The organism is Novipirellula caenicola (assembly GCF_039545035.1).
Taxonomy (GTDB): domain Bacteria; phylum Planctomycetota; class Planctomycetia; order Pirellulales; family Pirellulaceae; genus Novipirellula; species Novipirellula caenicola.
Map to the genome: position 1 here is coordinate 1 of NZ_BAABRO010000016.1, position 57,671 is coordinate 57,671.

41 protein-coding genes, 1 tRNA gene and 1 rRNA gene (1 of these 43 running past the window's edge) are annotated in these 57,671 nt (G+C 56.2%); 21 read left to right on the plus strand and 22 right to left on the minus strand.

Annotation, left to right across the window (positions count from 1 at the left end; genetic code table 11):
• Positions 1-408: ribosomal RNA gene (locus ABEA92_RS23965) — 16S ribosomal RNA — on the plus strand; the annotation flags it as partial.
• 265 nt (positions 409-673) lie between these two features.
• On the opposite strand, the gene ABEA92_RS23970 is transcribed toward ABEA92_RS23965, so the two are convergent.
• Positions 674-1,264, minus strand: coding sequence for a hypothetical protein (locus tag ABEA92_RS23970; protein ID WP_345687005.1), 591 nt, complete (start codon positions 1,262-1,264; stop codon positions 674-676).
• 412 nt (positions 1,265-1,676) lie between these two features.
• Between ABEA92_RS23970 and ABEA92_RS23975 the strand changes: the two genes are divergently transcribed.
• A complete protein-coding gene (locus ABEA92_RS23975) occupies positions 1,677-2,402 on the plus strand; it encodes a platelet-activating factor acetylhydrolase IB subunit (RefSeq protein ID WP_345687006.1) in 726 nt (241 codons plus the stop codon).
• A 17-nt stretch (positions 2,403-2,419) separates the two neighbouring features.
• Here ABEA92_RS23975 and ABEA92_RS23980 read toward each other — a convergent pair whose 3' ends face one another.
• The gene (locus ABEA92_RS23980; protein ID WP_345687008.1) at positions 2,420-2,812 is read right to left on the minus strand and encodes a CoA-binding protein; all 393 of its coding nucleotides are present in this window, start codon (positions 2,810-2,812) and stop codon (positions 2,420-2,422) included.
• 70 nt (positions 2,813-2,882) lie between these two features.
• Positions 2,883-3,851, minus strand: coding sequence for a Gfo/Idh/MocA family protein (locus ABEA92_RS23985; protein ID WP_345687010.1), 969 nt, complete (start codon positions 3,849-3,851; stop codon positions 2,883-2,885).
• Positions 3,852-4,155: 304 nt separating this feature from the next.
• Here ABEA92_RS23985 and ABEA92_RS23990 point away from each other — a divergent pair, with 304 nt between their 5' ends.
• Positions 4,156-5,076, plus strand: coding sequence for an RluA family pseudouridine synthase (locus tag ABEA92_RS23990; protein WP_345687012.1), 921 nt, complete (start codon positions 4,156-4,158; stop codon positions 5,074-5,076).
• Between the two features lie 126 nt (positions 5,077-5,202).
• Here the strand turns inward: ABEA92_RS23990 and ABEA92_RS23995 are convergent, their stop codons facing one another.
• The 4 genes from ABEA92_RS23995 to ABEA92_RS24010 form a co-directional block, all read right to left on the minus strand.
• The gene (locus ABEA92_RS23995) at positions 5,203-5,934 is read right to left on the minus strand and encodes a metallophosphoesterase family protein (protein WP_345687014.1); all 732 of its coding nucleotides are present in this window, start codon (positions 5,932-5,934) and stop codon (positions 5,203-5,205) included.
• A gap of 124 nt (positions 5,935-6,058) precedes the next feature.
• Positions 6,059-6,739 carry a YqgE/AlgH family protein gene (locus tag ABEA92_RS24000; RefSeq protein ID WP_345687016.1) on the minus strand — a complete coding sequence of 227 codons (681 nt, stop codon included), beginning with the start codon at positions 6,737-6,739 and terminating at the stop codon, positions 6,059-6,061.
• A 347-nt stretch (positions 6,740-7,086) separates the two neighbouring features.
• Positions 7,087-8,091: a ketoacyl-ACP synthase III gene (locus ABEA92_RS24005; RefSeq protein ID WP_345687018.1), complete on the minus strand. Its 1,005-nt coding sequence runs from the start codon at positions 8,089-8,091 to the stop codon at positions 7,087-7,089.
• A 192-nt stretch (positions 8,092-8,283) separates the two neighbouring features.
• Positions 8,284-8,356 (minus strand) — tRNA-Gly (locus tag ABEA92_RS24010).
• A gap of 511 nt (positions 8,357-8,867) precedes the next feature.
• Between ABEA92_RS24010 and tig the strand changes: the two genes are divergently transcribed.
• A complete protein-coding gene (gene tig, locus ABEA92_RS24015) occupies positions 8,868-10,364 on the plus strand; it encodes a trigger factor (RefSeq protein WP_345687020.1) in 1,497 nt (498 codons plus the stop codon).
• A gap of 286 nt (positions 10,365-10,650) precedes the next feature.
• Here tig and ABEA92_RS24020 read toward each other — a convergent pair whose 3' ends face one another.
• Together ABEA92_RS24020 and ABEA92_RS24025 are read right to left on the minus strand one after the other, a co-directional pair.
• Positions 10,651-11,817: a M20 family metallopeptidase gene (locus ABEA92_RS24020; RefSeq protein WP_345687022.1), complete on the minus strand. Its 1,167-nt coding sequence runs from the start codon at positions 11,815-11,817 to the stop codon at positions 10,651-10,653.
• An 87-nt stretch (positions 11,818-11,904) separates the two neighbouring features.
• Complete coding sequence (locus ABEA92_RS24025) at positions 11,905-13,608, minus strand: hypothetical protein (protein ID WP_345687024.1); 1,704 nt, start codon at positions 13,606-13,608, stop codon at positions 11,905-11,907.
• Positions 13,609-13,997: 389 nt separating this feature from the next.
• On the opposite strand from ABEA92_RS24025, the gene ABEA92_RS24030 reads away from it, so the two are divergent.
• The 7 genes from ABEA92_RS24030 (at position 13,998) to ABEA92_RS24060 (ending at position 26,289) form a co-directional block, all read left to right on the plus strand.
• Positions 13,998-14,786 carry a DUF6690 family protein gene (locus tag ABEA92_RS24030; protein WP_345687026.1) on the plus strand — a complete coding sequence of 263 codons (789 nt, stop codon included), beginning with the start codon at positions 13,998-14,000 and terminating at the stop codon, positions 14,784-14,786.
• A 495-nt stretch (positions 14,787-15,281) separates the two neighbouring features.
• On the plus strand, positions 15,282-15,506 hold the full coding sequence (locus ABEA92_RS24035) for a DUF4339 domain-containing protein (protein ID WP_345687028.1): 225 nt from the start codon (positions 15,282-15,284) through the stop codon (positions 15,504-15,506).
• Between the two features lie 232 nt (positions 15,507-15,738).
• Positions 15,739-17,766 carry a DUF4129 domain-containing protein gene (locus ABEA92_RS24040; RefSeq protein WP_345687030.1) on the plus strand — a complete coding sequence of 676 codons (2,028 nt, stop codon included), beginning with the start codon at positions 15,739-15,741 and terminating at the stop codon, positions 17,764-17,766.
• 175 nt (positions 17,767-17,941) lie between these two features.
• Positions 17,942-20,158 (plus strand): serine/threonine-protein kinase, encoded by a 2,217-nt coding sequence (locus ABEA92_RS24045; protein WP_345687032.1) that lies wholly within the window; start codon positions 17,942-17,944, stop codon positions 20,156-20,158.
• A gap of 17 nt (positions 20,159-20,175) precedes the next feature.
• Entirely contained in the window at positions 20,176-22,272 is a 2,097-nt protein-coding gene (locus tag ABEA92_RS24050) for a hypothetical protein (protein ID WP_345687034.1), read from the plus strand.
• A gap of 161 nt (positions 22,273-22,433) precedes the next feature.
• Positions 22,434-23,141, plus strand: coding sequence for a GTP cyclohydrolase I FolE (gene folE / locus ABEA92_RS24055; protein WP_345687036.1), 708 nt, complete (start codon positions 22,434-22,436; stop codon positions 23,139-23,141).
• A 148-nt stretch (positions 23,142-23,289) separates the two neighbouring features.
• Positions 23,290-26,289 (plus strand): anaerobic glycerol-3-phosphate dehydrogenase subunit C, encoded by a 3,000-nt coding sequence (locus ABEA92_RS24060; protein ID WP_345687038.1) that lies wholly within the window; start codon positions 23,290-23,292, stop codon positions 26,287-26,289.
• A 133-nt stretch (positions 26,290-26,422) separates the two neighbouring features.
• Here the strand turns inward: ABEA92_RS24060 and fusA are convergent, their stop codons facing one another.
• Positions 26,423-28,510 carry an elongation factor G gene (gene fusA, locus ABEA92_RS24065; protein WP_345687040.1) on the minus strand — a complete coding sequence of 696 codons (2,088 nt, stop codon included), beginning with the start codon at positions 28,508-28,510 and terminating at the stop codon, positions 26,423-26,425.
• 380 nt (positions 28,511-28,890) lie between these two features.
• On the opposite strand from fusA, the gene rpsR reads away from it, so the two are divergent.
• From rpsR to ABEA92_RS24095, 6 genes are all read left to right on the plus strand, one after another.
• Entirely contained in the window at positions 28,891-29,169 is a 279-nt protein-coding gene (gene rpsR / locus ABEA92_RS24070; protein ID WP_231612237.1) for a 30S ribosomal protein S18, read from the plus strand.
• A gap of 356 nt (positions 29,170-29,525) precedes the next feature.
• The gene (locus ABEA92_RS24075) at positions 29,526-30,041 is read left to right on the plus strand and encodes an acyl-CoA thioesterase (protein ID WP_345687046.1); all 516 of its coding nucleotides are present in this window, start codon (positions 29,526-29,528) and stop codon (positions 30,039-30,041) included.
• 171 nt (positions 30,042-30,212) lie between these two features.
• Positions 30,213-32,006, plus strand: coding sequence for an ABC transporter permease (locus ABEA92_RS24080; RefSeq protein ID WP_345687048.1), 1,794 nt, complete (start codon positions 30,213-30,215; stop codon positions 32,004-32,006).
• A gap of 105 nt (positions 32,007-32,111) precedes the next feature.
• On the plus strand, positions 32,112-33,917 hold the full coding sequence (locus ABEA92_RS24085; protein WP_345687050.1) for an ATP-binding cassette domain-containing protein: 1,806 nt from the start codon (positions 32,112-32,114) through the stop codon (positions 33,915-33,917).
• 117 nt (positions 33,918-34,034) lie between these two features.
• Positions 34,035-35,309 carry a prepilin peptidase gene (locus ABEA92_RS24090; protein WP_345687052.1) on the plus strand — a complete coding sequence of 425 codons (1,275 nt, stop codon included), beginning with the start codon at positions 34,035-34,037 and terminating at the stop codon, positions 35,307-35,309.
• A 109-nt stretch (positions 35,310-35,418) separates the two neighbouring features.
• Entirely contained in the window at positions 35,419-36,444 is a 1,026-nt protein-coding gene (locus ABEA92_RS24095; protein WP_345687054.1) for an O-fucosyltransferase family protein, read from the plus strand.
• 106 nt (positions 36,445-36,550) lie between these two features.
• Here ABEA92_RS24095 and ABEA92_RS24100 read toward each other — a convergent pair whose 3' ends face one another.
• The 3 genes from ABEA92_RS24100 to ABEA92_RS24110 all read right to left on the minus strand — a co-directional run bounded on the left by ABEA92_RS24100 (position 36,551) and on the right by ABEA92_RS24110 (position 42,754).
• Positions 36,551-37,918: a DUF58 domain-containing protein gene (locus ABEA92_RS24100; protein WP_345687056.1), complete on the minus strand. Its 1,368-nt coding sequence runs from the start codon at positions 37,916-37,918 to the stop codon at positions 36,551-36,553.
• Positions 37,919-38,509: 591 nt separating this feature from the next.
• Complete coding sequence (locus ABEA92_RS24105; protein ID WP_345687058.1) at positions 38,510-40,156, minus strand: arylsulfatase B; 1,647 nt, start codon at positions 40,154-40,156, stop codon at positions 38,510-38,512.
• A gap of 120 nt (positions 40,157-40,276) precedes the next feature.
• Entirely contained in the window at positions 40,277-42,754 is a 2,478-nt protein-coding gene (locus tag ABEA92_RS24110) for a PVC-type heme-binding CxxCH protein (RefSeq protein ID WP_345687060.1), read from the minus strand.
• 434 nt (positions 42,755-43,188) lie between these two features.
• Between ABEA92_RS24110 and ABEA92_RS24115 the strand changes: the two genes are divergently transcribed.
• Complete coding sequence (locus ABEA92_RS24115; protein WP_345687062.1) at positions 43,189-43,602, plus strand: hypothetical protein; 414 nt, start codon at positions 43,189-43,191, stop codon at positions 43,600-43,602.
• A 147-nt stretch (positions 43,603-43,749) separates the two neighbouring features.
• On the opposite strand, the gene ABEA92_RS24120 is transcribed toward ABEA92_RS24115, so the two are convergent.
• Both ABEA92_RS24120 and ABEA92_RS24125 read right to left on the minus strand, forming a co-directional pair.
• On the minus strand, positions 43,750-45,429 hold the full coding sequence (locus ABEA92_RS24120) for an ABC1 kinase family protein (protein ID WP_345687064.1): 1,680 nt from the start codon (positions 45,427-45,429) through the stop codon (positions 43,750-43,752).
• 59 nt (positions 45,430-45,488) lie between these two features.
• On the minus strand, positions 45,489-45,710 hold the full coding sequence (locus tag ABEA92_RS24125; RefSeq protein ID WP_345687066.1) for a hypothetical protein: 222 nt from the start codon (positions 45,708-45,710) through the stop codon (positions 45,489-45,491).
• Positions 45,711-45,722: 12 nt separating this feature from the next.
• Between ABEA92_RS24125 and trxC the strand changes: the two genes are divergently transcribed.
• Positions 45,723-46,142 (plus strand): thioredoxin TrxC, encoded by a 420-nt coding sequence (gene trxC, locus ABEA92_RS24130; protein WP_345687068.1) that lies wholly within the window; start codon positions 45,723-45,725, stop codon positions 46,140-46,142.
• A 114-nt stretch (positions 46,143-46,256) separates the two neighbouring features.
• Here the strand turns inward: trxC and ABEA92_RS24135 are convergent, their stop codons facing one another.
• Both ABEA92_RS24135 and ABEA92_RS24140 read right to left on the minus strand, forming a co-directional pair.
• Positions 46,257-47,318, minus strand: coding sequence for an NAD-dependent epimerase/dehydratase family protein (locus ABEA92_RS24135; protein ID WP_345687070.1), 1,062 nt, complete (start codon positions 47,316-47,318; stop codon positions 46,257-46,259).
• 452 nt (positions 47,319-47,770) lie between these two features.
• The gene (locus ABEA92_RS24140) at positions 47,771-48,163 is read right to left on the minus strand and encodes a hypothetical protein (RefSeq protein ID WP_345687072.1); all 393 of its coding nucleotides are present in this window, start codon (positions 48,161-48,163) and stop codon (positions 47,771-47,773) included.
• Between the two features lie 130 nt (positions 48,164-48,293).
• Here ABEA92_RS24140 and ABEA92_RS24145 point away from each other — a divergent pair, with 130 nt between their 5' ends.
• On the plus strand, positions 48,294-49,088 hold the full coding sequence (locus ABEA92_RS24145) for a phosphatidylinositol-specific phospholipase C/glycerophosphodiester phosphodiesterase family protein (protein WP_345687074.1): 795 nt from the start codon (positions 48,294-48,296) through the stop codon (positions 49,086-49,088).
• 22 nt (positions 49,089-49,110) lie between these two features.
• On the opposite strand, the gene ABEA92_RS24150 is transcribed toward ABEA92_RS24145, so the two are convergent.
• The 3 genes from ABEA92_RS24150 to ABEA92_RS24160 form a co-directional block, all read right to left on the minus strand.
• Positions 49,111-51,327 (minus strand): sulfatase-like hydrolase/transferase, encoded by a 2,217-nt coding sequence (locus ABEA92_RS24150; protein WP_345687076.1) that lies wholly within the window; start codon positions 51,325-51,327, stop codon positions 49,111-49,113.
• A gap of 55 nt (positions 51,328-51,382) precedes the next feature.
• Positions 51,383-52,729: a sulfatase family protein gene (locus ABEA92_RS24155; RefSeq protein ID WP_345687078.1), complete on the minus strand. Its 1,347-nt coding sequence runs from the start codon at positions 52,727-52,729 to the stop codon at positions 51,383-51,385.
• A gap of 287 nt (positions 52,730-53,016) precedes the next feature.
• Positions 53,017-54,075: an alpha/beta hydrolase gene (locus ABEA92_RS24160; protein ID WP_345687080.1), complete on the minus strand. Its 1,059-nt coding sequence runs from the start codon at positions 54,073-54,075 to the stop codon at positions 53,017-53,019.
• A gap of 238 nt (positions 54,076-54,313) precedes the next feature.
• Between ABEA92_RS24160 and ABEA92_RS24165 the strand changes: the two genes are divergently transcribed.
• On the plus strand, positions 54,314-55,573 hold the full coding sequence (locus tag ABEA92_RS24165; protein WP_345687082.1) for an IS1096 element passenger TnpR family protein: 1,260 nt from the start codon (positions 54,314-54,316) through the stop codon (positions 55,571-55,573).
• A 160-nt stretch (positions 55,574-55,733) separates the two neighbouring features.
• Here ABEA92_RS24165 and ABEA92_RS24170 read toward each other — a convergent pair whose 3' ends face one another.
• Complete coding sequence (locus ABEA92_RS24170; RefSeq protein WP_345687084.1) at positions 55,734-57,137, minus strand: DUF1501 domain-containing protein; 1,404 nt, start codon at positions 57,135-57,137, stop codon at positions 55,734-55,736.
• A 297-nt stretch (positions 57,138-57,434) separates the two neighbouring features.
• Positions 57,435-57,671 carry the 3' portion of a hypothetical protein gene (locus ABEA92_RS24175; protein WP_345687086.1) on the minus strand. It continues 36 nt past the right edge of the window, so only the last 237 of its 273 coding nucleotides appear in the window; its start codon lies beyond the right edge, outside the window; the stop codon is at positions 57,435-57,437.

Sequence of the window (57,671 nt, forward strand, 5' to 3'; positions counted from 1 at the left end):
TAATGCCGGGGACTCTAAAGAGACTGCCGGTGTCAAACCGGAGGAAGGTGGGGATGACGTCAAGTCCTCATGGCCTTTATGTCTAGGGCTGCACACGTCCTACAATGGTACGGACAGACGGAAGCAATACCGCGAGGTGGAGCAAATCCTAGAAACCGTGCCTCAGTTCGGATTGCAGGCTGCAACTCGCCTGCATGAAGCCGGAATCGCTAGTAATCGCAGGTCAGCATACTGCGGTGAATGTGTTCCTGAGCCTTGTACACACCGCCCGTCAAGCCACGAAAGTTGGGAGGGCCCGAAGTCGCCAAGCTAACCGTAAGGAGGCAGGCGCCGAAGGTCAGCTCGACAATTGGGACTAAGTCGTAACAAGGTAGCCGTAGGGGAACCTGCGGCTGGATCACCTCCTTTCTAAGGAATTTAGAAATGGATCGAGCTCAGCTTGCTGAACTCATCCACTTTGTGAAAATGACCTCCAGCTAACTCAACAGAATTCAGATCCTCGGATCTGTGTCATCACCAAATATCAAACGAAGACCCACTCAGGACTGTCGCCAGCCTGAGTGGGTTTTTTCGTGCGCGCACCGAATCGAGTTCGAGCGTGAAGATGCTTCGTTGCCCATTCCGCCAATCTTGGCCGGGGTTGTGAAAACTGCGCAACTTCAAGACGTCAGGGCTAGCGCGGCGGTTGTTCGGAGCTCGATTCGAGTTTTTGTCGATTGCTACCAAAATGGTCTTCGCAATCGGGGCACACGGTGTAGCGAATCTCGGGTACCGTCTGTTCTCGATACAGTCTTAGCTTGATCGCGATGTTTTCGATTTCGAGCCAGCCGGAGGGCTCAATCAGCGATCGTTTGCAGAAGCTGCACATGGTTAGAAATGCCGCCGAGCGTTGTTGGATGGGATCCAGTAGTGCTAGTCGTCGGCTTGGCACGGCTCTCAGTAAAACGCTCTCGTAGTCCAGGTGTTGCTTGTCATGCCTGGTGATCGTTAGTTGCATGTATCGCCGCAGCGTAGGGGAGTCACAGCGAAATGGCACGGTAATCGGATTGCCAGTGACTCGTACAAAACGGTGAATTTCCTTGTACAGTTTTTGAGTCGCATGGTCTGCAATAAAGCTCCACAGCGACTTGCCGACGACAGATGCTTCATCCAGGTCGAGGGAGTTGTTTTCTTTTGCAAAGGCCAGCCACCATTCGTCGACGGCAACAATCGTGTCTTCGGCATCGACACGATAACGGTAGACGTGAGAAGTTTGACTGACCATCCTGCTGATTCCCGAAAAGCGCGGATCGGCAAATTTCTATGCTCTGGTCTAGTTAATCGTAACACTGTTTTCGCTGGAGTTGCCAGGAAAACATTGCCTTAGCCCCGCATATTGGGAGTTTGCATACCACCGCATGCGCATTTTAGGCGAAAAGTGGTCGCTCAGGCTGCCCTTAATTCGCCCGGCTGCCCATCTTTACAGCGATGTGGTGGGCCGGCTTTGCGATGTTTGTGTAGAGAGGGCGAGCGTCAGCGTGATGAGGGACCGTGTCGTAAGGGTTCGTAGGTACGAATCGTCGGTGGTGATTGTGAGTTGAAAATCCAGTGGGCGATCACTGCGACGGCCGTTTCGATCGACTATGATATCGCTCAATATTCCCTCCCCCGTTTCCTCAACAATCGAGAAAATCACTATGCAAATTTGCCGTCGTTCCCTTGTGAAGTCGCTGTTGCTAACCGTCTTTCTGGCTTCCCCACTGTGCGCTCAAGAGACGCTCGTCGAGCATGATGCGATCAAACCGGTCCCGCGAGACAGTCGCTGGATGAAGCGTCACGAATCGATGAACGAACGAGTCAAGCAAGGCAATGTCGACCTTGTGTTCATTGGGGATTCAATCACCCAAGGTTGGGAGGGCAACGGCAAGAATGTGTGGGAGAAATACTACGGCGATCGCAACGCAGTGAATCTGGGGATTGGCGGCGACCGCACGCAACACGTGATCTGGCGGCTCGATAACGGCAACCTGGAAGGCATCTCGCCCAAGGTCGCCGTGATCATGATTGGCACAAACAATTCAGGCAGCAATACACCCGAGCAAATCGCCGAGGGAGTAACTGCGATCGTTCGTCAACTGCAGCAAAAAACGCCTGATACCGAGATCTTGCTATTGGGAACATTCCCACGGGGTGCGGATCCGTCGGATAAGCGACGCCAAGTGAACGAGAAGAGTAATGAGATCGTGGCAAAGCTTGCGGCCGACGATAACGTCCACTACTTGGATATTGGCGACAATTTTCTAAGTGACGATGGAAAACTTTCCAAAGAGATCATGCCTGACCTGCTGCATCTGAGCGAACAGGGATACACGATCTGGGCCGAGTCCATCGAGCCAACCCTGAAAAAGTTGATGGCCAAGTAGGTCCGCCGCGGTCGTTATCACTCGCGTGCGAGTAGAACCAGCACGCAGCTGCCGTCATCAATGACATTGATTCCGGCGTCGCGAGCCGCTTGGCTTGCTTGGGCGTCTTCGGCGCCGGGTTGCATCCAAAGATGCTTGACACCTGCTGCCACTGCATCGGCAACCACTTGCCGGGTCACTTCCGGGGGCGTGATGATTGACAATGCTTCCGGTACGACCGGGAGATCGGCGATTCGTGGGTACGCTTTGTGTCCTTCGATCTCTTCGCTGATCGGATTCAGCGGATAAGCCTGGCGGCCTGAATCGAGCAGTGCACGAAACACCTTGTTGCCATACTTGTGTCGCCGCGTCGAGGCTCCGGCGACGGCATAGGTTTGGGACGAGAGGAATGATTCGATCGGTTGTGGCATCGGTTTTTCCTGTGGAAAGTGCAATGGAGAGCCGGGTGTTCAGCCCCCATTTGAAATAACTGCCAGCGAATCAGCTGCCATTTGCGTAGGCTTTTGCCATCACAACGTTGGTCTCGCGGCCTTCGTTTCCGTCGACGCGAGGGCTGCGATGGTTGCGGATCGCGTCGGCGAAGTCGGCAATTAGCGGTTCGCAAAAATTTGCCGCTGGCGGGAGCGTTTCGATGGATTCTTTTCCGTCGATCTCGATGATCAGCTTGTCGCCATTCAGCGGGCACGCTCGCAGTCGTCCTCGCGTACCGATGATCGTAAATTCATCGGGATCTTCGGTACCAAAGTGGCATTGTAGCGTTGCGATCGGTCCCTGATCGAAACGCATCAGGACGGTCGCGGTGTCTTCGACTTCGTAATCGGCCGCGACGGTCCCACAGATCGATTTGACCTCGGCGACGGGCCCGAACAGATGTAGGAAAACGTTGATGCGGTGGCTGCCAACGTCCATCAACGCTCCGCCGCCACTTTCGGCTATCGTTGTTCGCCAATACCCTTCGTCGCCGGCTTGCATGGCAAGCGGCGTGGCGGTGACTGCGGAAACCGCCATCGGAGTCCCGATCGCATTGCTTTTTAGCAACGTTTCGATGCGATCGATGATGGGGTAAAACCGCCGATAATAGGCCACGCCAAGTCTGACGTCCGCCTTGCCGCACACGTCAATCATTTCGTCGCACTCGGCGACGTTCATGCCCATCGGTTTTTCGACCAGGACGTGTTTTCCCGCGGTCGCGGCCATGCGGGTTTGGGGCAAGTGGGCGCGTACCGGAGTCGCGATATAGACGGCGTCCACGTCGGCGTCGTTCATTAATTCGCGGGCATCCGTGTACCGGCGAGCGATCGAGAGTGATTCGCAAAATTCGTTCAAGCGATCGGGATCGCGTCGGCAGGCTGCAACGAGTTCGTTGCCTGGAGTGTCGATGATCGCTTGCGCGACTCTTTTTCGCGAAACATCGCCACAACCAATCAGTCCCCAGCGAATCGTTTTCATGAAAGTCTCGTTGCTAATGCGTGGTAGAGCTAATGCGTGGTAGAAAAAAATCGGCTTCAAGTCATTGTTGGGTTACCCGTGTTCAGGCAATCCAGACATGGTGATTCAAGAGCATGGCAGCCTAAAAGCATCGAGTAAACCGGCGAGAAAATCGGTGTCGGTTGGCTTGTCGCAGTCCGTCCGCGCACCGTCCTGGCGAAAATCCCGTTTGCCAGTGATAATACGGAGCTTAGGACGCCTGCGAAGGTGGTTTTCCTGTTTCCATTGCGTTTCCTTGCCCTCCTGTTTTGACTCTGATTTTCCCATGCCGATTAAAACGCTTTCAATGACCGTCGACGAAGAGAAAGCGGGGCGGATCGATTTGATCGTCCGTGATTTGGCGGGTGTTTCTCGCAGCCAGGTGAGGGGCATGTTTGACCACGGCTGTGTTTCGGTGAATGGGCATCCTTGCAAGGGAATCGCTGGGTCGGTGAAGGTTGGTGACGTGGTTTCGTTACGGTTCGATCCCCACCAGCGGTATCGTGAGAAGAAGCGAACGTGGGACGATCGCACGTTTAGCGTGGTGTTTGAAGACTCGCATTTGATCGTGGTCGACAAGGCAGCCGGCACGTTGACGGTGCCCACCGACAATGGCGAGCCAAATTCGTTGGTCGATCGCGTTTCGATCTATCTAAGTCATTCGCGAAGCCAAAAAGAAGCGTGCGTTGTCCATCGGCTTGATCGCGAAGTCAGCGGGTTGTTGGTGTTCGGTAAAAGCGAGGCGATCGCGAAGCAGTTGATTGAGCAGTTCAAGCAGCGAAAACCACGGCGGGTCTATACTGCAATCGTGGCTGGCGTGATTGCAGATGATGAAGGAACCTATCATTCTCACCTGGCGACCGGCAGTAATTTGGATCGCTATGTGACCAAGAAATCGCGTGATACTGAGACCGCGATCACGCATTTTCGCGTCGTTCGGCGAATGGCCGACACGACCTTGGTCGAAGTCCAGTTGGAAACGGGAAAGCGAAACCAGATCCGCGTTCAATTTGCCGACGCCGGGCATCCGGTATTGGGAGACCCACGGTATCAAGCCAAGCGAGCGTCGCATCCGTTTTGGGTTCGCAAGCGAATCGCTTTGCACGCTCGTTCACTCGCTTTTACTCATCCAGTGACGGGCGAAGAGGTCGAATTTGAGTCCCCGTTGCCATCGGCCATCCAGAAATTTTTAAATGCTGCCCGCTGAGGGGCCGCTTTGCTTGACGGTTGGTTAGCAGGGCGATTTTGTGCGAGCGGCGTCTCGTCATGTAAGCTTCAATCCGCGTCGCTTGCTGCAGCCATGCGGTTAGCAGGCGATTGGAAAAAGCAGGAGTCACGACTTGGGGCGTTTGATCGATTGGATTTTGCTTCCCAGAAAACGGGTCGCCTTGCCAAATCGGTCCGCAATCGTTCGCATCGGTGTTCGGCGAGCGTGGCCATGGCGATCGGTTTGAATCGTTTCGCCGGTCGATGGTTCAATCGCCGTCAGATAGCCTCCGCCAAAGCAGTAGGTGTCGATGCAGACAAAGTATCCCGAATCCAGGATGTTGCCGCCGGGCTGAGGGGTGTGGCCGAGGAAGACACGTTTTCCGCTGCAGTGAGGCAGCGGCAGCGGAAAGTCGAGATGCTTCCAGAACATCGTCGCTTCGTCTTGCAACGGCATCGCCACGCTGTGAACGTAATTCGCGTGAACAAAAATCGATTCTTCGGCTTCGTAAAAGGCTCGCAGCGAGCGAAAGAAATCGAGGTGGTCGTCGGGAATTTTGTGCAGTGAACCGCCGTAGCTTGCCAGCGTCGCTTGCCCGCCGCTATTTCGCCAAATGGTGTCATCCAATCCGGCTGTGACCCCCATCAACATGATCTCGTGATTGCCTCGCAGTGCGACCACGCGGCAGTGTTTCTGCAGTTCGATGATCTGCTCGATCACATTCTTGCTGTCCGGACCCCGGTCGATGTAGTCACCCAGGAAGATCAGTTCGTCATCGGACGTCGGGGCGATCGTCTCGATCAGTGACCTGAGTGCCTTGGCACATCCGTGGATATCACCGATCGCAAATTGTCGCATGGAGGAGGCTCGAGGATAGGATCAAATTCAGTCAGACGCTCAGATTCGTTTGCCGCCGTGAATGCTGTCGTTGGGGTGTTCGCAGGGGATGGATTCGGCAGAACCGATCCAAGGGAGCGGGGCGTCAATTTAGATTGGGGTCACCAAAGTGCACGCCCGGTGCCATTGAGTTGAGGATGTCGTGACCGCACCGGCGAACCGCCAGTTCCCATGATTGGTCTGCGTCGCCAAACAGGATATCGCTATCGGGCTTGCCGACCAACCAGCCACCAACTCGCATCTCTTCGTCCAGTTGTCGGGGGCCCCAGCCGCTATAGTTCGCGATGTAGCGCACCTTGGCGTCGGGGCGATGGAGCAGGATTCGCAGGTGGTCGTCATCGCCGGTGATCCAGGCGGGCGGATTGCCCAGGTCGATGGACATGCTTCCAAACGGGTCAGCAGGGTGATTTTCGATTGTAAATTTGGCGCCGCCGGTGACCGATTCGCCGGGGCCAAGTGGTTCGCCCGTCGCATCGAGAGAAACCGGGCCGCAGGGATCGCCGATCCCGGCCAGGTTGTGCAGGGCTAAAAGCGGGCCTTCGACGGGCCCGCCTCGATAGATAAAGTCGTCCTCTCGCGGTTCGCCTCCCGCGGTGGTGCTGAGCGCCACCAAGTCGCGAAATCGGTTTTCGGTCGGTCGATTGATCGCCAAGCCAAAGGCGCCCTCCGGGTCATGGCGAATGATAAAGATGACCGAACGGAGGAAATTTCCATCGCCCAAATACGGTGACGCAATCAGCAGCCGTCCTGAAAGATTTTCTGACATGATGGACTTCTCCGATTTGCGACAGGCGAGCGAGTCGCAAGGGTGTTGAAAAAATGAGCAATGGCAATGCACGGGCTGTGCCAAGGGAAGCAGACCGTTGCGGGAAAACGGGCCGCTGGGGGTCAATGCAGTTGGCTGCGGAAATAAAAGGATGCGCTGCGAGGTCGACAGTTGCCTCACCAGCAAACTCGCGGGTTCGCAATCGCAGGGAGAGCATCGTTAGCGGTTGTGTCGACCGCGATTGGCGTTGGCGAGATGGTCGAGTGAAGACTCTCGCTGGTTCTCGCGGTTCCTGTTATTTCTCGAGCTCTATTGTTTTGGGCTCTATTATTTCGGGCTCTCTTATTTTATGCCGAGTAGGCATCTCGCCAAAGCCCGCCGGCCCAGGACAATCCTACGCCGAATCCTACTAGCATATTAACCGATTCTGGCTTCAGTTCGCCGCGGCTTCGCAGTCGGTCGATCAAAATCGGTAATGTTGACGAAACGGTATTGCCCACATCAGCAAGTTCGATGGGGATCCGTTCGGCTGCAACTCCCATTCGTCCGCGAAGTTGGTCCAGCATCTTCCAGGTCGCTTGGTGCATCAGGTAGCGATCGATATCGGCGTCGGTCAGCCCATTGTCCGAAAGGATTTCTTCGATCAATCGCGGGACCGCTTCGACGGTGAAATTGATCAAGCTCGGTCCGTCCATGTACAGGCGGCTTTTCCAGCGTTTGCGGTGCCGGGGCTTGATCGCATCTTCGCTGGGGCGGCTTCCGCCGTCACCGACCAGCAGCATGTCGCCGCCGCTGCCATCGCTGCCGAATTGAAAGCCCCACAGCGATTTTTCGTCACTGGCGGTCACTAAGGTGGCGGCGGCGCCATCGCCAAAGATCGTTCGCAGGCTGCGGTCATCGGCGTCAATGTATTTGCTGTACGTTTCCGCGGTGAGCAGCAGGATGTTTTTTGCAACTCCGCTTTGGATCAACCCGTCGGCCATGGCCAAACCGTAGACAAAGCCACTGCAGCCCAAGTTGAAATCGAGTGCGCCACAGCGGGTTGGCAGTCCGAGTCGATCTTGGATCAAGCAACACGTGGTCGGCAGCGGGTAGTCCGGGGTCTGTGTGCAGAGCAGCACGAAATCGATCGATTGCGGGTCGATCGCATGCTCGGAAAACAGTTTCTGGGCCGCTTGGATGGCTAGGTCGCTGGCGGTTTCCTTTTCGTCGGCGATATGCCGTTGATGGATACCCGTTTTTTCAGCGATCAGAGCGATGTCCCAATTGGGAAAATCGGCTTGAAGTTGTTCGTTCGTTTCGACTCGCGAAGGCAAGTGAACAGCGATCGGACCAAGTTGAGCATGCGGCACTGCGAAGGATCCACGAATGGCCGAAGGGGGAGAGATGCGAAGCAAAGGAAAAAAGATAGCGGCAATCGCGGTATCGTGAAAGTCGCCACCCCTGGTGAAAAACTCCGAATGGGGCAATCGAGCTTTTTGCGAGGCTTTGCAAAACGCAACAGCAGGTGAATGGAGATACCATTCACGCAAAAGAAAAGAAAGAGCGGCTGATGGGATTCGAACCCACGACAATCACGTTGGCAACGTGATGCTCTGCCAACTGAGCTACAGCCGCAAAACTTTCGACGCCGGCCAAGTTATCGCTTGCAGTTTGATGTTGCAAGGTCACTTGGTGACACTTTTTTGTGAGGCAAAAACCAACTGGTTTGCCATCAACAGGAGCGGATTGTAGGTGCCGATCGGATTCGTTCAAGCCCAATTTGTGAAGACTTTGAAAAATGTTTCCGAGCCGGCCATTCCGCGTTGGGGTTTCGCAGGTCGCGGTCCTTTGGGGGATGCACGAGGGCCTTCGGGGGACGCATGAGCGTCGGGGGGCACGGATGGATCGCGACGGCGGGCTGGCAACGCGGGGCCGCTGCCGCCGCCGCAGAAACCACGATGGTCCTTGGGAACGCAACTTCACTTTCTTCTGATTTTCCCCCATTTCCACCAAGCACCCTGACACGGTACACTACCGGGCTTGATTTATAGATAACGATGAGGCGCAGCGATCCGATGGTCGGTTTTCCTGTTTCGCCCTCACGTGCATACGATGACGCCGTAAAGACGAGAGGTCTTACCGAAGGATGTCCACCTCCACTGAACCCGAAACAACGGAAGTTCCGGAAGAAAAGAAAACCATCCAACTGCAATCGACAGTTGAGAGCCCTTCGCCATGCGTTCGCCAGGTGATTGTCACGATCCCTCACGCAGAAGTAGAGCGGTACCTCAAAGACGCATACGACGAAATTGTGCCGGAAGCCTCCGTGCCCGGTTTTCGTGCCGGACGCGCACCGCGAAAGTTGGTCGAAAAGCAATTCCGTGACCGTGTTCGCGAACAAGTGAAGGGCGCCCTGTTGATGGATTCGCTCTCGCAAGTGAGCGACAAGGAAGATTTTTCCGCGATTGGCGAACCCGAGTTCGACTTCGAATCGATCGAATTGCCCGAAGACGATGGTGACTTTAAGTATCAATTCACCGTCGAAGTTCGCCCCGACTTTGAAACCCCGACTTGGAAAGGCCTAAAACTTTCCAAACCGGTTGAAGAGATCACCGATGCCGACGTCGATGAATCGCTGCAGCGGGTTCTGGGACGCTACGCCACGCTCGAAGCCACTGACGAAGCGGCTGCCATGGGCGACAAGTTGGTCGTGACGATCAAGTTCAGCGAAAATGGCAAACTGCTCAGCGAACTTGAAGAAGAACGCGTGACGCTCAACAGCCGCCTGAGCTTCTCGGATGGGGTGATCGAAGATTTCGGTACCCTGATGACCGGGGCTGTCGAAGGCGATACACGCACCGGCAAAGCGAAGATCAGCGAAGGCGTGAACAACGAAGAAACTCGCGGCAAGGAAATTGACGCCGAGATTCATGTGGTCGAAGTCTTGAAGTCGGAATTGCCTAAGCTGACTCCTAGCTTCTTGGAAGAGCTTGGTGATTTCGAATCCGAGCAAGAGCTTCGCGACTTCGTTCGTGATTCGCTCACTCGCCAAGCCGAGTACCGCACCCAGCAAGCACTTCGCCAATCGGTCGTCGATGCGTTGGCAGGTGACGCCGACTTTGAATTGCCCAAGTCGTTGGTGCAACGCCAAACGCAACGTGAACTGCAACGCAAGGTTCTCGAATTGCGTCGTAGCGGATTTGATGACGACAACATTCGTCGTTTCGTCAACGCATCGCGTCAAAACGCGCAAGCGTCGACCGAAGCTGCACTTCGCGAACACTTCATCTTGGAAAAGATCGCCGAAGAAGCCAATGTCGATGCCGAGCCAGCGGATTACGATGCGGAAATCGCATTGATCGCCCAACAAAGCGATTCGCCAGAACGAAAAGTACGTGCTCGCCTAGAAAAGAGCGGTCAAATGGACGCGCTTCGCAACCAAATCGTTGAGCGTAAGGTGATCGAAATGATCGTCGAAGCCGGCGAAGTCAGCGAAGAAAAAGTTGAAAAGACTAAGGGCGACGACGACCAAGAGTTCGCGGTCTACCACAACGTCTTGCCGACTCGCGACGACGACGCGATTCCTGCGGCCAAGTACGAAGACAACGCGCCAAAGGATGCAGAGAAGAAAGAAAAGGAATAATTCCCTCTTCGATTACCTCGCACTGAATCTTCGACTGCCCGGTTCCACTTCACGGTGGAAGCGGGCAGTTTTTTTTTGCGTTAGACGAGGCGTTGCCTGGGGGCAGCGTGAAAAACGTTCGAATAAGACCGGGCGGCTTGCGCCGCACCACGACGAAAAATGCCGTGAGGGGCCAGCGTCCATGTTCTGGCTCGCGAAATTCAACCCCCTCGTGAAAGACGGCCCCTCGTGAAAGACGGCCTTGCTCACACGCCGACGCGACCGTTCGCCAAGCACCCGTGCGAGTCTAGCACCACTGCGTAATGCTGCGGCGATACAGTTCGATGCCCTTTTCAATCTGTTCGATCGAGATCCATTCGTCCGCGGTGTGAGCCTGGGCGATATTGCCTGGCCCGCACACCAATCGCTGGTTCAGTTCACCGAACAATCCGCCATCGGTCGCATAGCACTTTGTCGTCGGAGTGACCCCCGCTAATTCGCACATCGTTTGGACGCACGGGGCGTTGGCGTCAACCCAAATGGGATCGCAACCGACAAGCGGGCGGAATTCGAGCCCAAGGGTTTCGGCATGTCGCCGAGCTTCGTCGATCAAGTCACTGCCGTCGACCTCGGGCATCGTCCGCAGGCTGACCCATGCTTCGCTCTTCGGAGCGGTGATGTTGATCGCGGTACCGTGATCGGTAAATCCAAAATTCCATGACAGGGTCGGCGGATCAAAGCGGCGGTCTTGATAGCGTGGCTCGCGCAGCGTTCGCTCGTTCAGTTCGGCGATCTTTTGCAGCATGGGTACCATGGCGACATTCGCATTGATGCCTTCGGCGGTACTGCTGTGGGCCGCCCGGCCGCGGCTGATGATGCGAAATCCAGTGATGCCTTTATGCGCATGGACCACACCAAGTTCGGTCGGTTCTCCGATGATGGCGACCGGCTGGGCCGCGACGATTTCGCGATAGGCCGTCGACGACTCGACCAGATGCCGTGCGCCTTGAAACCCCGTCTCTTCGTCCGCAGTACAAACCACCCACAGCGGATGTTTTTGTGATGAGCGAGGGACCTGGGCGATGGCAGCGAGAAACGCAACCAACGAACCTTTCATGTCGCACGCGCCACGTCCATACACACGGTCATGGGCAAGCGTGGCTGTAAAAGCGTCTCCCGGCGAATCAGGATCCGGCCCGACCCAATTCTGGGCTGGGACGACATCGGTATGGCAAAAGTAGGCCAGCCCCGCGTCTGGCGTTCCGCCAGCGCCATCCGGCATTCGCTTTGCAACGATGTTTGCTTTGCGAACTCCCCTGTTGTCGACGTAAGTGGTCAATTCGGTGTCGAAACCAAGTGACCGCAAATGCGTGTCGACAAATTCCGAAATGTCGACGTTGCTTGCCGAGCTAATCGAGGGAAAGGCGATCAAACGCGACAGGATATCGAGAGCTTCGCGAGTTGCGTTTTTCATGATGCACAGATGAAGGTAACTTCCATTGTCGTAGACGCCATCCTTTGTCGATGTTTTGTGGTGCGGACGCAAGGGAGGTTGCGGCGGCTAGGGTTTCAGCACATCGCGAAGCGCCGCGGCGATCCGTTTGGGATTCGCCCCTTCGACTTCGCCTGTAAAGTTTTCGAGCGTCTTAATGGCATCTTGGCGGTGAAGGTCCGTCGATTTCGGCGCGATGGCTTGATAGACCGCCTGGGCAGCGATCGCGGTGGGATCCCCCGGATTCAGTGCAAAAGAAGCGAGTTTATCAGCCAACCGCGGCGGCAATTCGTCAAACGTGTACTCTTTGATCGTCGCGTTAAAACGGATGACCAACCGGTCGGGGCCTTTTTCGACAACGATCACGCGAAGCGCCTCCGTCAGCTCGAAATCGCTGCCGGTTTGTAGCGTCGCCACGCCGCGCTGAATCGCGCCGCGATAGTACGTCGCCAAGTCGGCGGTTTCGAACAAAGGCTCGGCCCGTGGTTTCTGCTCGCTGCTAAGCGGCGTCTCGGCGGCTGCATCATGCACCGCCCGCAATTGGTTCCAATCGGCGGTTTTGATTGCCGTGCGTGCCTTGGTAATCAACGTTTCGGCCTCGGCGATCATCGCTTCGCTGATCGTGTCCGATGGCGGCGTCATCGCGGGGGCGTCGTCGGTCGATGGCGACGAAGGGGCCGCAGCGGGGTCGCTGGACGAGTCCGAATCAGTCATTTCCGCAGGACCGGCTTCGGCTGGTTCCGTCGTCATCGGATCTGGTTGTGACGGGGTTGGCTGGGCAGGTTCTGGCTGCATGGTGGCTGGCTGCATGCTGTCGGGTCCCTGCTCGGTATCGCTTGGCCAATCATCGGGATTCAGACCCTCGTTCAACGGGGCGCGACGACTGTCATTCTCAGCACGACGATCCTCGTCGTTGCCGCGGTTCGGGCCGAGACTGCCCATGATCGGGTCCGCCGGACGTGAGGTGACACGTTGACCGCTGGGCGACGTCGATTGGCCACCCGCTCCGGCGGGCGTGGTCGACAGCGTAAAGCTGCCGTCTTTGGCCGTGATTGCGATCGTTCCTGGTTTGGCCATCACCACCCAAACCAGTGCGCCCAGCATCGCCAGGATCGCGGCGGCGCAGCCAATAAACACAAACCACCCAGCGATTGATTTGCGACGACGTTTGGCAGGCTTTTTTTTCTTGATCGCGATCGGTGCCGCAGCGGACGCAGGTCCACTAGGGTCTGCAAAGGTCGGGATTTGCGGAGCCGCAGCCGCAGGTGTTTCCGCTGCGGCCATTGGCGATCCGGGGACCGCCGCGACCGGCGCCGGAGGCACTGCGGGGGTTTGCGGAGCCAGCGGATTGCCTGGCGGCAGCACGGCCGCCAGCGGATCGGTTTTCGGAAGCAATCCAGCAAGCGGATCGGGATTGGATGATGCTCCGGGGGGAGGCGGCACGGCAGCGGGGGCCGCCACTGGGGAGCCCACGCTTGGCGGCGAGCCAGTGTCGGCAAAATCGATCACGCCAAAACGAGCGTCCAGGGCTTTCTTTTTCGCGGGATCCAGCAAGATTTCGCGAGACTGCTGGACCCATTTTGCTGCCCGTTTCCACACCGCTGGATCCGCATCCGCTTTCGCGTTTTGCAGTTTTTGGATCGTCTTTTTGATGGCAACGACAATCACCTGCGAATCTTGCTCGCCGCCGGTCAGCCCAAAGACTTGATAGGGGTGCGGATTTTTTGTCCCTGCAGCCACAGGCAAAAGGTCCGAGATTTCAGTTGCCGACATTCGTCATGGTCCGGTGGAGGGTGGGGCGGGTGTTGGCAGCCAGGGGGCGGGGGCGTTTATCAGAGACGGCGATCGCATGATTCCAAATTGGGGATCGTGCGGCCAGTCTCTAGTTTAATCAATCCAGGGGAGAGGACGAAAGCTTGACTGGTTCCGTTCGGCAAAGTCGGGCTGAATTCGGCGTTTTAGCCCGCAATGGCAGGCGATTTTTAACCGGTTCGGATTATCGCGGACGTAGCTATCAAATCGATGGTACTCATTGGCAATAACATGCGGGATACGCAAGAGATCGGTGCTTTCCGAAACAAACGATCCAAGGTTGGACGATACCAGAGCATGGACCTGTGAAGCTACCTTTCCTTTTCAACGGCAATCCTATGTTTCCGATCATGCGAATTCGAACCGCTGCCGCGATCGCCGCGCTCGTGGGAGGCCCCTACGTCGTCTCGGAAACGGATATGGGGCAGAAAACGGTTTCCTCGATCAAACGTCAATTCGAAACCACCGAAGCCGCGATCAGTTCAGGCGATTCAGTGCTGTCGAGCTCATCGGACTACGCCGTGCACTCGCATTACGAGGTCGAACAGCTGCGTGGCAACCGCGAAACGCGTTACCGCTACGACCACGAACTCGCTCGTAAACTAGGCGCGATTCCCGAGAAGCCTGAGAACGAGCCCAATCTGGTGGGCACCACCGTCCAGGATCTACGCGAAGTGATCCGCTTCGACATCAACCCCGAATGGATCATTAGTCGCTTTTCGCGTGTGACCACCGTTTTGGCGGACATGAAGATGGAGGGGCTGCGAGTGCCGATCGTCACTGGGACTCAGGCGAATGATTTGGCGGGGACGCTAACTTATTACTTCGACACCAGCGGGAAAGTCCAACGGATCACCGTGCACGGGTTCACGGGCGACCCGAGCAAGATGGCGGCGATCATGACCGAACATTACGGTTTGTCCCGCGAACCTTCGCTCGAAGCAGGGGTGTTCACCCGGCGCTGGAACGGCGTGCCCGTTCATTTTCTGCGACTGACTCATGCCCCGGTTGTCTATAGCGATGCCATTCACCAAAAGTACACGGTGTTCGTCGAACTGAATCAACCCAACTTGGCCTTCGGTATCAGTCCCGAAGCTCAGCGGATCGTCAATGCCGATCACTACAGCGGTCGTTGGTAGGTCTTCCCAGCGGCCGCAGTGATTCGCGGTCGCAGTGATTCGTATCTGCAGTGGTTCGCATCTGCAGTGCTCGCCGACTGGGCGGTTCTCACCACCCTGCTCTTCCGTCCACACCTACCTCTTTTGGAGGCATGATCGGGCGACGCACTTTTTATCAAGGGCGGATTATCGAGGGCGGACCCGTGACGTGTCGCCATCAAGTTCGTAAACCCGAAGGTCAGCTTTTCCTCAGTAGCATTTGTTGACCGTTCCCTTGTCAAATTTTGCCGCAAATAAGCCAGTTTTCTAGCAGCCAGTTTGCCAGCCCGATACAATCAATCTAGTCAATGCGCATGAATTGCGCGGGGCTTGCGAAGCGATTACCTGGCGTTTGTTTTCTGCTCGTTGCGATGTCGACGATGCAGCGATCACCGGGCGAGGTGGATGCAGGCACTTTGGGGCGATCAATCGGCAACGGGATTGTTGCTGGGGCAATCAAAACGATAAGGTGAACGCATGGGTGCGGGATGGTACTACATCACTAGTGGTTGGCTGCGTAAGACGCGACGGGTCGGGCCGATTTCAGAGGCGGATCTACTGCATCTGATTGACGAGGGAAAGATTGTTCCGGAAACGCTGTTGCTAAGTAGTAAGACCAAGGGGAAATGGGTTCCGATGAATGCGATTGCTCCGGCAATGGATCGTTGGAATCAAACGCATGCCAAGGCATCCTCGGAATAGCGTCCATTCACTTCGCCAGACGCATTCGAACAGGGAGCTTTGGGTTTCGCGTGCTGCCCGTCTAAGCGGTTGGGATGATTTCGTGTCTTAGCGGTTTCGTGTCTAATCGTAGGATTGCCGAACGGATGGGCGTGCGGGGCATCGTCCTGAACGTGACGCCAGCGTGGTTCGGCACGGGCGTTTCTTCCCTTGGGCGTTTCCTCCCCTACGTGTATGGCATTCGATGGCAGCGATGACCTCAACCAAGACGTTGGCCGACTACGCAGCCATTGCCGTCGCGCCGTTGTTGATTTTTCTGATGATCAACAGCTTGGCCAACTACTTGATGTTGGTCTTGTATCACGGAGGTTATCCCGAGCGTGTATCGTGGACTCTGTTCATGTACACGATGGGAGTCGTCAGCGTGGCGCGGATCGCGATTCAGCGTGATCGCAGCTACGCGATGGGCTACCTCTGTATTTTGGGGGCGGTCACCTTTTTGGCGATGATGCGTTTTGTCGGGTCGCCGGTTTTCAGCATCTTCATGTTGCTGTTGATCGCATTCCTGGCGGATCGAATCGTTCACGATTGCACATTGATCGATGATTCGGTTGATGCCAGCGGACAAGGGCTGATGGATTCGGGTGGTCATTTTGTGCGTCGGCAAATCGAGGCAAATCGTGCGGCGGTGGACTCCGAGCCCGCGGCGACCGAGGCTGTCTCTAACACCAACACGCAAACGCCTCAAGCCAAGCGGTCAACTCATCAGCCTGGACGCACGGTCATGTACCTCGCCTTGGCCGCGTTGCCGCTGTTTGGGTTGGGGCAATTCTTTCTTCGCTCCGATCCGGGAACGTCGTCACGTGCGCTATGGTTGTTGGCGATTTATTTGTTCTCGAGCTTTTCGCTGTTGGTCACGACCAGCTTTCTCGGGCTGCGTCGCTACCTACGCCAACGCGGCGTCGATATGCCCAACGATGTTTCGACGGGATGGATCACAGGCGGTTTGGCAATCATCGGTTTGATTCTCTTCGTCGCATACCTTGCTCCGGTGCCAGGACAAATGCTCGCATCGTTTGAGTTGCCGGAAATCGCCAATCCGCCCGATGATCTTTCGGCAAGCAAGTACGGGCATGGCGACGAAGCTGCAGCGAAAAAGAAGGAAGGAGCCGCGGTCACGGAAAGTGATCCAAACGCGAGCGAAAAGGAAGTCCAGCAAACCGCCAGCCAAAAGGGGGCGCCGCCGGGGTCAGCCGCCGAGGGTGACAACAAGAAAGGCGACGCGGGGAACCAGGACGGTGGTAAGAAGCCGGCGGCCGGAGGCTCGGATCCTGGTGAGCAGAGTGGCAAACAAAAAGGCTCGGGCGAGAATAATTCGGGCGAAAAGAGCTCAGGCGAGAAAGATTCGGGTGAAAAGAGCTCCGGCGAAAAGGGTGGCAACAGCCAGCAGCGGGAACAATCAAAGCCACAAGGCGAGAGCGGGAAACAAGATCAAACGCAACCTTCGCGTGACCCGGCAAGCAACCAGGATGGCAAGCAGAGCGAGTCCGAGAAGCAGCCCCAAAGCGACTCGAGGGAAAAGACGGGAGATGACGAGCCCGATAAGTCTGCGCAGTCCGAGTCAGAGGAACAAGAGTCCGCCGAATCCGAAACCAAGTCGTCTGAAACGGAGCAGTCAAAATCGGAACCGTCAGAGCCGGAACAGTCTCAACCAGATCCGGCCGAGACGCCTCCACCCGAACCGCCATCGAGCTCCACTTCCTCGCTGATGAAACTGATCTCGCTGCTGGGATCGTTGCTGAAGTTTCTGATTGCGTTGGCGCTGGCGATCGTCGTGGGCGTTTATGTTTATCGCAATCGCGATGCGATCTTGCAGTGGTTCAATGGGCTTTGGTTTTGGCAACCAAGTTCTGCCGACCAGACGGAGCATGAATTGTCGCAGCAGGTAGTCACCGCGCCCGCCAAACCGTTTTCGTCGTTTCGCAATCCGATCGGGGTCGAAAAGGATCCTCGCCAAATCGTGATCGTGACGTTCCAGGCGTTTGAGGCTTGGGCACGCGAGCAGGGGACGCGTCGCCGCCCCGACGAAACACCCAGCGAGTTTTTAAAGCGGATTGCCCCGACGCTGCCTCAGGTTTCCACGTCGGCAGTCCGCATTGTCGATGCGTATAACCGAATCGTTTACGGTGGTGAAAAGCCGACTCAGGGCGACATTTCTGCGGCGGACCAGATTTGGAAACAGATGAATTCCCGAGCCCCCGCTCCAGCCGCGGTCCGCTGATCGTTGGAATCTCGATTAGCCGCTGGACGGTTTGACGCTTGGGCGGTGGTTTGACGCTTGGGCGGCGGTGTGACGTCCGGCGCCGAATGGGGTGCCGAGCCCGTGGTCAACCCAAAAAAAGGTTTTCGTTACAATAGGATCACGTCGCATCTCTCTCTTGTTGGAACGTGTTTCGTTGTCATCTGCCACTTTGTCGAAATTGCAAAAGATCACCCAGTGGTCGACGGGGCATCGGGCTCGACGCTGGATGCGGATGTGGATCTTGCTATTGATCATTGCCGCAGCATTGGTCGTGTTTCTGAATTATCGGATTCGCGGTGCGATGCAAGAGATGACGCGTCGCTCGCTGCAGTCCATCTTGTCTGCCAAGCTAAGCGTTTTTGACCAGTGGTGTGGTCAACAAATGGCGTCGGTGACGGATGCGATGCAATCCGCAAAACGCAAATCGCTCGCCATTGAAATCTTAAATTCCCATGCGTCCCGTCATCCGGTCTCGCCCGAGCGGTTACAGACCGATCCCAATCTTGTTCCGTTCGCCAGCGATGTTGCCGACGCCGTCCCTCACGATCAAGTGGTCGGCTGGGTGCTGATCGATATCGATGGGCGAGTGCTGGGCAGCGATTTGACCTCACTGCTTGGCCAAGATTTGAGGCTTCCGACTGACGCACTGGAAAAAATGATTTCGCGTCAGAGCACGTTGACGCGCCCTTTTCGGTCGCCGACGCCGGTAAGTCGATCTGGACCGCTGTCTGAGTCAGAGCCGGCGGTGATTGCCGCGATCACTCCGGTGGTTCAAGGGGCTCGCACGCTCGGCGGTTTTCTGTACTTGATGGATCCAGCGGCGGATTTCAGTGAGTTGTTCTCGACACCGGTGGATAGTCCGGTTGCCGAATCGTACGTCATCGACCGTCGCGGTGTGATGTTAACGCGTATGCCAAGCCAGCATGAATCATCATCGCCCGCCGCGGTTGACTCGGCTTCGTTCGCATCGTCGATATTGAATCAGGTCGTCCAGGTCCCTGTGGAACAGGAAAGCATCGAATCCGCATCGATTCACTCAGCGGCAAACCGATCCAGTTCGCGTCCGCTAACCGTGCTCGCGGATCAATTGACTCGCGGGGGGCAAGGAGAGGACGTTGTGGGGTACCGCGATTACCGCGGCGACGAGGTGGTCGGAGCGTGGCGTTGGCTTCCCGAATATGGCATGGGAGTCGCCGTGGAAATGAAACTCCGCGATGTCTATGGACCCTTGCTGACGCTCTCGCGGATCCATTGGACGTTGGCGATGTCATTGATCTTGGGGGCGGTATTGCTAGGCACGCTGCATCAATTTGGCCCCACGCTTTCGCGTTCGCTTGCCCAAACCGATTCCGTCCGCCAACTTGGCCAATACAAACTGGGACAGTTGATTGGCGAAGGGGCGATGGGATCGGTCTATCTCGGATCGCACCAATTGCTCAAACGCGAAGTCGCGATCAAGGTGCTCGAAAAAGAAGAGCTGACCTCGACGACCGCATCGCGTTTCGCTCGCGAAGTCCAATTGACCTCGCAGCTTCGTCACCCCAACACCATTGCCATTTTTGATTACGGACAAACCGACGACGGAACGTTTTATTACGTGATGGAATACGTCCATGGGATCACGTTGCAAGCGTTGATTGACCAATATGGCCGCCAGCCTGCTGGACGTGTGATTTCGCTGTTGATTCAAATGTGTGGATCGCTCGCCGAAGCCCACACGCGTGCGATTGTTCATCGCGATATCAAACCCGCCAACATCATTTTGACCGAGGTTTCAGGGGTCGGCGATCTGATCAAAGTGCTGGATTTTGGGTTGGTCAAGGAAATCACCCGAGACACGGTCGAATTGACCCAAGTTGACTCGATCACCGGCACACCGATGTACATGTCGCCCGAAGCGGTGCGAGACGCGTCGGCCGCCGATGCACAAAGTGATCTGTACTCGGTCGGCGCGGTCGGTTATGCGTTACTAGCCGGCGTGCCTCTGTTCGAAGGCGGGGCGTCGGTTGATATTTGTTTAAAGCAGTTGAACGAAGTCCCGCTGCGGCCCGCCGAGCGAATTGGCGTCCCGTTGGCCGACGATTTGCAAAATGTTTTGATGTCCTGTTTGCAAAAAGACGCTCATCAGCGCCCTATGTCGATGGACGAACTCGCTGATACACTCCGTGCTTGTGAAGATTATGGAGGCTGGACCCAAGTGGATTCGGTGCATTGGTGGAACCATCGATTCGACGGGGGTGATGATGCGGAAATTTCACACGCCACCGCAGCGTTTGGTTCCACGGCAACTTCGGACGCCGGTCGGACTTCGGACGCCACTGCAGTTTCAGGGCCAGCGACAACAGCACCCCCACGCGATTTCTCGGGATAAGCGATCGGCGACACGACATGTTTGGTAAATTCCGAAATCTCGAGGACGACTCGATCGATTGGCCTGGTTTGTTGTCGTTGTTAGAAGACGACGACCGCCGTGCGATGGTGCAGCGGATCTATCCCGATGAATCACGCGAAAGTTTTTTGGCCGCGGTCCGTCGCTTGGATCTGTCACTCGCCAGCGACATCCTGGCCTCGGGCCGTCAAGTGCATTCGGCGTCTCAGCTTGTCAATTGGCCGGTCGTGGCCATCGCCGGGATGCTCAACAGCGGCAAGACCAGTTTGGTGGCCACCTATTTGAGCGAGGCGGGACGGGCTCGCACGCTGCGGGGACCGAGCAATGTCGAAGGCACGCATCGATTTGTCTTGTGGTTGCCTCAGCAGTGGCAATCCGATTCGGAATTGTTCAGCCTGTTGATGGGGCGGATCGGGGATGCGATCGGCAAGCCGCCCGAGATGCTGGCCGAAGATCCCGCGGTCGCTCACCAGCAATACAATAATCGAGGAGGCGACGTCAGCACCCTCGCGATTCCGCTCGTGGCCACCGACCCCGGGTTAGACGAAGCGGGGATCGGGTTGTTGGATTGTCCAGACATCGTTTCGGACGAAGCGTTTGGGCTAGGTTCGCCGGATATTCGTCGTGACTTGCTTGGCCGCGCCGCGACGATCTGTTCGGCGTTTTTGGTGGTCTCGTCCGCTGAATCTTCGCGTGATGCCACGCTTGGGGATCTGTTGCGAATCGCAGCCGACTTGATGCCAGGCGTCCCACGGATGTTGGCGGTCAACAAGGTGCGTCCTCGCCAGACTCCGGATCAAGTGTTTGAAACGTTCACGCCGTTGGCGAAAACACACGGCATTGAAACGGTTTATGCGGCGTACGATTTTGACGTGCCCGCGAGTCGGCCGTACATTCCGACCCCCAGCGGGACGACGTCTGCCGCGATCAGCGATGACGACGAAATGTTTCCGGTTTTCTTTTCCGTTTCTGAAAACCCCGATCACAATCCGCCTGCCTCGATTCCCGACGATCGCTTGTTGGCCGCGCTACCGCAGCGGCTGGACCGGGCAAAATTATTCGAGAAATTTCGCGTTGCCTTGCAATCCACGCTGCGATCGATGATTTGGGATCGCGGGATCAGTTTGGTGGACCAGGACGCTGATCGATCACGAAAAGCGACACAGCGGGCTCAGGATTGTTTGTTGCAAGCGGCACTCGAATTTTTTGCTCATCGACAATTGGGCGGGGAAGTCGTCGAACTGCGGTTGCATCAATCCAAACGAATCATCCATCAACTTTCCGAATCGTTTGCCGTCACGGCGCCTTGGTACGCCCGTTGGGGCGTTCGCATGAACGCCAAGCTGCGGCGTTTCGTCGATGGGGCGGGCGAGATGGTGCGACGCTTTACTCCCACCGCGATGGCCGAGAAGACCGCCAGCGAAATCAAAGACAAATTTCGTCGTGGCGAATACGGCAGCCTGATGACGCCCGAACGATTAAATGCCGCCATCGATCGGCATGGCGGTTCCGCGGCCCTGCCGCACTGGTTCGACGACGAGGTGGATCCCAGCATGTCGAGATTAACCGAAGCATCCGAAGCGGCGATTCTGCGATTCGAGCGTGATGACTTTACACAGCTCGATCCACGACGACTCGACGAAGCCGTGCGTCAAATGTGGAGCGATGTGCCGGTGCGTAAAAAATTGGTTGCCGGACTGACTCCGTTGGCGACGTTGTTGGCGGCGTTTGGAGGTGTGTTGATGATTCCGGTCGATTTTGGCACCACGGTGATCGCTGCCGCTTCGATCCCCGAGCTGTTTGCGGCCTTTGGAATGGCGGCGATGGCAGCGCTGTGGGCCGGCGGGGCCAATACTCGAGACGTCGGACAACAAGCGGCGAAACAGCAGCTGGTCGATTTTCACGCGATCCTGTGTGACACGTTTGGGGTCGATCGGATGAGCAAGGTGACTCCCATTGAAGTTGGCCGTGTGAAAGAGACCCTGCCGACGTCGCACGTCATTCGGCGTGAACCGATCGGTCCCACATTGCCGCTGCATCAAATCCGAGATGCGTTCCGCAAAGAGCTGCAAAAACAGCTGCCTCGCGGCGGCTGAGCGACCGCATTTGCGTTCCGCAGCTACGCTGGCCAGAGCCTGGATCGTCGCTTGGCGTCTGTCCGGATTGGCGTCCTCAGCGCCGAAGCAACACTCTGCTAAGATACAATGGACGTGCGAGTACAGCATCTCGCCCAACCTTCACTCAGCCTTTCTGGGAAATGCAAAACGTGGATCCCCGTTCGTATAAAGAGCCCTCCAGCAACGTACCGTTCCTTCAAAGCGACAGTGGTGCGAACTGCAATGCGGCCAGCATTAGCCCCGAACCGCCGCTTTTTCACGATCGAAATGCGCCTTCTCGCGATCACGTCGATCTGCCGCGGATCGAGCAAGCGGTTCGTGTCATCTTGGATGCCGTTGGCGAAGATCCCGATCGGGAAGGACTGCTGGAAACCCCCGCTCGAGTGGCTCGCATGTACGCCGAGATGTTTGCGGGGCTGAAATCCGATCCCGGTCGCCATTTGGCCAAGGTGTTTACCGAAGAATATGACGAAATTGTGCTCGTTCGTGACATCAGTTTCTGCAGCATGTGCGAACATCACTTGTTGCCCTTTACCGGCCGCGCCCACATCGCCTACCTGCCCAGCGGCAAAGTGGTGGGGTTGAGCAAGCTTGCGCGTGTGGTCGAAGAGGTGGCTCGGCGACCGCAGGTTCAGGAGCGAATGACCCAAACGATTGCCGATCTAGTCGAACAACGATTGTCCGCAACCGGAGTCGCCGTGGTTTGCGAGGCCACGCATAGTTGCATGACGATGCGGGGGGTGCGTAAGCCAGGTAGCCTGTGTTTGACCAGTGCGATGCGAGGCGCGTTTCGTGACGACCCCAAATCGCGGGCCGAGGTTCTTGGGCTGATCAATCGCGAAGTTTAGCGAGCGAGCAAAGTTGCTTCACGAGTTCTCTGCGCCGCTGGGTTCACTGCTCCGCTGGGTTTACTGCTCCGCTGGCCCGGTCCGTATCGTTTCTTCTCTAGGTCTGCGAACTTGACGAACATCGGTCATCTCACTCGAAACACGCCGCATGGATAGCGAACGTCAACGAATTCAAGACGACTTGCGTGGTGTCGTGCGAGGCGAGGTCTTGTGCGATGACATTTCGTGTCAATTGTATGCCAGCGACGCAAGCATTTATCAGATGACCCCGCTTGGGGTGGTGCGGCCTCGCACCGCCGCCGACGTGATTGCCACCGTGCAATACGCGACCGAACACGATTTGTCGATTCATCCACGCGGCAGCGGCAGTGGCGTGTCGGGCGAATCGCTTGGCAATGGCTTGCTGTTGGATTTTTCCTGCTTCATGCGGCGGGTCACGATTGACCGCGATGGGGCGACAGTGACCGTCCAGTGCGGCGCGATTTTGGCTGAGGTCAATTCGGCGTTGGCGGCTTATGGACGCACCTATGGCCCCGATCCTGCAACTCGCAGTATCACCACGATGGGCAGTGTGTTGTCGACCAATGCATCAGGCAGCCACTATCTGCGGAGCGGATCGGCCCGCGATACAATCGAGTCGATGCGAGTGGTGATGGCCGATGGAAATCTGCTAACGCTGGCCAAGCATCATCCCGATGAACCGACGCCCCAAGGTCGATTGGCGCGAGGGATCGTCGAGATTGAGCATCAATTCCACTCGCTGATTGCGGCTCGCCGAGATTCGCCGAATTCACGCAGCGGATATCGTTTTGACGGTGTGATCCTAAGCGATGGTCGCGTCGATTTGGCGAAATTCATGGTGGGCACGCAAGGAACGCTGGGGATCATCGTCGATGCGGTCGTTCGCACTGAACCGGTTCCAACGCACCGTGGCGTTGCCTTGCTGTTCTTTCGCCGTTTGGATTCAGCCGCCCGTTGTGCCCGTCGCGCATTGATGCATGGATTGGTCGCCTGTGATTTGATGGATCGTCGGCTTTTGCAAATTGCTCGCGAAACCGATACGCGTTTTGCCGACCTGTTGCCGCGTGAAGCCGAGGCGATGTTGTTGGTGGAAATCCAAGGCGAATCGTTGGGGGATCTTTACGACCGATTGGCGATCATTCGGCAAGAATGTGCCAAGGGGCCGGATGCCGCGTTTGCTGCGGTCGACACGGTCCGGCCCGCCGAACGTGATTTGTATTGGGCGCTTTCGCGGCGGGTGATTCCGCGGTTGTATCGCTTCAAAGGCAGCGATGCACCCCAGCCATTTACCGAGGATATTGCCGTTCCGCCCGATCGTTTGCCTGCCGCGTTGATCGACATTCAAGACACGCTGCAGCGTAACCACACCACTGCGACCGTGTTCGCGCATGCCGGCCATGGGCAACTGCATATCCGCCCCTTTTTGAATCTGGCCAAACCGCAGGACCGCGAGAAACTAAACGATCTGTCCAACCAAATCGCCGAAGTGGTTTGGAAGCATGGCGGCGAGGTCAGTGTCGAACACGCCGCTGGGCTCAGCCGTTCGCATTTGCTGCCACGCCAATACGGCCAATTGTGGCAAGCGATGGGCCAGATCAAGCGATTGTTTGATTCAGTGCACCGGCTCAACCCCGGCAAACTGTTTGGCGCCGTATTGCAAAAGCCCAACGAGAACCTTCGCCCGCTCGACAAAACGATCGAGGTCAGCCGTGGAAACCGGACACTGATTGCAGCTGAGAAACCCGTTGTCGAAGACACGGGAATCGCATCGAAGCCGTTGGCTCAATTAGAAGTGCTGCAGATCTGGCCTCCGGGGGCATCGGTGGCGCAAGTGACACGCGACTGTAACGGCTGCGGGCGTTGCCGCACGCATTCACGCGCCGAACGCCAGTGCCCGATGTTTCGTGCCAGCCATCGTGAAGAAGCGTCACCGCGGGCGAAAGCGAATTTGCTACGTGGCGTACTGAGCGGGCAATTGAAGGTCGACAATTTGGCCGAAGATCGTGCCAAGGAAGTCGCCGACCTGTGTTTCAATTGCCACCAATGCCGTGTTGAATGCCCCGCGTCGGTCAATATTCCCAAAATTGTCGGCGAGCTCAAAGCACAATACGTGGCCACTAACGGATTGCCGCTTTCGGATTTGTTGCTTGGGCGAATCGATACGATCGCGGCGCTCGCATCGCAGGTCCCATGGCTTGCCAACCTACTGATTCGAGGCCGTTTCTCGCGCTGGCTGGCCGATCGTTTGTTTGGATTGTCCGCCGCTCGAGAGTTGCCGCTGATCGCAAGCGAAACCTTCACGCGATACGCCGCCAAACGTCGTTGGACGAAATTGAATCCGCATGGCGGTTTGAAAGTGGCCTACTTCGTCGACCATTACGCCAATTATCACGACCCCGATATCGGTCGCGCCCTCGCCGAGATTTTGCAGCACAATGGAATCGGGTTGTACGTTCCCACCGGCCAAGTCGCCAGCGGCATGGCTCGAATTTCAGCCGGCGACATCAAGGGAGCCCGGCGGGTTGCCCGTCGCAATCTGCGAGTGCTGGCCGAAGCGGTCCGGCAAGGCTATACGGTCATTGCCACCGAGCCCGCCGCGGTGTTGTGTTTGAAGCACGAGTATCCGAATTTGATGGACGATCAAGACGCGCACTTGGTCGCCGAAAACTCATTCGAAGCATGCCAGTTCCTGTGGAATTTACATCAAGAATCTCGGCTGTCGCTTGACCTAAATCCATTGCCCACGGAAATCGCCTACCACCAACCCTGTCATCTGCGTGTGCTCGATCCTGATGCCGCCGGTCCAAAGCTGATCAATTTGATCCCCAAGTTTGATGTCCAGCAGATCGAGGCTGGTTGTACCGGCATGGCAGGCACCTGGGGGCTGCAGCGCAAAAATTATCGGAATAGTTTGCGAGTCGGATGGCCTCTGATCTCGGCGATGCGTTCGGCGGGCAATCGCACCGCAGCGACTGAGTGTAGCGCCTGCAAGATGCAAATCGAACACGGCGCAGGCCGCAAGACGTTGCATCCGATCAAGTTGTTCGCGTACGCCTACGGCCGTATGCCCAAGCTCGAAAAAGAGCTCGGCATAAAAAAGGTGTCCGACACCTCGAAGTCGAAATAGGCAATCCGAAGCTTGCCCAGCTTGTCTAAGAGGTGTTTGTACCTTTTCGGCATGCCGCGTCTTTGTTTACGAAAAAACGGTGGCATGCTGGGCATGCCACCGTTTTTAGCTGATTTGGCAAAGATGCGAAGGCTTACTTGCTGCCAACCAAGTCGGCTTTACGCTTCGCTTCGATGATGTCGGCTTGGATGTTCGATGGGGTTTGACGATAGGTCGCCAATTCCATCGAGAACGTTCCTTGGCCTTGCGTCATACTTCGCAGGTCCGTGGCGTAACCAAAGGTTTCCGCCAACGGGACTTCTGCCTTGATGATGCTGTTGCCTTCGATGATGTCGTTGCTTTGCATGATTCCGCGTCGGCGAATGACGTCGCCCACGACGGTACCTTGGAAGTCTTCGGGGACTTCGATTTCAACGTTCATGATCGGTTCAAGCAGCTTCGGATCGGCTTTCTTGAAGTACTCGCGGAAGCAACCTTGGGCGGCTGTGTAGAACGCTTTTTCCGACGAGTCAACTTCGTGGAAGCTACCGTCATCCAAATCGATACGGGTTCCCACCACAGGATACTCGGCAACGGGGCCCTTCTTCAAAATGTCGCGGAAGCCCTTTTCGATCGCCGGGATGTACTGCTTCGGAATCCGTCCACCGACAACGTGATCTTCGAATTCGAAGCTGTCTTCGCTGTTGGATTCGATCGGGCTGAGCTTGCCCTTGATGTGAGCGAATTGACCACTACCACCACTTTGTTTCTTGTGTTTGTAGTCGAATTCAACCATCTTGGTTGGACTTTCACGGTAGCTAACCTTCGGAGCACCGACTTCGATTTCGACGCCATACTCGCGGCGAATTCGTTCGATGTAAACTTCCAGGTGAAGCTCGCCCATCCCGCTGATCAGGATCTCGTTGGTTTCTTCATCGGTTTCGACTCGGAACGTCGGGTCTTCCTTACGGAATCGTTGCAGTGCCTTGGCCAACTTGTCTCCGTCGCTTCGTGTTGCCGGAGCAACCGCGATTTTGATGACCGGATCGGCAACGAACATCGATTCAAGCGTACAGAAGTCACGTGATGCAGCGTACGTATCACCACTGGCGGAATCGATTCCCATCACGGCGATAATATCGCCCGCAGTGGCTTCGTCGATTTCCTCACGTTTGTTACTGTGCATTCGCACGATGCGGCTGAATCGCTCGGTCTTGCCGGTACGTTGGTTGACGTAGCCTTCGCCCTTCTTGATCGTGCCTTGGTAGACACGCATGAAGGTCAATTGGCCGAACGGATCGTCAACGATCTTGAACGCCATGCCGACGAACGGACGCTCTGGGTCGGGCAGCAATTCGATGCGACGCTCTTCGTCTTTAGGGTCACGTCCACGAATTTCGCGATCCAGCGGGCTAGGCAGGTAGCGAATCACGGCATCCAACAGCGGTTGGACCCCTTTGTTCTTGAACGCTGTTCCCATGTAGACGGGGGTGGCCCCACCGAGCACGGCATCGCGAGTGACTTTGTAAATCAGTTCCTTAGGAACTTCTTCTTCGCTGAGCAGCAATTCCATCATCTCGTCGCTGTACATCGACAACGCTTCGAGCATCTGCACGCGTGCTTCTTCGCACTCGTCCTTGATGTCTTCGGGAATTGGAGCCGAGACGACTTTTTCGCCTTCGTTGCCTTCGTGCAGATAGGCCACCATTTCGATCAAGTCGACCGCACCTTGGTAGTTCTCTTCAGCACCGATGGGGTACTGCATGAAGAACGCTTCGGCACCCAATTTCTCGCGAAGTTGCTTTAGCACGCGGAACGGGTTTGCTCCGGTTCGGTCCATCTTGTTGATGAAGGCCAAACGAGGAATCTGGTAGCGTTTCATCTGGCGATCGACCGTGATCGATTGGCTTTGCACACCACCAACGCTGCAGAGCACGAGTACCGCACCATCGAGAACACGAAGCGATCGCTCGACCTCGACGGTAAAGTCAACGTGGCCTGGGGTATCGATCAAGTTGATGGGGTGGCCTTTCCACTCGACGCTCGTCGCGGCACTGGTGATCGTGATTCCACGCTCTTTTTCCAGTTCCATATGGTCCATCGTCGCGCCGTCACCACCACCGCGAACTTCTTCGATTTTGTGGATTCGCCCGGTGTAAAACAGAATTCGCTCGCTGAGGGTCGTTTTTCCCGAGTCGATGTGGGCGCTAATTCCGATATTTCTGAGTTTATCCAGCTTCATTTATCTTCACCTAAACATTGCACGCACGCGTTATTTGTATTTCCCAAGGACATGAGTTTACAGATCATGTCTATTGTTCAGTCAGGACTTGGGAATGTGAGCACACGGCATTTTGTACATTACCACCCGTCAACGCAGGATGACGCCTCGGATCGATTGGGAAATATGGCAAAGGTTTGGCAGATGCGAAAGGGCAAATATGCTCAATTCCCCTTGCATACATCTTTTCTTCACTGCATACTTCCCTGCTTCCCTCTAAGGCGAGTCGACGGACCCGTGTAGAGCCGTCGGCCTTCATCCGTCGCTAACGGTACCCAATTTGGGGACGTCCGTGACGATCAAGCCCATTCGCCCTTAACAAGTTTACAGAGCAAATCCGAATGCCACCACGTCCAATGAGCACGCGAAGTCGTGCCCGCAAACGTTCACGCGTCCGAACCCGGACCAAAAAGAAAGATCCAATTTTCGTCGATGGTCAACGACCACGGCCGATGTACGTCGATTACAAGGACATCGAGCTGCTGAAGAAGATGGTCAACCGTCAAGGCCGTATCGCGGGTCGTCGCAAGAGCGGCTGTACCGCCGCCAGCCAACACGCGGTAACCGCCGCGATCAAACGAGCTCGTTTCATGGCCCTTTTGCCATTCGTTGGCGAGTAAGACGCAGTTCTGACTGCAAAATGTCGGTTTTCTTGGCTCCCCATTGGGTGAGCCGTCGACTCAAAGCAAAAGTCACCCGACGCGTACGTTTTGAAGTTGCGAGTTTTTCACAACCCGAAGCGTCAGCGAGGGAATCTCGGTATTTTCTCGGTCCCTCGCTCACGCGTCGGGTTGCGATTTGCCGGGGAAAACGACAACATCGCAACTTCAGAACGCACTGGCGAGGGAACTAAGCGGAAATCCACGTTCTGGCGAACGTAGCAACCACAGTACGCTCGCCACTCGGAAGGAATCGCGACGTTTCTTAAGGTCGCTCTGCCCTCTTTCCCGTGCGTCTCTTTTGGTCACGAAGTAACGTGTTTACCACCCAACGCCAAGTCGAGTTTCGCGATACGGATGCGGCCGGAATTGTCCATTTTTCGGCCTTTTTCCCGATGATGGAAGCCGCAGAGCATGCCATGCTCCGCTCGTTGGGCATCTCCGTCATGGCTCGCCCCGATGATTCCGGGCACCCGTCAGGATTGCAATCCGCGGAATCGCCGCCGCATGTCACGTGGCCTCGCGTTTCGGCTCACTGTGATTACCGCGCCGCCGCCCGTTTCGAGGATATCCTTAACATTGCCGTCACGGTTCTTCGGCTCGGCAATAGCAGCGTCGAGTATGGAATTCGGTTTTCACGATCCGCATCCGCGGACCATCCCGAGCAGTCCGATCCATCGAGTCCAACGCTGATCGCCGAAGGCAGGTTGACCGCCGTTTGCTGCACCCTCTCCCCCGGCGGGAAGCTAAAAAAGACGCCGATTCCCGAGGACTTGCGGAAGTTGCTCGCAAAGCATCTCGATTCGCAAACCTTTTCTGCGGACCAAGCGTAGTACCCCGAATCCTGGCTCAAGCTACGTCCGCAGCGGCATCCGCCATGCGAGCAGGTTGCAGTGAGCCGGCGATCGATTTGAGTTTCAATGTGCTACTTTTCTGGTCGTTTTTCACCCTACGGTCGGCTCGACATGATTTCCTGTCCTGATTTCGCGGTATCCGATTTCCCCATGCCTAGCTTCGCATCTGTTCCCGGTCTTGCCTCGTCCAATAGCTTTGCATGTTCAGATCTCACCGCGATGCTGGGGCATCCCGCTCTGATTGTCGGATGGGCCAAGTGGCTGCCTGCTTGGATTACCCCCCTGTGGGTGCTGTCGATTGGGTTGCTGTTGGGCGCGATTGCCGTGGTGGTGGTCTACGGCATTTTGTCGGTTTTGTCGCTCGTTCCGCTGCTGGGACAGCTGGCGGATAAGCCTCGGCGAGGCATCACGGCGTCGCTGATTGTCGGCGGCATTATCGCAGCCGGGTTGTGTGCGACCTACATCCCGATCGCAGGCGAATACTCCAACACGCTATTTTTACCGCTGATTTGTATCGGATTGGTGCTTGGGTTCGGCGTGATTTACGGTATGTGGCATCGCACCCGAAACGAATGGGCCGCGATGGTCGGCGAAGGGGTGATTCCGTATCTGTTGTCGACCATGGCTGTTTTTGCGGTCATCGGTTTGGCCGGGACCCCATTTGTCGAAAATCCACGTTCGATCCTCGATTCGATTGCGGCAGTCAATTTGGTGGGTGACGGGACCGAACGCGTCGTGGTGACGGTTCCCGCGTCGCCAGATCTGCCTGTGGGTGAATCTCCGTTTGTGCCAGCGAATATCGACTACCAACTTCGCAGCGTCACGGGTTTGACGATTGAGAGTGACCGGACCGTATTGCTGGGCGATTCGGCTGATCCTGCTGGCTTTGGCCGCACGCCCCAGCGAGTGAACGAAGGTGAAAAGTTAGTCTATAGCTATGAAAATCGCGATCAGCCACCGATTCCGTCGGATCCGACTCGGTTGCATATCCAGAACCGCGAAATCGACGACGCGACCGTGGTGTTTACCTTCAACAATCAGCCAATGGTGCCTCAAGCGAGCTCGATTGTGGTGATCGCCTTCACGTTCTTTCTAACGTTGACCTGTTTGATCGTGTTCCGCCAAGCGGCGCCGCGTGTTTGGGCATTGGCGTTGTCGACGGCCAAGAACGAAATGGCCCAGCCGCTATATCTGCTGCTGTTGGCGATTGGTTTGTTTGGCGTGCTGCTGTTTGGGATCTATCCGTTTAACACCCTCGGGGATGATATCCGTTTGCTCAAAGACAGCGGCGTGACGTTGATCATGGTGTTGGGGATGGTCCAAGCGGTGTGGAGTGCAGGAACCTCGGTCAGCGAAGAAATCGAGGGGCGTACCGCGTTGACGGTGCTCAGCAAACCGGTCAGCCGGCGATCCTTTATCCTTGGCAAGTATGCCGGGATCATGTTGTCGGTGTTGGTGTTGTTCGTGATTCTGTCGGCGGTTTTGACGGTCGTGATCAGCTACAAACCGATCTACGACGCTCGAGAAACGGCCAGCGGTGATACCGTTTGGCAGACCGGTCATGACGAAATCATGACGACGCTTCCCGTGCTGGGGTTGTACTTGATGGAAACGATGGCGATCGGTGCGATCGCGGTGGCTTTGGCGACACGACTGCCGTTGCTCGCGAACTTTATCACCTGTTTCGTGATCTACGTGATCGGAAACTTGACCTCGCCGTTGGTGGCGTCAGCCCGTGACAACAACGAATTGGTGGGATTTGTCGGGAAATTAATTGCGGTGGTGATCCCGAACCTGAACATTTTTAACGTCCAGGCGGCGGTAGATACAGGAAATCAGATCCCGGCGATCTACTTGGCCGGTGCTTTTAATTATCTTGTATGTTTCTCGATCGCAATTTGGATGCTTGCGATGTTACTTTTTGAGGACCGCGACTTGGCTTAGCATTTGTGGGAAAGCCCGCTTTCCCACCTACGCCTTGGCTTAGTGGCGGCAGTGAAATGCTCGCCGCCAAGCAGATCCTTATCCTAAGCCAACGAGGTTCGACTGATGAGTAGACTTGCGGCACCACGAAGTGAACCTGAAGCCAGTGGTGCATGGACGACATACATCTGGGCATCGCTCGCGGGGCTATTGGTCCCTGTGATCGTGGGGCTAGTAGGGCTGATTGCCGTATTGCTGGATTCCAAAGGTTTCGTCGGCAACGAAGTCCGGCTTGGCACTCATCTCAGCATTTATCTGCCCGAGCCTTTTACGAACCAGCGTCCGCTCGTCCAATTGGCGCAGTTGGTCGGCATCACCTTTGTGGTCGCATGTCTGTTTTCGCTGGCCGTTTGGTTACACCGCCGTGATGCCGATTCGAAGGCTCGCAATGTCACCAAGTCGCTGCACCGCAAAGTCCTGCAGCAAAGTCTACGTCGCGCCGAAATCGAAGGCGCTGCGGCTCAATACGTGCGGGCCGAACAGCTGATCGGCACCCATTTGCCAGCGATCCAAAAAGGGCTCTCGATGTGGTATCGAGCGGTCCCGCGAAGCGTGTTGATGTTGGTGGGGTGTGTCGTCGTCGCGCTGATGGTGAATGTGTGGTTGGCGCTGCTTGCCGTGGTAAGTGGAATCATGCTGTGGCAGCTGTACCAACGGCTGCGTTATCGCAAAGGCGACGAGATAGCGAACTGGGAAGTCCCCAGGTCGCGTCGCCGGATGGCAGAGATTGTCGGGCAAGCACCACTGTTGGCCCGATTGCAGACGCATGGATTGGCCGATCGATCGTTCGAATCCGAACTCGACTCGTTGTATCGACGGTTGACGGCCGAAGAATCACGATCAGGCCAATTGTGGCCGCTGTTGTTTCTAGCGACCTCGGTGGCGGTGGCCGTGTTGCTGCTCGGGCTCGGAGCGAATTTGCTGATTGGCGACAGCGGTTTGAGTGTGCCCTCAGCACTCGTGTTGGGGCTGGCGTTGGGCGGCGCGATCATCAGCGCCGATCGCTTGGCCAAGCTGTCGTTTCAGCTAAAGGAGAGCGAACCGTCGAGCGACGCGATCTATTTGTACCTGCAGCGAAGCAATGATGTCGCACCAAGCGAGCAGCGAGTCGGGTTGGCGGGGCTGCGTGACTCGGTTCGTATCGACGATGTGACTCTGAAGGATTCGACCGGAAAAGCAATCCTGAGAAATCTGAGCCTGCAGCTTACGCCGAACAGTTTTGTTGCCCTGCTTGGCACCGAAACCGTGTCCACGCGAGCCTTGACGGAATTGATCATGGGTTTTGGTCGTCCCACCGAAGGCCAGGTCTCGATTGACGGAATTCCGCTACTGGACGTCCACCCGCAGGCGCTTGCACGCAATGTGATGTGGGTCGAACCGTCGGGGCCGCTTTGGGACGGTACCATTGCGGAGAATCTTCGTGGTGGCAACCAAGACATCAACAACCGTGATTTGGTCGAGGTGCTCGAGAGTCTGAATGTGTACGAGCAATTGCAGCGATTGCCCGAAGGACTTAATACCTACGTGACCGTTGGTGATTCGCTGTTGTCATCGGAGATCACCTTCGCAATCGGAATTGCCCGAGCGATTTTGCACAAGCCTGCGGTCGTGATTGCGATGGAGCCGCCTCCGCCCGCAGAACATCTGCCGGATGACCCAAGTTTGGCGGGGCTAAAGCGATTAGCCGATGCCGGTGCGTTGGTGGTCGTGCTGCCGCGACGGTTGCAAACACTGCGGTCGGCCGATCGTGTGGTGCTGCTAAACGGGCCGCGAATCGCAGGCGAAGGCAAGCATGCCGAATTGTTGTCCAACAGCGATCTGTACCGCCACCTTAATTACTTGTTATTCAATCCGTATCGGCATCAAAAATAGCCGAGTCGCGGAGCAACCCATTGATCAACCGCGGTCGATTCCGCCGTTACAAGTGATCCTCGAAATCCGTTATGCTACCTGCCTACTTTGGTTCATCGGACGTTTTTGGGTCGGCTCGTGTTTGATTTTTGGCTCACGCTCTCACTGAATTTGCGACTCGCGTTGCTGGCGATTTTGGGGTTGCTCAGCGGCGCGTTTGCGAACCATGTCATCTACACGTGGTGCTGGTTCGCGCGTCCCATTTCACCTTGGGCGTCTCCGTCGCCCCAAGCGCCGAAACGCCAAGCGATCGATCGCATTCCGCTGGTGGGGTGGTTTTCGCTTCGCCGCGAAGCCGAGCTTCATGGCCGTGGATTTTGGATCCGGCCGGTGCTGATCGAGATCGGATTGGCGATTGCGATCCCCGCGTTGTACATATTCGAGACACAAAGTGGTGGTCTGCTTGCGGAATCGCTGCGAGTACCGCAGGTGCTCAGCATGCCGTGGTTGATCACCAGTGGACACCGTGTGTTTCTTGGACATGCCGTGTTGTTGGTGCTGATGGTCGCGGCCACCTTCATTGACTTTGACGAGCAAACGATTCCCGACGAAATCACGATCCCCGGAACGCTGTTCGCGTTGTTATTGGGATCCATTTCCGATTGGGGGTTTATGCCGATTTCGCTGCCGATCGGCGGTCCTGCGGTCGAGCTGACTCGCGCCACGTTCGAGGCTCCGTGGTTTCCCGCGTTAGGAAAATGGTGGACCAGCACCGGGCTGTTAACGGGATTGGCGATATGGAGCGGTTGGTGCTTTGCGCTGGCGGATCGTCGTTTGATCTTACGAAAAGGATTCGCCAAAGCGATCGAGTTCTTCTTGGCAGGGCTGGTGCGTCATCGGACTTGGAAGCTGTTGCTTGCCATTTGGGTCGCGGGTTTGATCGCGATCTCGATTGTCTTCCAGCTTGGCGGTGCTCATTGGCATGGGCTGTTTTCCGCGTTGGTCGGGCTAGCCGTGGGGGGCGGCGTGATTTGGGCGATCCGTATCATCGCCTCGAGCGCGATGGGGATGGAAGCGATGGGGTTTGGCGATGTCACGTTGATGGCCATGATCGGAGCGTTTTTGGGATGGCAGGCTGCCGTCGCCGCCTTTTTCCTCTCTCCCTTTGCTGCGATTGTGATCGTGGTGTTCCAGTACATCATCACGCGTGAACCGCGTGTGCCATTTGGTCCCTATTTGTGTGCCGGGGCAGCATTGACGGTGATTGGATGGGACCGAGTGATGAACCAGTGGTTCCTGCCGAACCTGTTTTTCCTCGGCAATTTTATCCTCTGGCTCTGTTTGGCGATGCTCGGTCTAATGGGGGCCATGTTGTTTGTTTGGCGGCAGATCAAACAGCGTCTGTTTGCCTAAGATGAAACGACGAAGGGGCAAAAACTAAATCGCCTTATCACTTCCCCCGAAGTGGCGGCCGAACTGCGGCCGAAGGTTCGCAACCCTAACAGCGGATTGGGACAGTTCGATGATTGTGATTGCCCGACGTTATGGACAACTCGGTAACCGATTGTGGCTGTACGCCCACATGATTGCGGCAGCGGCGGAATACGGCGTAACGGTCGCCAACCCTAGTTTTGCCGAATACGCTGATCTGTTTCCCTCGACGCGATACGATTTATGGTGTCGTTACCCTATGGTTGCGAAGCCGGACTCGGGTTCATCCGTGCCCTCACGCCAAACGCGTGATCGGTTGTCGCTTGGGGTTTATTTGGCGGCCAAGACGCTCTATACGTTACGGCTGAGAAATTATCCCGCTCATGTTCTGCGGCTCAAAGGCGAACAGAGCTGCGACTTGGGCAGCGATGCGTTTCGCGAACTTGCCACCGGGGGCCGGCCGGTGATGACGCTGGGGTGGCAATTCCGCAGCGAGCCGCTATTAATCAAACATGCCCCGGCCGTGCGTCGCCACTTCACGCTTGGTCCCGAGCATGGCGAGCCCGTGGGAGAGTGTTTGTACCAAGCCCGCCAAAGCAGTGACGTCGTGATCGGCATCCACATCCGCCAAGGCGACTATGCCACGTTTTTGGGTGGACGTTATTACTACGAAGTCGGCGACTACGTCGCCACGATGCGAGAAGTGCAGGCTCAGCTTGCTCCTCGACGCGTCCGATTTTTGGTTTGCACCAATGTCTCCTATGAACCATCGGATTTTGCTGGATTGGACGTGCAATTGGGACCCGGAGTTCCACTGCAAGACATGTACGCGATGGCCCAAACCGATATGATCATTGGGCCGCCGAGCACGTTCACCATGTGGGCGTCCTTTTATGGTGGTGCGCCGCTGGCAATGATGAAGCGGTGTGACGACAAGATCGAAGTCGAATCGGTTGCACCCGAGTTGTTCAAGTCCAATCCGACCAGCACGAAGTATCAGATCGTGCACGGGAAGTTGTCCGAGTTAAGTGCGAGTGAGATCGCCGATGTCTTCGGTGTCCGTCCGCCGAACGAACGAATCCCAAACGAAGCCAAGTCCTTCAAGTCGAATTTGTAGGCGGAGACGTCGCCCGGATCAAATCGCTTGTAGCAAGTTCACTGGGGGCCCTTTCGGTGTTCGGAGTAGTCGGTGCAGGCTCAGTGTTCCCGCCCCTCCCCGGCCGCTATCGCGTCATCACTTCGCGGCAGACGTCCGAGACGGCATCGGATGATGCCAAATGAAACGTTGGAATTCGGCTGGCGATCAAGGGGCCCGCGGCTGCCGAATAGTCATTGATGTCCAGTGCATTAATGATCACGGCAACCGCTCGGCCGCGACGTGCCAATCCAATCAATGCCGCCAGCGATTCGGGCGGACATTGTTGCAGGATGACCAACACGGTTGTCTCGGACGATATCTTCGATTCCGCTTCGACCAACAACTCGGCCAGTGTTAGCCCATTGGTTCGCTCGAGTCGCGCCAGCGTACGGACCAACTCACGCAGCGCCACCGGGCCCCTGGTCGCCGGTTGTGCCACCGGCATCAAACGATCACTCTCGTTTCGCATCGACGCGGCGGCGGTAGCTTGGTCGCGGACGCGATAGTCGCCCACCCAGCCTTCGGTGCGGATTCGGTCGGCCGCATCGCGGCCATTGGTGACCAGCCCAAACGGTTCACCGGCATCATGCAATGCGTGGGCGATCGAAGCGGCGGCGGTCACCGCCAAATCGCTTCGCACCGGTTCATGCTTCGATGGGTTGGTCGCGACGTGCAGATCCAAAACCAACGTCGCTCCGGCAATCGACGAAGGCTCATAGATTTTGCTGTGCAGCGTTCCGGTTCTCGCTGTGGCGGCCCAGTGAACGCTGCGAAGTGGATCGCCGGTCTGCCATCGACGGATCCCTCGCAACCGCGTGGGATCGTCCATTACATTGTCTCGCATTCGGATCTCGCCAATCGGACGCCGTGAACCGATGTCATACGTCGACAAGGGAACCACGTCCGGCAGCACGGTGACGTATTGCGGTTCAGTGCCGACGCGATAACGTCGATACAGCCCCATCAGATCACCGGTTTCCAGCACGGTTGGCCCGATTTGAAAATAACCGCGGCGGCGACAGGTGACTTGGTAATGCAGCGTTTTCGATTGGCCTGCCCACAGCATCATCACTTGCACTCGGTCGCCTTCGACTTGCAGTGCGGACGTCGATACCGCCCCCGTCTGGATCGCAGGCCGGGGAAGCAAGTCCTCGACCAAGATCCACAAAATCGGCAACTGGCTTTGGTTGGTCAGTGTGATTTCAACATCGATCACCGAGCCGAGTTTGTGTTCGACGTTACCACTGTGCCGCACCGCGATGGTCGAATCGGTCCAAGTGTTCGCGAGGAACCAATTCACGCCGACGAGAATCGCGGCAGCCACCGCTGCCAATACCCAGAGCGAAGCGCCAAAAAGCATTCCAAACAACAACACCGCGCAGATGCCCGCCACGATCCCAAAGCTGAACTTGGGAGCGTCGGAGTGCGATTGGGCAGCCGTGGTGGAGGACATTCGTTGTTCAAGCGAGTTTGAATTCACCTCCCCTCTGGGGAGGTCAGAGTCGGCGGTAGCCGGCTCACCGGTGGGGTTTGGAGTGTTAGGAATGGACGTTACATATTCAATTTCACCAGCCCTCCCCGACCGCATCGTGCGGCCGACCCTCCCGTGGGGAGGGTGAGCTTGGATTCACCTCCCCTTTGGGGAGGTCAGAGTCGGCGGTAGCCGGCTCTGGGTGGGGTTCGTTGTGTTAGGAATGGACGCTACAGATTCAGTGTCACCAGCCCTCCCCGGCCGCATCGTGCGGCCGACCCTCCCGCGGGGAGGGTGAACTTGAATTCACCTCCCCTTTGGGGAGGTCAGAGTCGGCGGTAGCCGGCTCTGGGTGGGGTTCGTTGTGTTAGGAATGGACGTTACAAATTCAGTGTCACCAGCCCTCCCCGGCCGCATCGTGCGGCCGACCCTCCCGCGGGGAGGGTGAGCTTGAATTCACCTCCCCTTTGGGGAGGTCAGAGTCGGCGGTAGCCGGCTCGCCGGTGGGGATCGGAGTGTTAGGAAATGGACGTTACAAGTATCAGTGTCACCAGCCCTCCCCGGCCGCTCTGGCTAGCGGCCGTCGCCGGTGTAAATGATCGTGGCTCCTTGCGGCGCCTGCGGCCACGGTGTTGTGCCCGGCGCCCACTCGGTTGGTTGAGTTTTGCGAACTTCGTTCACGGCTTGGATCAACCAATCCGGAGCCGATTTGTTTTCTTGCATTCCATAAACATATGGCAGCGGCGGATCCATCAACATCGTTTTCTCACCCAAGGGGGGTCGCTCCGCTGCAGCCTGCTTTAAACGCGCCGACAATCGAGCGACGACATCAGGATGCTGTTCCGCGACATCGGTCGTTTCACTCGGATCGCTCGCGATGTTGAACAGCATGTCCCCCATCAATTTGAAATCGCCCGAGCGAATGGTCGGCAAACGGACGCTACCGCTGACTTCGAAAATGATTTCCTCTCGTGGACTCGTTTTGCCATGAATCATCGTCTCGGTCATATCGATTCCGTCGATCGGAAACGGGCCTGTCGGATCGGCGCCGGCGAGATTGGCAAACGTGGGCAACAAGTCAACGATATGGATCATCTCGTCGTTGGTCGAACCCGGATGAATGTATCCCGGCCATCGCACAACGCAGGGCACTCGCACGCCTCCTTCAAAAGTCGTGTTCTTGGTTCCCCGATAAGGCCGATTCATTTCTTCGGTCAAACCGCCATTGTCGTTGGCAAAGATCACCAGCGTGGTCTGTTTCAATCCATGCTGGTCCACGGCGTCCACGATCCGGCCAACCGCATCATCCAGACACTTTAGCGCTGCTTCGCGTGGCGTGTATTTGTCGGTGTAACGCGGCACTTGTTCGATCGGACCATGCACGGCGTTAAACGGCACGTAGAGAAAGAATGGCGGTTGGGTGGTACGTTCACTCGATTGGCCCGCCTGTTCCGAGACCAACCGTACCGCTTCGTTGGCAATCAAGTCGGTCGTGTACCCTTGTTCCTGGATCGGTTGTTGGTTGCGATGCCAATCGTAAACCGCATAGCGAGCCGGAGCATTATGAGGGATGGTGTAGTTGTTGTAGTCGATGCCCCAGGCATAGTGACCGTATTGATGATCAAAACCTTGTCCCATCGGCAGGTGTTCGGGCAGCCACTCGCCGCAATGCCACTTGCCTGTGATCGCGGTAAAGTAGCCCGCGTCGGACAACACCTCGGCCACGGTCCGCTCTTTGGTATCGAGTGCATGGATTCGCCGCGTCTCTTCGCCGCGTTCGTTTTTCGCAAGCGTCAATCCGAGTTTCGCCAGGTAGCTTGGTTTGCCAAAGTCTTCGCTTCGCCAATCCATCCAATTTCGAAACGCATATCGTCCCGTCATCAACGCGCCTCGGCTCGGTGCACAAACCGAATGCGTGTAGAACTGAGTCAGCTTTACACCTTGGTTGGCCAAACGGTCCATGTTAGGAGTCAGCTCGGCATTGCCGCCATTAAAGCCAGGCTCGGCCCATCCCATGTCGTCGGACAGCATGAATACGATGTTGGGTCGTGCGCCGGTTTGCGCAGCCAGTTGCGGTGTTGCCATCGCAAGCGTCCATGCCGCGAACGTGATCGCGACGACAAAGTGCGTGCCACGGCGTGATGCAGCACCGCGGCGTGTCGGCAGCCCGCCAGCCAAACCTGTTGACGGACACCACGTGTGAGCGAGTGATTGAATCATGTTGGTTCCGTGGGGTGAAAAGGGAGCGAGCGTTGATGAGAGAGCGGAATCGTTGGCAGCTTGACTTGTGATTCAACGATTTATGCGGATTGCCTATTCTCTTTGCCGAGGTTTCGCAGGTCAATTGCCCGCGGTCATGTCGAGTTCCCCTTCGCTTAGAAAGGCAATCAGGTCCGCCAATTCGTCAAGCGTCATGCTGTCTTCGAGTCCAACAGGCATGATCGATTTTTCGCTTGGTTGCAGCTGCTCGATCTCATCTCGCGGCACTTCAAAAATATTGCCGTCCGCTCCCTGCAAACGCAACTGATTCTTAGCACCGGGGCGATCCATTTTCAGCCCCGTCAAGACATGTCCGTCGCTGGTCAGCACGGTCCAAGGGACGTACAGCGGCCCCACTTCTTTACTCGGATTTAAAATCGATTCGAGTATCCGAGGTCGAGTCATCTGCCCCGCCAAATGAGTCAAGTCGGGACCCGTGTTGGTCCCACGTCCAGAGTGGACGTGGCAATTCGAGCATCCACGGCGAAAAAAAACGCGGCGTCCGGCATCCACGTCTTGGCTGCGGCCGACCAATTGCATCCACCCGTCGATATTCTCTCGACTCGGACGTGCCGCGTTGTCACGGCGGACGTTCGTATTGCGAATCCGCTTTGTTTCGACCTGCAACACCGCGGGCTGTTTCGGCAACGATAATCGATTGATGAGGCCCGCGTAACTCGCTGCTTTAGGAGACAATCCTGCGATCGCATCGGCGCGAGTCTGTTCGTCGATCGATTCATTCGATGCAATTTTGGCCAGTTCGTCAAACGAACCATCGGTCCCGCGAGCGACCAACAATCGAACGACTTCACGCGAGAGCACGCGATCGGTATTGCCATCGATATCGTTGCCAAGTTCTTGGTCGCTCGGCGAGTCTGCATCGGGCGGCAGTCGCTGTAACGCAAGTCCACGAAGACGGGCCGAGCGAGTGACGTCGTTTGCGAATTCAACCAACCGTTTCTCGATCGCGGGATCACGCCCCCGTCCCGATGCCGCTCCAGTCTCTAAATAAGCGATTGCCGCCATCGCGGCTGAGAACACGGGGGGCGATAGACGGTCCTGTTTTAGTAGTGACGTAATCGCGGGCAGTTGGTCTTTGCACATCCGCTCCGCCGCCCATCGTAGCGCCGTCAACACCACGGCATCCGAATCGTCTTTCAATCCCGCAGCGATCATCGTGTTGCGTTTGACAGCGGGCACGCTTGCCGGATCACACAGCTCTTTCCATCGCCAAGCCAACATCCGCCCTACGCGATGCTGAGGATCGGTCAACATTTTTTGATCAAGTGCAGACAGTTGATCCTGTTGGACCAAACCCGTGATCGCCGCTTGGCGGACGAACGGATCATCGTTTCGCAGTGCGTTCAAACGCGTTTCAATTGCCATCGATGTCGATTCCGACAACGGCAACGCATTGGTTTCGGCCGCAGTGATTTCCGGCAGCGACTGCGTTTGGAGCACGGCGTCGTTCACAGGGCTCAGTCGCCATAGTCGTCCCTTGCCGTGCACGGGGTAACTGCGATCGACCCAGTCGGTAATGTAAATCGAACCGTCCTTGGCAATGGCCATCGCCACCGGGCGAAAGTTTTCGTCGCCTTGCACTACGACTTCGGTTTTGCTTGTCCACGACGCTCCGCGTGGATCGAGCGAATAGCGTTCGATGCGATTGTCACCCCAACTGGTGACCCACAAATGCGAACCGTGCTGGATCACCGCACAGGCCGCTTCGCCGGTTCCTGCCGTCATCGGCAATGTGCCTGGGAACTCGCCGTTCCATGATTGCAGCGGATGTATCCCCGCACGTCCAAAGCGAAACTGAAAACCGTAATCACCCCCATGCACGATATGCATCAATCGATTGGGCGGCATCGAGTCGGGATCGTTCCCAGCGGCCCACAGCCGATTGGCTGAGTCGAAACACAATCCAAATGGATTCCAAAATCCGGTCGCGACACGTTCGACACGGCTGCCGTCGGTCCGGCAGCGAAACACGTTGCCACCCTCCCCGCCGCCAACTTGTTTGGATCCGTCGCTGCCAATGAGTTGGTAGGGTTCGCCAAAATTTTCGCCTTGTCCCACATACAACCATCCATCGGGGCCGAGCGTCAGCCCACCAAGCCCATTGTGCGGATAGTTTGCTGACGTTTCATGCGTTAGCAGCACCACACGTTGGTCGGCGATGCCATCATTGACCGAGTCTCGTAGTTTCATGAGTTCGCTTCGCGTACAAACGGCAAACCAGCCATCGCCTAAATTTGCGATGTTCATCGTTGCCTCGCCTCCTTCGTAAAAAAGACGCTGTCGATCGAGCACGCCGTCACCGTCACTATCGTCAAAGCGATAGATGCGATCGGTTTTCGGACCCAGGTAATCATCAGGCGGAAAATGAGTATGGCATTCGATCACCAGCAGTCGCCCCTGATCGTCAAAACAGCATCCAGTGGGGGTCACCAAATCAGGCTCGGAGGCGATCTGCGTCAATCGCCATTGGGGATCCAGCACGCGAGGCGTTTCGTCGGCGTTCGCTACAAACCCGCAGATCCCAAGCAGCAGACTCATCGTGGTTGCGGTGACGTGGATGAGCGGCAGGCTCCATCCCGCTAGTACAAATCGAAGCTTGTTATTACACATGGACATGGATGGCTTTGGAAATGAGGTGGGCTTGAGTCGAGGGAGCCGCTGGCGAAGTCACGGATTATAACCGCCACCGCACTGCCCTGCTTCGCAACGCAGACACGCCGAACCGTTTGCGTCTCGTAAAAAATGAGGGGCAACGCGCGGGGACGAGTGCCGCTCCATGTGCCGCTTCCGCACATGGAGACGAGAAAAGTGCGCGTTGGTGCGCGACGGCGGCGATCGCCAGTTAATCGGGAACGAAGGGGTGTGCTAGACAACACGAGGTTCTAAGCACAGAGATTCGCTTTGGTACGCGTCTTGCTTTTGCGAGAAACCGACGCCGTTCGATGTCCATCGTCACGCAAGGAACCAAACCAATGACCATCAGTGTTAACTCTGCAGCCGAATCTCATGCCGATCATCGTCATTGGAAAAGTGATGTCGAGTGCTGGGGCGAAGACATCGAGAATTGGCGAATGGAACATTGCACCGCGATTGTTCAATTGCAAGAGGCCGTCAAACGGATCAACGAGCACGGCAAGGCGCTTGACGAGCATGCTCATGCGATCGCATCTCTGCAGACTTCGCTCGAGGCGCATGAGAAAAATTTGGCCGCCAGTCTGCAAAATGGTTCCAACGAAGCGGTCGATGAAACGATGAAGGACCAGCACGCCAGGCAGGCCGAGTTGCATCTGCGTCAACAGAATGCTCATGAGCGAATGAAAAAACATCATCACCAAGCGATGGCCAAAGTCGCAATGCTGAAAAGTGCTCTCGAACAGGCTTGTTAGCAATCGACAAGGCCGATTCGCAACTCTCGGCTTTCCACGGTCAACCGAGCCGCAGAGCAACGCACCGAAGCGGAATGTACGGCATTGCGGCGGTTGTGTGTTTTGGGATTTTACTGTCGCGTTTGCGTTCACCCGCTTCGGCAAAACTCAATCGTCTTCGCCGATGCGGTGCGAACGACGGATCGAACGGGTGATGCCGTACCCCATGACCACCGCGACTGCGCATCCGATCAATCCCGGAACGGAGATGCCAAAGAGCAGCGGCGGTACCAGGCTACTGCACAACGAGGCGGAACCCATGAACAGTGCGGCGGTTAAAATCCCCAGCACCAATCGGTTGACGATAGGTTCGAGCCGTCGGTGTTGCAAGTGAACGTCAAACTTGCCACGTTTGAAGTTGTGCAAGATATCAGCCGCATCTTTAGGTAACACGCTGATGAAGTGTTCCCAATCGTCGACGTTGGATTTAATCCGAGCGTAGACTTTTTTCGGCGAGTAACGTCGTAGCATCGCTTTCTTGCCATAGGGCTCGATCAATTCAGCCAAACAAAAGGTGGGGCTTAGCTGATGAGCCGTGCCTTCGAGCATCACCAGCACTTTGAGCAGCATTGCGACTTTGGCGGGCAAATAGATTCGGTGTTCGCGAATGATCTCAACGATTTCGTGCAAAAAGCCACTTAAATCGAACTCACCAAGCGATTGATGCGCGTACTCGTCCAACAATTCTTGGATCGCCGACATCAACTGAGGTTCATCGAACCCAATCGGGACTTCGCCAACACTCGCAACCACTTCGGTGATCTTGGCTGCGTCTTGTCCCACGGCGGCGATTAACCCTAACTCAAGGTGTTCTCGCAGTTCATTGTCGATGCGTCCCACCATGCCACAATCGAGGATGCCTATTTCAACAGGCTCGGCGTTTCCGGCAGTTTGGTTCGCCAGTAACATCAGGTTTCCAGGATGCGGATCCGCGTGATAGAAACCGTCTCGGAAAATCATCTCCACAAACACACTTGCACCGCGGCGAGCCATCTCGTCCAAATCGATTCCCGATGCTTCGAGTCGTGTTTTTTCCGAAAGACTGATCCCCTCGAAACGCTCCATCGTCAGCACGCGTCGAGAGCTGAGGTTGGGGTACGCTTTTGCGATACGAATGGTGGGATCGTTGGCAAAGTTGCGTCGGAAGAGTTCCATGTTTCGCAGTTCACGATCAAAGTTCAACTCCTTCATCAAGGTTCGTTGGAACTCACGCATCGTATGCACCGGGCGATATTGACGCAGCCGCGCCGATTGTTGTTCGGCGATCTCCGCAAGCTTGGTCATGATTTCCAAGTCGTTGACGATGCGTCGTTCAATACCCGGATGTTGTACCTTGACGACGACCGATTGGCCGTCGTGCAGTGTCGCACCATGAACTTGGCCGATCGACGCGGACGCCATCGCCGTCGGTTCAAACTCGGCAAACAAGTGATTAATCGAGTCGCCTAGTTCGGATTCGATCATCGCCACAATGATGTTGGCTTCGTCGGCGGGAGTATTCGCACGGAGCTGAGCGAGTTCATCGGCCAGCCGTTCGCCAACCAAGTCAGGGCGTGTGCTGAGGACTTGCCCGAGCTTGATAAAGGTGGTTCCTAGCTCGGTCAAGGCGACGCGAATTCGCTGTTCGGTCGTCAGTTCGGTGTCGTCGCTGTGGCCTCGGAAACGGTGGAGCCAGGGAATCGGAATATTCGACAACCAATCTGCCAACCCGTGCTTGGCAAGCACCGCGACGACTTCGCGGAATCGGTCGGCATTGCGAACAAATTGGGGGACGTCGATTAAATCCATGTTCGCGTGTTCGGTAACGGTTTAAGAAAATAACGAAGCCAGCTGCGGTGCAAACGCAATCATAGCAACGCAACCAACGTGCCGCCGACCAACGTGCCGCCGATGGCGTATTGGTAGGGGGGATGCCGCTCCGCTGCGTTCCGGTCGACGCGGATGACCGCAATGGGATCGACGACATTGTGACAACATTCGCCTTGGGCTGGCACCCGGTTTGCTCGCTTGCCGAGACGATCGCAGGTCGACTGCCATCGCAAGCTCACTCGCAACCAAAAACTCTTCAAGGAAATTTCTCCGTGAATCTTGTCTGTTCACAATGTGGCGCGGTGAATCGGGTGCCCGAGTCCAAGGTCCGCGACAAACCGGTATGTGGCAAATGCAAAACCTCGCTACTGCCAGATTATCCCGTGGACCTGTCGGCCGAATGGTTCACAAAGTTCATCACTCGCACGGAGCTGCCGGTACTCGTTGATTTTTGGGCGCCTTGGTGTGGCCCGTGCCGGATGATGGCTCCTGCATTTGCCGCGGCCGCAGAACTGCTGGCGTCCGAGACGATTCTGGCGAAGCTGAATACCGAAGACGCGCCTCAGATTTCGTCACAGTTTGGGATCTCGGGGATTCCGACCATGATTCTGTTCCAATCGGGTGACGAATTGTCGCGGCAATCGGGCGCCGTCAACACACAGCAGATCGTAGCCTTTGCACGTGGCAGATGATCACAGCAGAGGTGCTGCTATTGCGAGGCGTCAGCCGTTTTCAGAATCGGCCGAGCGGATGAGATCGGAGCGGCGATCGAGGAGATCCCGCCAAACTTGGGCAACCGTCAGGTTTTAGGAAACCGTCGGGTGACGTTCTTTTAACAACGGCTGCATTTGCCGTGGCGCTTCGAACCAGCCTTGCTCGACGTACCACTGAGTCGTTTGGGCAAGACGTTGGTACAGCGGTTGATCCGGCACAAATCCGGTGTCGCGATTCAGTGCTTCGCTTGAACAGGTCCATGAACCTGCCGTCGCTTCGCGTGCTTTGTCCAAGTTCAGAATGTTGGGATGCCGCACGATTTGAGAGACAAGTTCATTGAACGCGGCGATGCACCACACCGCCGGTTTCGGACTGCGAATCACCCAGGCGCGGTATCGACCCAGCGTGCGGCCGATCATGCGTCCCAGTTCGGCATAGGTCGGATTCTCGCTGTCGGCAGCAAAGTAGATTCCGGTTGAATCGTCGGGATTGGTCGAGATCCGCTGGCCTTGGCTGGCGGCCAACATCAACGCTTTGCTGAGGTCCTCGACGTGGATCACCGAAACCCGGTCGTCATGAAAACCTGGTGCGAGGTGGAAGCCGAACTTCGCAACGGTTTTGAACATCTCTAACCCGTCACGGTCTCCGGGGCCCAAAACGATGGGAGGCCGCACAATGGTGGTGGGGACCTTCGTCGCAAACTGCATCGCCGCGCGTTCCCCGGCTAATTTACTACGTCCATAATTTGATACGGGGTTCGGAGTGTCGGATTCGGTGCGAGGTCTGGATTCCGACGACGGGCCCGCTGCGGCAAGCGACGAGACGACCACCAACACCGGGGGCTGGTCACGTTCCGCACAGCACTTTGACACATTCGCAACACCTTGTTCGTTGATCCGGGTGTAGTTGCGAGTATGTAAACATTTGGTAATCCCCGCGAGGTGATAGACCTCGTCAATGCCATCTAGCGCGGAGGCAATGGATGTAGGGTCGGTGACATCGCCGATCACAAAATGGGGCGAATAGGGGGCGAGTCGGCTACGGTCAGAGTGCTCGCGGACCAAGCAAGAAACTTCATACCCCCGTCGCGTCAAGTCGCGAACCAAGTGTGCACCAATGAACCCAGACGCTCCCGTCACCAAAGCATGAGTCATGATCTGCGCCCTCTTCAATCGATGTTTAACTCGTCAATTCCGATCCTGGGATTTCCAACACACGCCAAGGCCTCCAACCTCGGCTTTCTCTCTCGCGCGACAGCACCGTCTGCGATGCACGGTCATTGCAAAGCGTTCGCAATGCAAAGGATGTACCATCGAGTGTACTCCCCCAATAGGACTGGACCCAGCGTTTTTTGTGGATTTCTCAGAAAGCCAGCCCCACGGCGATAGGGTGGTGACAGCTGTTTCGTTCGTTTTCCGCAGAAAAACGTGGTGAAGACGTTCCGAGGGGGCGTTTGGCGGGGGCGGGCGAAAGCGATGTCCGCCGAAGCGAGTCCTCGGGCAATCTTGCGTCGTCCCAATCCGAGTCGCGACCCGCGAGCCGATCCCAAAGGAAGGCGAAAGGTTGGCAAATTTGTTTCCGTCCCCCGGTAAGCATTCGCCGATTGCTAACGTCCACGCTGCAGAGAATCGTTTCGCGACGGCTGTTTAAACAGACCGAGTGGACCCAGGATCAGTGCGACCGGGATCCCGAAACAAGCTCCATAGATCCCACCTTGCACCATCCACTGCACAGACCCGGCAGGCAGCACTTCGGCACTGGCGATCGCAAAGAAACATGCCACCATCGCTGCGATGCCGCTGGCGATGATCGACGGCGGCGACGTGACTCGGGCGTGCATTCCCCACGCCACCATGGCGGCAACCCCGGTGCCGATCCCAATTCCCGACACGCCTCGCGCTATCGGCCACGACAAATAGCCAACCAACAATACGACAAACAGCCCGATGGTGGTGGCCGCGACGGTCGCCAGCTCTACTTGAATGATTCGTTGTTTCATGATGGGTTCCTGCCTACCCAGAGCCCTGATGGTAGGATGAGCTGCGCGGATTCCTAAACCAATTTCGGTACGGTCCCTTTCCCACACAGGATGACATCCATTGAAGCAATTCCAACTTAGCATGATCCTGATGACCTTCTTGTCTGTCGCGACGGTTGAAACCCGCGTGTATAGCCAAACCAATGCGGCCCCACCGCTTGCGCTCGCTCATGCCCACAACGATTATGCGCACTCGCGTCCGTTGCTGGATGCACTGGATCACGGATTTACCAGCGTCGAAGCAGACATCTATCTGGTCGGCAGTGAATTGTGGGTCGCTCATTCCCAGGACGAACTGAAGCCTGAACGAACGCTACAGTCACTGTATCTCAATCCGCTACAACAACGCGTGCGTCAGAACCACGGATCGGTCCACGCCACCGACGATCCGTTTTATCTGCTGATCGATATCAAGAGTGCAGCCGAGCCCACCTACGCAGCGCTCGCAAAAACGCTGGCTCGATATCCCGAGATGATTTCGGTGGTACGAGACGGCGAACTGCATCGCAATGCCGTCACCGTGATCGTTTCCGGCAATCGCCCCTTTGAAATGATGACCGCGGAAACCGTGCGATACGCGGGCATTGACGGTCGACTGAGCGATCTGGGGTCGCGTTTGCCCAGCCATTTAATGCCGCTGATCAGCGACAATTGGCGCAAACACTTTCGCTGGAATGGCAAAGGAACGATCAGCACCGAGGACCAGCAGAAGTTGGATCAGACGATCGCATCTGCACATGCTCGGGGCAGACGCGTTCGTTTTTGGGCGACCCCGGATACCCCGGCGATGTGGCGTGTCCTGCATGGAAACGGTGTCGACATGATCAACACCGACGATCTAGCAGGACTGGAAACGTTTCTTCGCCAAATCGACCGCGACCGCTAGTCGATTCAATTGCTCTGCAGACTTACTGCTGCCCGTAAACAGGTGCTTTCCAATCTTTGGGCAATCGGCCTTGCGGTTTCACCCCGTAGGCGTCGCTAGGGATCGGATGATCTTCGGCGGTCAGCAGCGGCAGATCGTCGGGTAGATGTTTGATCTTAAAATCTTTGTACTGGATCTTCATCGCGGGCCCGACGTGCACTTGGACGGCCAACACACCTTCGAGCGAACGTCCCTTCTCGTCCAAATCGATCAGGTCGGCGGTCGGATGCCCGTCGATCCAATGTTGATGATGATTGCCGCGAACCAAGACGCGGTAATCGTGCCAAGCTTCGGTGTCAAAATCCTTGATCGCTTCACTGCCCGCAAGTTTTCCAACCACCCACGGTTGTCCCTTGCTGTCGATGATCACTTTCTCGCCGGTGTGGGAAAGGATTCGGCGTCCCTTTTCTTCGTAAAGCATCCCGTTGTAATTGGGATTGTCGGCGACGACATCGCATTGGTAACCGGTCACGACGTCCAATCCGAGATCGGGACGCGATGTGCCGCGATACTGAAGCCCACTGTTGCCGCCGGCGGTGACTTTGACTTTGACTCGCAAATCAAAATTGCGGATCGTCGAGTTCTTCCAGGTGATGAAGCGGTTCATCTTGAGCGAGCCATCGGTCACGCCGGTCAACGCACCGTCTTGCACCGACCAATACTGCGAGTCGCCCGACCACTGACGCAGTGTCTTGCCGTCAAACACTCGGACGAAGCCGTCTTTGTCCGCTCGCGTACCAACCGCCGCCGAAGCCTCGGGATGAGGCGCCGTCGAGGGCGTGAAACCTTTTAGCGGATCAAGCGGACCGCCTAGTTCAGCGACGCGATCGGTGGTCCGTTGACGCATCGCTTTGAGCGTTTCGGCATGTTCGGGATCCGAGGCTAAATTGACCAATTCGTTAGGGTCGTTTTTCAGATCGTGCAGGAATTCGTGGTTGTCATGATCAAAATAGCGAACGTATTTGTAGCGTTCGTTGCGGATGCCTTCGAAGGCTGGAATCCGATTGCGAACGGCGAAGTGTTCATGAAACGATTCGGTCCGCCAATCGGCTGGTTTTTGCGAGTCCACAATCGGTTTCAGAGAATGACCTTGATAACGCTTGGGAACTTCGACGTTCCCCCAATCCAAGAATGTCGCGGGGAGGTCCAAGTTTAACGCGATCGCGTCGCTGACTTTGCCTTGCTGAGTTTTTGGAACTCGCGGGTCTGCAATGATCATCGGCACGCGAAGCGCTTCCTCGTAATGCGACCACTTGCCTGCAAACCCACGGTTGCCCATGTAGTAGCCATTGTCGGCCGAGTAAACGATGATCGTGTTGTCAGCCAATCCGGCTTCTTCCAATGCGTCGATAAAACGCCCGATTGCGCCATCGATACCGCTAACCATGCGGTAGTAAGCTCGCATATTGGTTTGATATTTTTCGTCGGTATTCCATCGCCAAAAATAACGTTCGCGATTGATCGTGGTTTTCAGAAAGTCGGGTTGTCCGTCGAAGATCGCGGGATCGCCGAGTCGTGGTGGGGCGATTTGGACGTCTTCGTACATCCCGTCGACCGCACGAGGCCATGGGAAGTGACCGATCCCAGGGCGACGATCACCGTCTTCGGCATGGCAAGCGTTGAACCACATGTTCAGCGCGAACGGTTTGTCCTTAGGCTGATTCTTGACAAACTCGATGCCGCGATCAACGATCAATTCGGTTTCGTGACGCAAACTGCCATCGGCTTGTTTTTTGTAGTACGGGTTTCGCCCAATCGCTTCGAACTCGTCAAAGTGATCTTGGTTTCGATAGCCCGCAGGCATCTTGGCGTGCCATTTACCGAAGTAGCCGGTGCGGTATCCGTTTTCTCGCAATAGGTCGCTGTACAAGGACTCCACTGCATCGGCCCGCGCCGTGTCTGGATTCGCGGAGGTACCGAAACTGCGTCCTGTTAATCCCGACAGGATGGTGGTGCGGCTGACCCAGCAAATGGCTTGGCTGACAAACGCATTTTCGAATCGTGTGCCTCGCGCGGCCAACGCATCAATGTTGGGCGTTTGAATCACATCGTTGCCGTAGCAGCCAATCGTGCTGGTGGTTTGATCATCGGCAAAGAAGAACACGATATTGGGACGCTCGTCGGCACGTGATCGTCCCGGCATTAGCAGCAGCGCGGTAACGACGATAAGCGATAGCACAGAGAAATGTTTTTTCATCATGGCGGTTGGGAAACGAGGGAAAGGTTTTTTTAGATAGGGGGGATGTATGACTTGACTATTCAAAGTCACTTGTCATCTCGGCTCGTAACTTCAGCAACCGCTGCGTGATGTCGGGTCGAGATTCTGCAACATTATTTTCCTCGCCAATGTCTTGGCTTAGATCCGCAAGAAACAGTTTATCCTTTAATCGGCCACCGTCTTTGCGCTGGGTTTCGTTTGCCGACGTGTCACGAGGGTTACCGATCAATTTCCAGTTCGCCTCGCGGACCGCCCACTGAGCGTTTTTGCCGCCACCACCGAACTGCCAATAAAACGTTTCGCGTGGCGGCTTTGCATCATGACTCAAAACATCCGCGATCGAAACACCATCGAGCGTGTTTTCAGGCGGTTTTACGTCGCACAGCTGGCACAGCGTTGGCAACCAATCACAAGCGGTCATGAATTGGTCACGTGTTTGGCCGGCGGGGAATTTTGACGGAAAGCGAACGATCGATGGAACTCGAATGCCCCCTTCGAATAGCGAAAACTTGGCTCCCCGATAGGGCCCGGCGTTGCCGCCACCACCAAAGGCGCGAATCTCGGTGCTGTGGCCATGGTCGGCTTGGTAGATGACGATCGTGTTTTCGCTCAGCCCGTTGCGATCGAGGTGCTCGATCACTTCACCAATGTACTGATCCATCGTCGACAAAAACGCACCGTACTCACGGCGGGGGGATGGCAGGTCCTTGTAACGCTCGAGCCAATCAGGTGTTCCTTGATAGGGGTAGTGCGGCGCGTTGAACGCCCAATACAGGAGCCAGGGTTGATCGGACGGTTTGTCGATAAACGTTTTACAGCGATCCACCATCAACTGAGGAAAATACTCGCCCGGTCGATAGACTTCGTGTCCGTTGTCAAACAGGTCATGACGGTTCGGCCCGGCCCAGAAAAAGAAGTGCGAGTAGTTATCGATACAGCCACCAAGATGGCCAAGCCAGTCCTCAAAACCTTGCCCCTTCGGATTCTTTTCTGCCGTCTGACCGAGATGCCACTTGCCGACTTGTCCGGTGCGATATCCCGCGTCACGAAAGACTTCGCCGATCGTGACTTCTTCGGACCGCAGATCGCCGTTGCCAGGTTGTCCCGCGCGTGCGGGGTAACGTCCCGTCAACAATCCCACACGACTCGCCGAACACACTGGTGCAGCCGAATACATCTGAGTCAGCAGCAGTCCTTGGTTGGCCAAGCGATCTAAATTCGGGGTCTGCAAATCGGTGACGCCCAAACACCCCAGATCGATCGAGCCTTGGTCGTCGCCGTAAATGATCAATACGTTGGGGCGTTCGGCCAGCGATGGTTTCGCAAACACCGCCAACAAGATGGTCAACGCTACGACGGCAGCAATCCAAGAAAATCGAATCATGGTCAGGCTTGGGTAAGAGATGGCGAGGTAGTGTCGGGGCACCGAACGGTCCGTGTCGTCCAAGAACGTCCAGCTTAATAAGATCACAACCCGACGCGTATGTTTTGATGCTGCGTGTTTATCTTTAGGGGCAAAGCCCCGGGCGTTTACCTAGCCCAGCCCAACGGGCTGGGACCAAGAAAACCAATGAATGGAAGGGCCAACGGCCCGGCCGTTTGCTCGGCCTTTGGTCCGGGGAACGTCTTCAAAGCGGGTTGTGATCGTGATTGCTCAGCGGCCCCAAGTGATCACTCGGTGTGATAGCCTCGCCACATCCATACCAACGTGTCAGCCAGCGTGTGCTCGAACACTTTGCGGTCACAGTGCCGTGTCGCTCGGCTAAACACGTAGCGGTAATCATATCCCTTTGCTTCTAGTGCTGCGGCAGTCCGCTCATTGGCCATCACCCAATTGTGATGCGTTCTCTCGGGATCGTTCGCGCGGTTGTCGTTCTCGGAGACATGCGTAAAGATTCGCAGCGGCTTCTTTTCGCTGTTGGCGATCAATTTCATGCTCGAATGGTATTCCCAAGCCCCCAGCGGGTAATCGGCTTCTTCGGGAGCGTCGTCGTCTTGTTGGTCCACAAAGGTGCCCGAGTAAGTGATCAAGCGGCGAAACAAGTCGGGGCAAAACCAGCCCATCGTCAGCGCCGCGGCGCCTCCGGAACTGCATCCCATCGCGGCTCGGCCCCATGGGTTTTCGGTGAAGCCAATGTTGGGATAGGCCGCTTTGATTATCGGGTTGTTGAGCACCGCGGGCAGCACTTCGTCGTTGATGAACCGAGCATAGCGGTCGGACATCGTGTCATACTCAAGTCCTCGTTCGCTTCCCTTGCCATCGTTGCCTCCGTTTTGGACCGCGATCGCGATAAAGGCGGGCAACCTGCGGTTGGGATCTTTTGAGATCGTCAAATTATCGAGTGCGTTGCGGACCAAATCCAATCGGCTCGGACCATCCATCGTGACCAAGATCGGAGCCTTGTTCCCGTCGACGTAGGCGGCGGGAACATAGACAAAAATCTTTCGTTCCTTGCGAACTTCCTTTTTCGGGTTCAGCGTGGTGTCCGTGCCCGGAAAAATCTTGCTGTCGGCAAGTGGCATCGTGAATTCAAAATACTTGCCCTTCGGATTTCCTCGGTCGGTTAAATCGGGATCGATCGAGTAATTGGGGCCGACAATGTGCTTGCCATTGCCCTCGGTCCCAGGATTTTCGGAATAGGTGTCCGCCGCCGACGCGAGACTGCAGCTAACCGGGATGGCAAGGAGGGCGACGAAGCAAGTGGACGTCAAACGAACCATTGATTTCATGAACATCAAGAACTTTGCGGAGAGATATTGGGGGGGGAGGCACGGGATGCTGGATGATTTGTCGACAAACGCCCCAGAGGGGACGCTATTCTACTTAGAATTGCCGCCTGACGAGTTCGAGTTCGCAAAGAAATCGCAGAGCGATCGAAAGATTCCAATGGCAAAGAAATGAAAAGGCTCCTGCCCGGCGAGATATTGGGAATTCGAGAATCAACATCAACAATCATTGGAAAAAGAAATGTTGGCCGACGACATACGCAATCTCTACATCAACGGTCTGACAAAGCCGAACGCAGATATCCTACGCAAGCAAACCATTGAAAAAGGGAATCCCGGCTCGATTTTGATCGATATCCAAATGTTGATCGAGGCGATTGGCGAGGGATTGCCGACCACCAGCAAGTATTTTCTCTTGCCGCAAGGTCGGCTCGATGAATTCAACCAACGGCTCACCACGCCGCTGGTTCACAATATCAAGCGACCGCAACTGAGATCGTTTCCCGCTCTGATGGGATTGTTCTTATTGCTGCGTTCCAGCGGGTTGGTGGTAGGCGAAGACAAGCCGAAACGCAGGATGTTCGTCGATCCTGAAATGCGAGCGCAGTGGGAATCTCTAGAGCCCACGGATCAATACATGTCATTGCTCGGCACTTGTATGACGACCGCCTCTTTCGAGATCGTTGGAGAACGTGGCATGCATTCGCATGGTTTGAAACAGAGATTTGAAGACGCGTATTTATATCTCGATAGGCGTAAATCATCTATTCTTGACGATCTAGGGCTTGAGTATCACGTCGCATACAACTTGATGCATCAATTCGGTTGGTTGCGACTTAAGTATGCATCCGAAGCCAAAGCCGGAAAGTCGGCTGAACTTCAGTGGGTCGAGCGACTTCCGTTCGGAGATGCAATGTTCTGTGCCTGCTGCGGGCTCAAGAATCGTGTCTCCGACTCGGACGAGGAATTTCAGGCTACGTTGAAGCCCTACTTTCCAGAATGGAAAAAATCATTGACAGAGCCCGAGTCTGAGTTTCAAGAATTTCAGTTCACGCTCAAAGTCTCGTGGGGTGATGTCTGGCGTCGGATCGTCGCTCCAGACGAGACAACGCTCGAGGAACTTGCGGCGCTGATCATCGAAGCTTTCGATTTTGAATTCGATCACCTCTACCAGTTTGAATATCGCAACAAACGCGGCCAGAATGAGACCGTCATTTGTCCGCAATTAAGGGATGGAGTTTACTTCGCCGACGAAATGATGCTGGGGCATCTGCCCATCGGAAAGGGCGAATCGATGCTCTTTCATTTTGACTTTGGTGATGATTGGAAATTCAATGTCTTGATCGAAGACTTAAGCGATCTGCCCGATGAGTACGAGGAACCGAAGATCACTGATCGATTCGGTGAGGCACCCAAGCAATACCCGTTCGAAGATGAATGGGATGATGAGGATGACGACGAGGATGATTACGGGGACGAGGATGAATCAACGCAAGGATGACCCAGGGCGGTTTCAAGTTTAGCGTGGTAGTGGTAGGCCGGTTGCGATGGCTTTGCGGCTACCTCTCCCAGCTTCGCCGGGCGAGGTGACTTGCTACAGCATGGTAGGCTTTTGAAATCGACCAATATTAACCGTTACACCCCGTTGGGTTCGAGTGTGGCTACGCGATCACGTCGTCGATGATGCGGCCGTGGACGTCGGTCAATCGGAAATCGCGACCGGCATAGCGGTAGGTCAATTTCTTGTGATCAAATCCCATCAGCTTCAGCATCGTGGCGTGCAAGTCGTGCACATGCACGCGGTTTTCAACCGCTTTGAACCCAATCTCGTCGGTCATCCCAATCGTCTGGCCGCCTTTGACACCGCCGCCAGCCATCCACATGGTGAAGCCATGATGGTTGTGGTCTCGACCATTCATCTTGCCCTGGTTCGAGCCTTCTTTGGGCATCTCCACCACCGGCGTCCGGCCAAACTCGCCACCCCAAATCACCAAGGTTTCCTCGAGCAAACCGAGCCGTTTCAGATCGGCCAATAGCGCCCCGATTGGCTGGTCGACTTGGCCGGCGAGCCGTTTGTGGCCGGCGTTCAAGTCGTCATGGTTGTCCCAAGGTTGTCCGGCTCCGGTGTAAAGCTGAACATACCGTACGCCTCGCTCGACCAACCGCCGGGCGATCAAGGTTTGACGTGCGAAATCGCCGGGGCCATAGGCTTTTCGTACCGCCGCCGTCTCTCGCGAAACATCAAATGCATCGGTTGCTTCGTACTGCATCCGGTACGCCAGTTCGAACGACTGGATTCGTGATTCCAATCGTGGGTCTTCAGGACGCTGGGCTGCATGACGTTGGTTGATCGACGCCAGCAGGTCCAATTGTTGACGCTGGTCGTACTCTGAGACTCCAGGCGAGCGAATGTTGTCAATCAGTTTTTCGACGCGCTCGTGACTCGAATCGATATAGGTGCCCTGGTATTTACCCGGCAGGAAGCTGTTTTGCCAATTCTGGGACTCTTTGATCGGATAGCCCCCCGGGCACATGACGATGAACGACGGCAAATTCTCATTCTCGCTGCCAAGTCCATACGTGACCCATGACCCGACACTGGGGCGGACCAGTCGCGATTCGCCCGTATTCATCAACATCAGCGAAGGTTCGTGATTGGGCACATCGGCATGCATGGAATTGATCACGCAGATGTCGTCGATGTGCTCGGCTGTTTTGGCAAACAACTCGCTGACGTGAATTCCACTTTCGCCGTAGGGTTTGAACTTGAACGGAGACCCCATCACGTTGCCGGTGGGACGTTCTGTTTTTAAGGTGCCGGTGGGCGCTGTTTTGCCATCGAACTTGGCCAGTGCCGGTTTGTAATCGAACGTGTCGACATGGCTCGGTCCCCCGTTCATGAACAGATGGATGACGTATTTCGCTTTGGCGGGAAATTGCAGCGGTAACGATTCAGCGGCCATCGCGTCTCGGCTGAGCATGTCGCCCAATGCGACCGCACCGAAACCGGTACCACATCGGCGCAGCATTTCACGACGCGAAAGAGAACACGAAAATGGATTCATCGAATCGCACTCATCGAAGGAAGGGAGGGAAGGCGGGAGCGAGCGAGGGGGGATCTTGAGGACGCTGCTATTCTAACGGATCTTGCCAGCGTGTCGCGGGCAATTTCTAGGTGTCCGTCTGTAGGTGACCGTCGCGGGGGCGTTCGATCCGAAACAAGGAAAACGCGATTGGCGCACGCCTCACCGCAAAACAAACCTCGTTTACAGTCCATGTTGTTGCATGGGACTCGCGAGCGGTGCGTCCAAAACGTCCTTGCAGTCCGCGTTCCGCCGCTTCCAGGACTACTTCTTGCAGGACTACTTCAGCTCTTCGAAGCCTTCGAAGGCGTCGTCGCCGCCCGCCATCGGTTCACCGCCAAATCCATCGTCTGCGGGCATTTCGGCTGCGACCTCGTCACCAGCAAAACCTTCGTTTTCGCCGAACGCTTGCTCTTCCGCTTCCTCGGGCATGGCCTCGGGGTCGGCGGCAGCCTTGGGTTCTCGCGGTTTACGGTTGCCCATTAGCGATACAATCGGTACCGCCAGGATGACCGC

Excerpts from the sequence above, each read along its gene's own strand:
- ABEA92_RS24155 (WP_345687078.1), bottom strand. The coding sequence starts at position 52,729 with ATGATTCGATTTTCTTGGATTGCTGCCGTCGTAGCGTTGACCATCTTG.
- ABEA92_RS24020 (WP_345687022.1), bottom strand. The coding sequence starts at position 11,817 with ATGAAAAACGCAACTCGCGAAGCTCTCGATATCCTGTCGCGTTTGATC.
- ABEA92_RS24030 (WP_345687026.1), top strand. The coding sequence starts at position 13,998 with ATGCGAATTCGAACCGCTGCCGCGATCGCCGCGCTCGTGGGAGGCCCC.
- ABEA92_RS24115 (WP_345687062.1), top strand. The coding sequence starts at position 43,189 with ATGACCATCAGTGTTAACTCTGCAGCCGAATCTCATGCCGATCATCGT.
- ABEA92_RS24040 (WP_345687030.1), top strand. The coding sequence starts at position 15,739 with ATGACCTCAACCAAGACGTTGGCCGACTACGCAGCCATTGCCGTCGCG.
- ABEA92_RS24145 (WP_345687074.1), top strand. The coding sequence starts at position 48,294 with ATGACCTTCTTGTCTGTCGCGACGGTTGAAACCCGCGTGTATAGCCAA.
- fusA (WP_345687040.1), bottom strand. The coding sequence starts at position 28,510 with ATGAAGCTGGATAAACTCAGAAATATCGGAATTAGCGCCCACATCGAC.
- ABEA92_RS24000 (WP_345687016.1), bottom strand. The coding sequence starts at position 6,739 with ATGTCAGAAAATCTTTCAGGACGGCTGCTGATTGCGTCACCGTATTTG.
- ABEA92_RS24100 (WP_345687056.1), bottom strand. The coding sequence starts at position 37,918 with ATGTCCTCCACCACGGCTGCCCAATCGCACTCCGACGCTCCCAAGTTC.
- ABEA92_RS24085 (WP_345687050.1), top strand. The coding sequence starts at position 32,112 with ATGAGTAGACTTGCGGCACCACGAAGTGAACCTGAAGCCAGTGGTGCA.
- ABEA92_RS24050 (WP_345687034.1), top strand. The coding sequence starts at position 20,176 with ATGTTTGGTAAATTCCGAAATCTCGAGGACGACTCGATCGATTGGCCT.
- ABEA92_RS23975 (WP_345687006.1), top strand. The coding sequence starts at position 1,677 with ATGCAAATTTGCCGTCGTTCCCTTGTGAAGTCGCTGTTGCTAACCGTC.
- ABEA92_RS23970 (WP_345687005.1), bottom strand. The coding sequence starts at position 1,264 with ATGGTCAGTCAAACTTCTCACGTCTACCGTTATCGTGTCGATGCCGAA.
- ABEA92_RS24135 (WP_345687070.1), bottom strand. The coding sequence starts at position 47,318 with ATGACTCATGCTTTGGTGACGGGAGCGTCTGGGTTCATTGGTGCACAC.
- ABEA92_RS24140 (WP_345687072.1), bottom strand. The coding sequence starts at position 48,163 with ATGAAACAACGAATCATTCAAGTAGAGCTGGCGACCGTCGCGGCCACC.
- ABEA92_RS23980 (WP_345687008.1), bottom strand. The coding sequence starts at position 2,812 with ATGCCACAACCGATCGAATCATTCCTCTCGTCCCAAACCTATGCCGTC.
- ABEA92_RS24120 (WP_345687064.1), bottom strand. The coding sequence starts at position 45,429 with ATGGATTTAATCGACGTCCCCCAATTTGTTCGCAATGCCGACCGATTC.
- ABEA92_RS24105 (WP_345687058.1), bottom strand. The coding sequence starts at position 40,156 with ATGATTCAATCACTCGCTCACACGTGGTGTCCGTCAACAGGTTTGGCT.
- folE (WP_345687036.1), top strand. The coding sequence starts at position 22,434 with ATGCAAAACGTGGATCCCCGTTCGTATAAAGAGCCCTCCAGCAACGTA.
- ABEA92_RS24080 (WP_345687048.1), top strand. The coding sequence starts at position 30,213 with ATGCCTAGCTTCGCATCTGTTCCCGGTCTTGCCTCGTCCAATAGCTTT.
- ABEA92_RS24035 (WP_345687028.1), top strand. The coding sequence starts at position 15,282 with ATGGGTGCGGGATGGTACTACATCACTAGTGGTTGGCTGCGTAAGACG.
- ABEA92_RS24170 (WP_345687084.1), bottom strand. The coding sequence starts at position 57,137 with ATGAATCCATTTTCGTGTTCTCTTTCGCGTCGTGAAATGCTGCGCCGA.
- ABEA92_RS23995 (WP_345687014.1), bottom strand. The coding sequence starts at position 5,934 with ATGCGACAATTTGCGATCGGTGATATCCACGGATGTGCCAAGGCACTC.
- ABEA92_RS24060 (WP_345687038.1), top strand. The coding sequence starts at position 23,290 with ATGGATAGCGAACGTCAACGAATTCAAGACGACTTGCGTGGTGTCGTG.
- ABEA92_RS23985 (WP_345687010.1), bottom strand. The coding sequence starts at position 3,851 with ATGAAAACGATTCGCTGGGGACTGATTGGTTGTGGCGATGTTTCGCGA.
- ABEA92_RS24165 (WP_345687082.1), top strand. The coding sequence starts at position 54,314 with ATGTTGGCCGACGACATACGCAATCTCTACATCAACGGTCTGACAAAG.
- ABEA92_RS23990 (WP_345687012.1), top strand. The coding sequence starts at position 4,156 with ATGCCGATTAAAACGCTTTCAATGACCGTCGACGAAGAGAAAGCGGGG.
- tig (WP_345687020.1), top strand. The coding sequence starts at position 8,868 with ATGTCCACCTCCACTGAACCCGAAACAACGGAAGTTCCGGAAGAAAAG.
- ABEA92_RS24095 (WP_345687054.1), top strand. The coding sequence starts at position 35,419 with ATGATTGTGATTGCCCGACGTTATGGACAACTCGGTAACCGATTGTGG.
- ABEA92_RS24160 (WP_345687080.1), bottom strand. The coding sequence starts at position 54,075 with ATGAAATCAATGGTTCGTTTGACGTCCACTTGCTTCGTCGCCCTCCTT.
- rpsR (WP_231612237.1), top strand. The coding sequence starts at position 28,891 with ATGCCACCACGTCCAATGAGCACGCGAAGTCGTGCCCGCAAACGTTCA.
- ABEA92_RS24025 (WP_345687024.1), bottom strand. The coding sequence starts at position 13,608 with ATGTCGGCAACTGAAATCTCGGACCTTTTGCCTGTGGCTGCAGGGACA.
- ABEA92_RS24110 (WP_345687060.1), bottom strand. The coding sequence starts at position 42,754 with ATGAGTCTGCTGCTTGGGATCTGCGGGTTTGTAGCGAACGCCGACGAA.
- ABEA92_RS24150 (WP_345687076.1), bottom strand. The coding sequence starts at position 51,327 with ATGATGAAAAAACATTTCTCTGTGCTATCGCTTATCGTCGTTACCGCG.